Genomic DNA, 57418 nt, shown 5'->3' on the forward strand with positions numbered 1-57418 from the left:
TACGCGGCCGGCCCAGAACTCGCAGTGGGCACGCGCATAATCGGCCAGGCGACGATAGCGATCATCGGAAAGCTCTTCCGCCAGCTCGCTGAGGCCCGAGGCCAGCGCGAAGGCATCGGCGTGGGCATGACGCTCGCTGCAGCCGACCCAAAGGCCCCATTTGACGATGAAGGCCTGCTCGAGATCCGGCTCGTCGTCCTCGACCAGCGCCGGGCTGCTGAGCAGGTTGCGCGCCTGCACGAAGCTCTCGTGGGCGATGCGTGAGCCATGGCCTTCCAGCGCGAAGCCGGACTGGCCACGTACCGTCAGCAGGCTGACTTCGCGCTCTTCCTGACCATCGACATGCTTGAGGCAGGCCAGGCCGTTGTCCGCCATCTTGAGCGCGGTGCGGTTGGCGCTGATCTCTCGAAGTAACGCGCGGCACGGCTGAAGTTCTGCGACTTGCGCAGGTGAACGGCGAAGTAGCCGGGGTGACGACTGATCCAGGCGGGATACTTGTCCTCGATCAGCGCGACCACCTGATGGTGAATCCGGCGCCGCACATCCCGCGGACACGACAGGTAGGCCGCTTCCTGGATCAGCTGATGGGTAAACTGGTAGTCGAATTCGCTGTCGCTGCTGCAGGCCTCGATGATCTCCAGGCGCTGCATGTTCTCGATGGCGCGCTTGAGGCGGCCCTCCTCGAACTCACAGCTCTGGCGCACGAAGCTCAGCTTGAAGACACGCCCCAACACCGCGGCGGCGTGGGCGACATCACGCCCCTCTTCCAGCTGATCGATACGACTGGAGAGCAGACCGATCAGGCCCTTGGGCAACTCGTCGAGCTGCACCGGACGCCCTTCGCGGCGATCCATGTCGAGACGACGGCAGATTTCCTGCAGGTAGAGCGGCACGCCATCGCAGCGCTCGATGAGCTGACTGCGCATGCGCGGACTCAGGTGCAGGCGATAGCGACGTGACAGGTGCGACAGCAGGCGCGAGACCTGCATCGGATCGAGGCGGCCCAGTGCGATGTGCTGGTCCCAGTTGAGCTTGACCGCCAGGCTGTCGCGGCCGTTGTGGCTCGCGGCCAGCATGAAGCCGATGTTGATCGGCAGACGCGCCTGCAGGCCAGCCAGCACCTTGAGCGACGGCTCGTCTAGCCACTGCAGGTCATCGATCATCATCACCAGCGGACGCAGGCTGGCTGACTTCTCGATCACCAGATGCAGCACGCGCACGACGCGTTCGACCGTCTCGCTGGACTGGATCAGCACTTCGTCTTCGGCAGTATCTTCCGCCGTGCCGAGCACCGCATGGAAGGAGCGACGCACTTCCTCGCTGATGCCCTGCAATGCCTCGGAGGACTCGAACAGCTGCTCGACGCTTTCGCGATCGATATTGCCGTCCAGACGCCAGCGAATCAGCGCCGTCACGACACTGTAGGGTTCCAGCTGCGAGAGACGCGTGGTCGGCATCCAGCACAGCCCGACATCCTGGCTCTGCTCCAGCTGACGGAAATTGACCATCAGGGCCGACTTGCCCATGCCGGAGTTGCCACTGACCAGCACGCTCTGGCGCAGGCCGATGCTGGCGCGGGCCAGCGCATCGCGCAGACGACGCAGCTCGCCCTCGCGACCGATCAAGGTCGGCAGCGAGGATTCGCGGGTGGCGACACTGCTGCCCAGCACCAGCGCACGCAGACGCACGCGACCGTCAGCGGCCAACAGGCGCGAGGTCAAGCGGGGCTGCAGGTCCAGTGCCGGCGGCATGTGCTGACTGGCTTCCTGGGAGATCACCAGCTCGCTGCCTTCGGCGGCGGTCATCAGCTCGAGGGAATATTGCGTGACCTGACCCAGCGGGTCGGCCAGCTGGCGCTCCGGCAGGTAGATGACCTGACCGGAGTGCAGGCCCGCCGACAGCGAGAAGGCCGGCGGCTTGCCTTCACCGTCCCACAGCAAGGCGATCTCATCGGGGATCGCCTTGCTGCAGTGCTCATAGAGCGCGACCAGCTCGGCGAGCTGATGCGCCGGGCCGTGGGTGCCGAAGCATGCCAGACCCACACCACCCGTGGCGCCCGGCAGCCAGAAGCCGCCCAGGTGATGACACTGCTGCTCCAGCCAGCGCAACAGCTCGATCTGCAGCGTCAGGCAGGCACGCGCCCAGACGCGGTCACGATGACTGTCCTTGACGCTCAGACGAATGGCCATGACCGACAGCTGACGGTGATCGATTTCCTCTTCGCGCAGCGGCGCGCTGTCCAGCGACAGGGTCCGTGAAATGGCGCCCTGCGGCGTCATGGCACTCATGGTCTCGCTCTTGCCATCGGACCAGTAGCGCGCCAGCTGCAGGAAGCCGGGGTCCGGCTGCTGACCGGAGAGCGCCAGCTGCTGCAGGAAGGCATTGAACTGCTCATGGGCCGCGGCCGACTGGCCGCCTTCGGCCAGCTGACGCACGAGACGCTCATGGAAGGGGCCGTAACCGGAGAAGCGGCTGACCAGCGTACGCAGCACGTCATCGGGCAGCGGCTCATCCGTGGCCAGCACCCGCTCGGCGAACTGGATGACGCGCTGACGCCACTCGCCACGCACCTTGATCATCCAGCGCTGGAAATCAGGGCACTGGGTCAAGGAGAGCTCCTCGACCAGGTCGCCACGATACAGGGTGAGAATCTCCCCCAGGGTGGCGACGGAGGGCGGTGCCAGCAGCAGGCCGTTGAGCTCGTCGAGGTCAAGCTCCCAGTGCTCCGGCAGCGAGAGCGCGATGGTCTGGCGCGACACCGTCAACAGGTTGTCGGCCTCTTCGCCGAGACTCTGACGCAGACAGTGCAAGGCGTGGCGAAGGTTGGTCCGTCCGGAGGACAGCCCCTGATCCGGCCAGAGCAACTCCGCCAACCCGGCACGGGAGACGGCCTGATCATGCAGCAGCAGATGCAGAAGTAGCGCCTTGACCTTGTCGTAGCTGAACTGAGTCAGCGTGTCATCACCCAACGTCAGCTGGAAATGTCCCAGCAGTGCCAGTTGAGCTTGACCAGATGTTTCCTGCGTCATGTGTCATCCATTTCAAAGTCGCGAACGAAACGCCAGCCCTGCCACGGCGCCGGTGATCCCCTGTCCTTGATCCTTGCCTTAGTCTCTCGTGCCTTGATCCATCGCGTCCCGACCCACCCTGGCCGAGGCGCGCGCTGCCCGTCGTGCGCTCGGCTGACCACTGTGGAAGCGGAAGACAGCATCGGGGGTTTCGATCAGCTCTCGTTCCACTTCACGTAGCACCGCGAGACGGGGTTCCAGTGGTTCATTGGTGTATTGCTCTGCCAACATGAGGTAATCCTCATAGTGACGTCCTTCTGACTTAACCAAAGTGCGATAGAACTTTGCAAGCTCTGGTTCCAGATACGGGATGAGGCGCGCGAAGCGCTCACACGACCTTGCCTCTATCAGGGCGCCGATCAGCAGGATGTCCACCAGGCGTTGCGGGTCTTCGTCCCTGACCTGCTGGCGCAGGGCTTCGGCATAGCGCGAGGCCTTGATATGCCGATAGACGATGCCCCGCTTCTCCATCAGCCCGACCACCTGCTCGAAGTGCAGCAGCTCTTCGCGCGCCAGCTGTGACATCTTGGTCAACAGCAGTGGCCGGTTCACGTAGCGGTACATCAGGCTCATGGCGGTGGAGGCGGCTTTCTTCTCGCACTGCGCATGGTCGATCAGCAACAGCTCCGGATTCTCAAGCGCCGCCTCGACCCAGCTCAGGGGCGTCCTGCAGGGCAGAAAGGCCAGCAGCGACGCCGGCAGCAAGGCATCAGTATCTTCATCGCTTGGCCCCTGCGACGCTGCGATCACGCGCGCGCCAGCCTCACTCTCGCCATACTGCCCAGCATGAACATCATCATGCTGCTTGCTCTGCTCAGGCGCAATCACATTGCGCTCGGTCACGTCGGTCATTGAATTCATTGTCACGTCAGTCTTTTGTCTCGCTCGCTTGCGTCTGCTGCTGACTGACAGGAGACACCTCAACGACGGAGTTCATATCATTATCGGCACGCTTTGCCGCTTCCACCATGATTTCATCGTTTATATGGGCAAAAAGCTGTTCGGGCTCAAGTTCTCGCGCATGGGCCAGTGGTGCGATGCCATATGCCGACAGGTCCTTGATGCGGGTGCGCCCGACGCGCAGCAGCTCAACGGCGCGTGACAGCGCCGACTGATCGGCACGGAAACGGATGCGATGGCGGGTCAGCTGCTCGGCCAGCATGGCGTCATCGGCGACGCGCAGCCAGCGGGCGGCGACCTGACTGCGCAGCTCGTCCAGTGCCAGCATGCGCTGGGCGCGCTGGTCACTGTCATAGCCGAACCAGGCCAGGATCTCATGATCATGACGCTGGCAGCCGCGACAGACGCTATCGCCGACCGTAGTGGAGCAGACACCTACGCAAGGAGAAAGAATACGGCTCATGTTGCCCTCGGGGGAGGCGGGAAGTGTGGTTCGGGGTAACCCCCATCATACCGTGCGTACCTGAGAGCCGACAGCATCGCGCCGTCGGTGCCAAAAGGACCTCTTGTCAGCACCGCGCTGGGCGTCATCAGCGCGTCATCAGGGTTGCCGCTTAGTGTTTGCTCAGCGTGATTTCCTGACAATCAGATGAAATATCAGAATGTTATGCCGCAATAGGCGACCAAAGTCTCAGCCCCCGCCACTGGGCGCTCCTTAACATTGTCGACAAAGTTGAGTAGACTCGCATTCGCCCCGTAGCGCCTGATTCGCTCGCAATAAGACGCTTGAATTACCCGCAAGAAGCCTCGAGGTGCCCCGCCCTGCGTCTTCAAGACGACTGGCCCGCGCATTTCGACACGATTACAGATGAGGGTCTCCCACGTGCTTGAAGCCTACCGTCAACAGGTTGAAGAACGCGCCCAGCAGGGCATCCCGGCAAAGCCGCTGACTGCCGAGCAGACCGCAGAGCTGGTCGAACTGCTCAAGAATCCGCAGGCCGGTGAAGAAGAGTTCATCCTCGATCTGTTCACCAATCGCATTCCCCCGGGCGTTGATGAAGCCGCTTACGTCAAGGCTGGCTTCCTGACCGCCATCGTACGTGGCGAAGCCGCTTCTCCGCTGATCGACAAGACACATGCCGTCAAGCTGCTCGGCACCATGCAGGGCGGCTACAACATCGCCACGCTGGTCGAGCTGCTGGATGACGAAAGCCTGGCCAAGGAAGCCGGCGAACAGCTCAAGCACACACTGCTGATGTTCGACGCCTTCCACGATGTCGCTGACCGCGCCAAGGCCGGCAACGCCGTCGCCCAGGCCGTGCTGCAGTCCTGGGCCGACGCCGAATGGTTCCTGTCCAAGCCGGCGCTGGCCGAGAAGATCTCGCTGGCCGTCTTCAAGGTGCCGGGCGAGACCAATACCGATGACCTGTCTCCGGCGCCTGACGCCTGGTCACGTCCGGACATCCCGCTGCACGCCAACGCGATGCTCAAGAACCCGCGTGAAGGCATCAGCCCGCAGGAAGATGGCGTCGTCGGCCCGCTGGCCCAGATCGAGGAAGTGAAGGCCAAGGGCTTCCCGGTCGCCTACGTCGGTGACGTGGTCGGTACCGGTTCCTCACGCAAGTCCGCCACCAACTCCGTGCTGTGGTTCTTCGGCGACGATATCCCGTTCGTGCCCAACAAGCGCGCCGGCGGTTTCTGCATCGGCAACAAGATCGCGCCGATCTTCTTCAACACCATGGAAGATGCCGGCGCCCTGCCCATCGAGATGGACGTCGAGAAGATGGCCATGGGCGATGTCATCGACATCTACCCGTACGAAGGCAAGGTCTGCCGTCACGACACCGACGAAGTCATCTCCACCTTCTCCCTCAAGACTCAGGTCCTGCTGGACGAAGTGCGTGCTGGCGGCCGTATCCCGCTGATCATCGGTCGCGGCCTGACCGACAAGGCGCGTACCGAGCTGGGTCTGGAGGCGTCTGACGTCTTCCGCCTCCCGGAGCAGCCGAAGGACACCGGCAAGGGCTTCACCCTCGCACAGAAGATGGTCGGCAAGGCCTGCAACCTGGAAGGCGTGCGTCCGGGCATGTACTGCGAGCCGAAGATGACCACCGTCGGCTCCCAGGACACCACTGGCCCGATGACCCGCGACGAGCTGAAGGATCTGGCATGTCTGGGCTTCCAGGCCGACCTGGTGATGCAGTCCTTCTGCCACACCGCTGCCTACCCGAAGCCGGTCGACGTCGAGACTCACCACACCCTGCCCGACTTCATCATGAACCGCGGCGGCGTCTCCCTGCGTCCGGGCGACGGCATCATCCACTCGTGGCTGAACCGCATGCTGCTGCCGGACACCGTTGGCACCGGTGGTGATTCCCACACCCGCTTCCCGATGGGCATCTCCTTCCCGGCGGGTTCTGGCCTGGTGGCCTTCGCCGCCGCCACTGGCGTGATGCCGCTGGACATGCCGGAATCCATCCTGGTGCGCTTCAAGGGTGAACGTCGTCCGGGCATCACCCTGCGTGACCTGGTCCACGCCATCCCGCTGTACGCCATCAAGCAGGGCCTGCTGACCGTCGACAAGGCCAACAAGAAGAACGCCTTCTCTGGCCGCATTCTGGAAATCGAAGGTCTGGAAGATCTGACAGCCGAACAGGCCTTCGAGCTGTCCGACGCCTCTGCCGAGCGTTCCGCCGCCGGTTGTACCATCACGCTGTCCGACGAGAGCGTGACCGAGTACCTGACCTCCAACATCACCCTGCTCAAGTGGATGATCGCCAACGGTTACGGCGATGCCCGTACCATCGAGCGTCGTATCGCGGGCATGGAAGAGTGGCTGGCCAACCCGAGCCAGATGCGTGCCGACAAGGACGCGGAATACGCCGAGATCATCGAGATCGACCTCGCCGAGATCGACCAGCCGGTGCTGTGCGCGCCGAACGACCCCGACGATGCCCGTCTGCTGTCCGACGTCGCCGGTCAGAAGATCGACGAAGTCTTCATCGGCTCGTGCATGACCAACATCGGTCACTTCCGCGCCGCAGGCAAGCTGCTCGAGAAGCAGCCGGCCGGTAGCCTGAAGACCAAGCTGTGGCTGGCACCGCCGACCAAGATGGACCAGCACCAGCTGACCGAGGAAGGCTACTACGGCATCTACGGCCGTGCCGGCGCGCGCATGGAAATGCCGGGCTGCTCACTGTGCATGGGTAACCAGGCACGTGTGGCCGCCAAGTCCACCGTGGTGTCCACCTCCACGCGCAACTTCCCGAACCGTCTGGGCGACGGCGCCAACGTCTTCCTGGCGTCTGCCGAGCTTGCGGCCATCGCGGCCGTGGTCGGTCGTCTGCCGACCGTCGAGGAATATCAGGGCTACATGGGCGAATTCGATGCCATGGCGGGCGAGATCTATCGCTACCTGAACTTCCATGAGATCGAAGAGTTCCAGAACGCCGCTTCCAACGTGATCCCGGTCACCCAGGAAGCCTGATCAGGCGGGGAGTCATGTGCCACTGCATGACTCCCCTCTGACAGCAGCATTGGCGTCATGCCAATTGGCGTCATGCCAGACAACGAAACGGGCCGCCCCTCAAGGGACGGCCCGTTTTTTCATGCCTGCGACAAGCTCGCTGGGCGCAAGCGCCCTGCCTCAGAACTTGTAGCCGACCGAGGCGGTGAAGGCATCCACCTGATAATCGCTGTCGAAGTCATAGCGCTCGTACTCGGCACGAATCAGGAACGGGTCCAGATTGACCTGTGCACCGGCACCATAGACCGGATCAAAGCCGTCGTTGTCCTTCAGATCGACGCTGGAATTGCCCAGATTGCCATCGACATCGGTTTCCCACTTCGCCATCCCCGCCTTGGCGAACAGCGAGAAGTACTGACCGATGGGCAGGATACCCACCACGTTGACACCGTAGGCCTTGGACTCGAGATCGGTATTGCTGAAGTCATTGCCCTTGAGCTGGACAGTCCCCAGGTCGGTGTAGAAGGCCTCGGTGGCGAAGTACGGATTGTACTGATAGCCCACGAAGGCCTTGTAGACGTTGTCGTCATCATCGACATCGAAGTCATCGCTGCCGGATTCGATGAAGTCACCGGCCTCATCGGAATCATCGTTCTCAAGGCTGGAGAAGCCGGTACCGGCGCCGATGTAGAGCCCTTCGTTGGCATTGCCTGCCGCCTGAGCGTGACCACTGAGCGCCAGAGCGAGCGCGGCGAAGGAAACGGTAGCCAACGGGGCGGCCAGAAGACGTGACTTGCTCATGTATTGCTCCTTGATCCAATGGGCGGCACAGGCAGCTGCCGGCCAGGTACTGACGGCAAGACCGCGCCTGTCATGGGTTGCAGGAGCATCGTGGTAGATATAGAACAGTGTTTCAAGAGTGGTGTTTTGACTACTTGTGACGTCGCCAGTCAGCAACATGTCCTCGTGACCTTCCCGCTCCCCCCGCTTGCGCGTGCCCGAGGCCCGCTTAGCCCTTCGCACAGATGCAAAGCCTTGGCGTATCGGGCATTCTCGGAGTTGTGGCATTGCAGCAATCAAAGCGCTCCGTCCCTCAAGCGGCCTGCCCCGGCCGCCCAGCACAAGGAATCCGACATGACGCATCCCATCTCCACCCCCGACCTCTGCGATGAGTTCCCCGACGTGCAGGTGCTCGAGCCACTGTTCATCAACTACGGCGGCGTCGAGTCCTTCGGCGGCGAAGTCGTGACCATCAAGTGCTTCGAGGACAACTCGCTGGTCAAGGAAGCCGTCGCGGAGCCCGGCGCAGGCCGCGTCCTGGTCGTCGATGCCGGCGGCTCGATGCGCTGCGCCATGCTGGGCGACATGCTCGCCGAGCAGGCCGCCAAGAGTGGCTGGGCCGGCGTGATCATGTATGGCTGCATCCGCGATGTGGATGAGATCCACGCCACCAATCTCGGCGTGCAGGCACTGGGCTGCTACCCGCGCCCCAGCATCAAGCGCGGCGAAGGCCAGCGCGATATCCCGGTCACCTTCGCCGGCGTCACCATCGTGCCGGGCGACTATCTCTACGCCGACAACAATGGCGTCATCACCGCCAAGGAAGCGCTGATCCGTACCCAGCCGACTCCCTGAGTCGCCGTCTCGCGCCGCGGTGCACGCCGCAATGAAAACGCCCCCGCAACCAGGCAGGTTGCGGGGGCGTTTCGCGTTCAGCGTCGCGGACTCAGCGAGTGCTGGCAGGCTCAGCGGTCTGTGAGCCGGCCTGAGCACTGGCCTGAGAGGCCGCAGCCGCATCATCGGCACGCGCGAAGCGGTCCACCACGGCGGCGCAGGCAGCGTCACCGGTGATGTTGAGCGCGGTGCGCGTCATGTCGAAGATACGATCCAGTGCGAACAGCAGCGGCAGGCCTTCGATGGGGATACCGGCAGCCAGCAGCACGGCGACCACCAGGAACGACGGCCCCGGCACACCGGCCTGACCGATGGCACCCAGAGTCGCGGTGAACACGATGGCGGCGTAGGCGGAGAAGCCGAGGTCGACATTGAAGACCTGGGCGAAGAACATCGCCACCAGCCCGTAATAGATGGCATTGCCGCTCATGTTGATGGTCGCGCCCAGCGGCAGCACGAAGGCAGAGGTGGCGTTCTTGAGGCCCAGCTCCTTCTCGCAGACTTCCATGTTGACCGGTAGGGTCGCCATGGAAGACGCCGTGGACAGCGCGACGGCCTGCGGCTTCTTCATCGCGGACATGAAGCGGCCCAGCGGCACGTCAGAGCCGAACTTGACCACCAGCGGATAGAACACGAAGCCGTAGATGAGGATGGCGCCCATGTAGACGAGGAACAGCTTCATCACCAGCGTCAGTACATCGAAGCCGAAGGTGCCGACGGCGTCCGCCATCAGGCCGAAGACGCCGATCGGCGCGATCAGCATCACCACGTTGATCATCCACACGAAGGCTTCGATGACGGTGTTCAGGCCTTCGATCAGCGGCTTGCCACGCTCACCGGTCTTGGACAGGCCAATGCCGAGGAACAGGCAGAACACCAGAATCTGCAGGATATTGGCATCGGTGAGTGCACCGAAGATATTGGTCGGCACCATGCCCAGAATGGTGTCCATCACGCCCGGTACGCTGCCCTTGTCAGCGTAGGCATTGGAGAACATGCCCTTGGCGCTTTCCAGGTCCACTCCGCTGCCCGGCTGGAAGACATGCCCCATCACCAGCGCCAGCATCACGGCCACGGCAGAGGTCAGCATGAAGAAGGCGAAGGTGGAGATACCGATCTTGCCGGCAGAAGGGCTGTCGCCCAGATTGGCGGCTCCCGACACGATGGAGACCGCGATCAGCGGCACGACCAGCATCTTGATCAGGTGAATGAACAGCTCACCCAGAGGCGCGAACATCGAGGCGTCTTCGCCCATGTACGCCCCGACACCTGCACCCAGGATCATGGCGATGACTACCTGGACGCCGATGTTTTTCCATAAAGACTGTTTCACGTTACGACTACCTTGGATTGTGTCTGAAAGGTCGGTTGTTGCGTGCCACCGCAGTGCTGGCTACCGGTGAGGCCTGCCGTCATAGTCACCATGGATTCATTGCCACCATGGATATTGTGATCAGCGGGGTGGCTGGGATTGTAAATGACTGCCTTTTTTACATAAGGTAGAAAGATAATCATTTAGTCGCGTAATCGAGATCATTTTGTTGCCATTTGTTACTAACTGACGTCTTCGTGCTGTTTTCTCCCCCATAGGTCTAATGCCTGAACCGACCAATCATTCAGGTTTCAGGCACGAAACGAGAAGCGCCCACCGCACATTGAGTGCGATGGGCGCCCTGGGTGACAACGACCGTCTGCGCCTCAGCGCGTCAGGTCACCATCCTGGGAAGCCTGGGTTACACCAGCTCCTTGTCCGCCAGCATGAACCAGGTTTCCAGCACGGAATCCGGGTTGAGGGAGACGCTGTCGATGCCCTCTTCCATCAGCCACTTGGCCAGCTCCGGATGGTCCGACGGGCCCTGACCACAGATACCGACGTACTTGCCCTGCGCCTTGCAGGCACGGATCGCCATCGACATCAGCTGCTTGACCGCCGGATTACGCTCATCGAAGAGGTGAGCGACGATGCCGGAGTCACGATCCAGCCCCAGGGTCAGCTGGGTCAGGTCGTTGGACCCGATGGAGAAGCCATCGAAGTGCTCGAGGAACTGATCCGCCAGCAGCGCGTTGGTCGGAAGCTCGCACATCATGATGACGCGCAGGCCGTTCTCGCCACGTACCAGACCATTCTCGCCCAGCAGCTTGATGACCTGCTCCGCCTCGCCGGTGGTACGCACGAAGGGCACCATGATCTCGACGTTGGTCAGCCCCATCTCGTCACGAACGCGCTTGAGGGCGCGGCATTCCAGATCGAAGCAGTCGCGGAAGGTATCGGACACGTAGCGCGAGGCGCCACGGAAGCCCAGCATCGGGTTCTCTTCGCCCGGCTCGTACATCTTGCCGCCGATCAGGTTCTCGTACTCGTTGGACTTGAAGTCCGACATGCGCACGATGACCTTCTGCGGATGGAAGGCGGCTGCCAGGGTGGAGATGCCCTCGACCAGCTTGTCGACGTAGAAGTCGACCGGGCTTGCGTAGCCGGCGGTGCGCGCATCGATGGTCTGCTGCAGATCGATGGGCAGGGTGGCGTAGTCGAGCAGCGCCTTGGGGTGCACGCCGATCATGCGGTTGATGATGAACTCGAGACGCGCCAGACCCACGCCGGCATTCGGCAGACGCGAGAAGCTGAAGGCGCGGTCCGGGTTGCCGACGTTCATCATGATCTTGAACGGAATCTCCGGCATCTCGTTGACGCTGGTGACGGTGCGATCGAAGTTGAGGATACCGTCATAGACGTGACCGGTATCGCCTTCGGCGCAGGAGACCGTCACTTCGCGGCCTTCGGCCAGCACCGAGGTCGCGTCGCCACAGCCGACCACGGCCGGAATGCCCAGCTCACGCGCGATGATCGCCGCGTGGCAGGTACGTCCGCCACGATTGGTGACGATGGCGGAGGCACGCTTCATGACCGGCTCCCAGTCCGGATCGGTCATGTCGGTGACCAGCACGTCGCCGACCTGCACCTTGTCCATCTGCTCCGGGTTGTCGATCACGCGCACCGCGCCCTGACCGATACGCTGACCGATGGCACGCCCGGTGACCAGAGTGCGTCCCTTCTCGCGCAGCTGGAAGCGCTCGAGGTTGCCGCCCTCTTCCTGGCTGACGACCGTTTCCGGACGCGCCTGGACGATGTAGAGCTTGCCGTCGTCGCCATCACGCGCCCATTCGATGTCCATCGGACGCTGGTAGTGCTTCTCGATGATCATGGCCTGGCGCGCCAGTGCCTCGACATCGGCATCGCTGATGCAGAAACGGTGACGGTCCGGCACCGGCACGTCGACGGTCTCGACGGAGCGACCCGCACTGGTGTCGTCGGTGTAGACCATCTTGATCAGCTTGGAGCCCAGGTTGCGGCGCAGTACCGCCGGGCGGCCGGCGGCCAGCGTGGTCTTGTGGACGTAGAACTCGTCAGGATTGACCGCGCCCTGCACCACGGTCTCGCCCAGACCCCAGGAGCCGGTGACGAAGACGGCGTCGCGGTAGCCGGATTCGGTGTCCAGGGTGAACATCACGCCGGAAGCGGCCGTCTCGGAGCGCACCATCTTCTGTACGCCGGCAGACAGCGCGACCAGTGAGTGATCGAAGCCCTTGTGCACGCGGTAGGAGATGGCGCGGTCGTTGAACAGTGACGCGAACACCTCGTGAACCGCACGCTTGATGTTGTCGAAGCCTTCGATGTTGAGGAAGGTTTCCTGCTGACCGGCGAAGGAGGCATCCGGCAGATCTTCCGCGGTAGCGGAAGAACGCACGGCGACCTTCAGGTTCGGGTGCCTGGCCTGAAGCTCGGCATAGGCACGTTCCATCTCGGCTTCGAAGGCCGGCGGCAGCGGAGTGTCGATGATCCACTGACGAATCTCGGCACCGACGCGCGCCAGTTCGACCACGTCGTCCACATCGAGGGCATCGAGGGCGGCATTGATACGCTTGTCGAGGCCTTCGTGGGCCAGAAACTCGCGATAGGCATAGGAGGTAGTCGCAAAGCCGCCGGGCACGGTGACACCGGCATCGGCCAGATTGGAGATCATCTCACCGAGCGAGGCGTTCTTGCCGCCAACGCGATCAACATCGTTCATGCCGAGCTGATCGAAATCGACGACGTATTCGGATGTGGCTTGCTGTGACAAGGGAACCCCCTGGTACCAATGGATGGAAACGAATGACCGATGGAGGACGATGAACCGCCTTCCGTTCAGCAATGACGCCACCCTAACAAGCTCTCTCTAGTATTAGCCATTGGTCTAACCGGCTAGTCAGTGGAGGAGGACTACAACCCTGAGCCTGTTTCAGACGTTATGTCGCCATCGTCGGCGAACATGTCGACAAGCCAGGAACGGCCGCTACAGGAATGTAGTCATGAGGCGCTTTTTTAGAGAACGGGAACACGGGATTTCTCATATCGCGCCACTGGCCCTGTGCCGGATATTGCAAGCTCGACAGTGAACACCGACACTTGGGGTCTTCACGGGGCAACAGCCTGAGCGGGCTGGTGTCTTCGATTCGTTCTTCACGAGTGCCCGTCATGACCCGAACCGCCTTCTTCATTTCCGATGGCACCGGCATCACCGCCGAGACACTGGGACGCAGTCTGCTCGCCCAGTTCGAGAATACCGACATCCGCATGGTGACCAAGCCCTACATCGATTCGGCCGAAAAGGCGACGGCACTGGTCAAGGCCATCGAGAGCGCGCATGCCAATGACGGCGAGCGCCCGATCATCATCGACACCATCGTCGACCAGAACATCCGCGACATCATCTCCGAATCCTCCGGCTTCAAGGTCGACATCTTCTCGACCTTCCTCAAGCCGCTGGAAGAGGAACTGGACACCCACTCGTCCTACAGCGTCGGCAAGACCCACTCCATCGGGCAGGACGACGTCTACATGAATCGCATCGATTCGGTGCATTTCGCCCTCGACAACGATGATGGCGCGCGCACGCATCAATACGACAAGGCCGACGTCATCCTCATCGGCGTCTCACGCTGCGGAAAGACCCCGACCTCGCTGTATCTGGCGCTGCAGTTCGGTATCCGCGCGGCCAACTACCCGCTGACCGAGGATGACCTGGACGAGTCCGGCACCCTCAAGATGCCCGCCTCACTGGCGCAATACCGTCACAAGCTGTTCGGGCTGACCATCGACCCGCGTCGTCTGGCCGCCATCCGCACCGAGCGTCGCCCCAACAGCCGCTACTGCTCGATCGACCAGTGTCTGCAGGAAGTCGAGCAGACCGAGGCGCTCTTCCGCCGCTCCAAGGTGCCCTACATCGATACCACGCGTTTCTCGATCGAAGAGATCTCGACACGCATGATCGCCGAGACCGGCCTGGCACGCCGATTCTCACCGCGCTGACCCCGACGCCAGATCATCACAAGTCGAACACAACAACACACGTCGACCACGACGACAGACATCGACCACAACAACAGCGCTACTCACCCAGGAAATCCTCCCATGTTCAACACCAACCACTACTTCGACGGCCAGGTGGCCTCCATCGCCTTCCAGAGCGCAGATCTTCCTGCCACGGTCGGCGTGATGGCCATCGGCGAATTCGTGTTCGCCACCAGCCAACGCGAATACATGACCCTGATCAGCGGCGACATGCAGGTACTGCTGCCGGGCGCGGAAGAATGGTATCAGCTCGCCGCCGGTGAAAGCTTCATCGTCGAAGCCAACCAGAGCTTCGAGGTGCGCACCACGGTCGAATCCGCCTACCTGTGCAAGTACGAAGACGCCTAAGGCACTGGTAAACAAAGCCCAAGGCGCTGAAAGCCAGACATGAAAAAGCCGCCGTACCCTCTCGGGTCACGGCGGCTTTTTTTCGTCACGACGATTGTCTCTCGCTACCAGGCTCAGCCGCGCTGCCTGAGGACCGAGCGTAGCGCCAGATAACTGATGCCGCCCATCAACAGGTAACTTGTCGCCACCCCGGCAAAGATGCCGATCACGCCATACAGGGCGCCGCCCAGCCAGGCCAGCGGCACCAGCAAGGCGAACAGACGCACCAGCGAGAGCATCATCGCGCGGCGCGGCTTGTGCAGCGCATTGAGGCTGGAATTGGCGAGAATGATCACGCCCTGGGCCCCGAGGGCGGCGGGTATCAGCCACAGATAGGTGCTGACCAGTCCCGCGACCTCCTGACTCTCGGCGAAACGCGCCGCGATCCACTCTCCGCCCAGCCCGAGCCCCAACCAGACCACCAGCTGCCAGACGAGAATGAAGGCCAGCACGCCGTGGATGGCGCGCCACACGCGCTTCTGCTGGCCGGCACCATCGTTCTGGCTGATGAAGGGCGACAGCGTCATGGACAGCGCCAGCACCAGAATCAGCGCCAGCGACTCGATGCGTGAGCCGATACCGTAAGCCGCCACCGCCGCGTGACCATGCTGACTGACGATACGCGTGACCAGCGCGGTGGCAATCGGCGTCATCACGCTGGTCAGCGCGGCAGGCAGGCCGATCGCCCCGACCTCGCGCCATGACGTCACCAGCCGCGTCACGCTCAGGTGCCGAAAATCGAGTCGCGCGCGCAGCAGTGGCAATGCCAGCAAGCCCAGCGTCATCGCCAGCCATGACAGCACCGTGGCCAGTGCCGCCCCCGCCACGCCCATGCCCTGCCAGTCACCGATGCCGAAGATCAGCAGCGGGTCGAGCAGCGCATTGAGCACCCCCGCCGCCGCCATCACCAGCGAGGGCACCAGCGTATTGCCCTCGGCGCGCAGCACGCTGCCCAGCACGCGCGGCAGCAACACGAAGGGCGCGCCGAAATACCACACCTGCATGTAGTCGCGGATATGCGGCATCAGGGTGTCATCGGCCCCCAGCAGCCCGAACAGCGGCTCGATGCTGGCAAGCCCCAGCACCAGCATCACCAGCCCCAGCAGCAGCCCCAGCAGACTGGAATCCGTGGTGCGCGCCTTGACAGTCTCGAGCTCACCTCGCCCCAGCCGCCGCCCCACCACGGCGGTGGTGCCGATGGACAGACCGATGGCGATGCTGATCACGCCGAAGGTGACCGGGAAGGTCATGGTCACCGCCGCCAGCTCCGGCGTGCCCAGCTGGGCGATGAACCAGGCATCCACCAGGTTGAACAGCATCATGGTGACGATGCCGCCGATCACCGGCCCCGTCATGCGCGCCAGCGTCGAGGCGATCGGGTCACGCACCAGATCGCGCGTGCCACGCCGAGACGAGGCACGTTTGGGGGTGGCAGGGGTATCAGGGTCAGACATACAGGCTCCGGACAGAAAACGACCCCGACCGGCGAGGCGCCAGCGGGGCCGAACAGTGTAAAGCATCAGCGTGTCAGGTGAGGGGCAACGCCGGATCGCGCCGAGCAGCCCCGCGCTGCGTCAGTTGCCCTGCATGAAGGGCGAGACGACCTCTCCGCCCGCCTCACGCCAGGCCGCGAAGCCGCCACCCAGATGGGCCACCGGCCCGAACCCCATGTCCTTGAGCGACTTGGTGGCCAACGCCGAGCGCAGCCCACCGGCGCAGAACAGCACATAGCGCCCTTCGCGCGCAAAGTCGGCGCGGTGATAGGGCGAGGCCGGGTCGACCCAGAACTCCAGCATGCCGCGCGGCGCATGGATGGCGCCGGGGATGCGCCCTTCCCGCTCCAACTCACGCACATCGCGGATGTCCACCAGCGTCAGAGGCGTGCCGCCGGCGCGGGCCTCTTCCAGCGCCTCGCGCAGCTCGCGGGGCGACAGGGTCTCGATCTCCGTCTCGGCGGCGGCCACCAGCTCACTGACCGGTCGAATCATGGGGTGCTCCTTGCAGATGATGTTGTCCTCGGGGTGCATGTCAGCGGCTGGCGGCGTGACAGCTCACGCATCCGCCTCGCCACAGCGATAGAAGCGCTGGATGCTCGAGAAATCGAGGCGTCCTGCGCCCTGGGCTGCATGCTGGACGAACAGATTACGCGCCTGGGAGCCCATTGGCACCGCCGATTTCGAGCCCAGCGCCATCTCCCAGGCAAGGCCAAGATCCTTGGTCATCAGATCGACCAGGAAACCGCCCTGATAATCATTGGAGGCCGGCGCGGCTTCCATCACGCCGGGCCAGGGATTGTAGACGTTGAGCGCCCAGTTGCCGCCGGATGACTGCTTCATCACCTCCGAGAGCACGGCCGGGTCCAGTCCGTTCTTGACCCCCAGCGCCAGCGCCTCGGCGGTGCCGCTCATCAGGATGCCCAGCAGCATGTTGTTGCAGATCTTGGCGACCTGGCCGCTGCCGGCAGGGCCTGCGTGGAACAGATTCTTGCCCATCACTTCCAGCAGCGGCTCGGCACGCGCATAGCCGTCGGCCTCGCCGCCGACGATGAAACTCAGCGTACCGGCACGCGCGCCACCGACCCCGCCGGACACCGGGGCATCCATGAAGGTGATGCCACGCTCGGCGGCGTGGCGCGCGACCAGACGGGCGTCATCCGGCGCGATGGTCGAGGCGTCGATCACCAGCACCGAGGCGTCGAGCGTGGCCAGGAGGCCACCCGCACCGTCTTCCTTGTCGCCCAGATAGAGCTTTCGCACGTGCTGACCGGCCGGCAGCATGCTGATCAACACCTCGACACCCTCGATGACCTCTTCGGGGGATGCTGCGCGGGTGGCGCCCGCCTCGACCAGTTCGCTCATGGCCGATTCGACCAGATCGAAGACCCTTACCGCATGGCCAGCCTTGACCAGATTGAGCGCCATGGGCCCGCCCATGTTGCCGAGTCCGATGAAACCGATGGATGTCATGGCAATGCTTCCTTGTGAACAGATTCTTGTTGTCATTGGCGTCCGGCGACATGGCCGCGCCTGCCGCCTGTACTGAAAAGCGTGTTCAGAGGTCCATCAGCGGATGCTCATCCTCTTCCCACAGCGGCGCGAAGAAGCCGTCGATGTATTCCTCGGAGACCTGGGCGATCGAGGCATAGGCCCACTGCGGCTGCTTGTCCTTGTCGATCAGCAGGGCGCGCACCCCTTCGGCAAGCTCGGTGCCCATGCAGCAGCGCACCGACAGGGTCAGCTCGTCACGGAAGGCCTCCGCCAGCGAGGAGTGGCGATGGCGTGCCAGCATGCGAAATACCAGATGCGGTGAACTGGGGCAGCCGGCCAGCAGGCGCTCGCGGTTGGCATTCAGCCACGCATTGCAGTCACTGCGCGCCTGGGGATCATCGATGATTCGTTGGCAGGCCTTCAGCACTTCACGCCCGGCGACCAGCTGCTGAAGGTGATCGAAGAGCGGCAGCACCTGCCCCGGCGGTGCCAGTTCACGACGCTCGAAATCGCTCAGCACCTGGCTCAGATGACGCGACGGGTGACGGCCGAACTCTCCCTCGCACAACGCCTGCTTGAGCGCCTCGCGCTGCTCATCGGGAATCAGGCGTGTCGCAAGCCCCAGATCCAGCGCATCGCGGGCATTCAGCTGCGCACCGGTCGCGCCGAGATATTCTCCGATACCACGCGGCAGGCGATTGAGCAGCCAGCTGGCACCGACATCCGGGTACAGGCCGATGCTGACTTCCGGCATCGCCAGTCGCGAACTCTCGGTGACCACGCGCTCACAGCCGCCGGCGAACAGCCCCATGCCGCCACCCATCACGATGCCGCCACCCCACACCAGCAGCGGCTTGGGGAAGGTATGCAGGCGGTGATCGAGCCGGTATTCGGCGGTGAAGTAGCGGGTGGCGAAGAAATCATCCAGCGCCTCGAGGGGGTCTGCGCCTTCGCTGGCAGGCGCCGTGGTCATCGCCTGATAGAGCGCCACGATATCGCCACCGGCACACAGCGCACGCTCGCCGGCGCCTTCCAGCCACACCATGGCGATGCTGCTGTCCAGCTCCCAGGCATCCAGCTGTGCCTCGATGCGCTCGATCATGGCCAGCGACAGCGCATTCAGCGAGCGCGGCGCATTCAGGCGCACGATTCCCAGCTGCTTGCCGTCGCGGGCGCGACGCGTCTCGAACACCACGGGTGCCTCGACATCGGTCGTGGCCTTGGCGGTGACACCTTCTATCTGGCTCATGAGCGCCCTCCTCCCTTCACCTCTTCCTGACGCGAGACCCACTGCGGGGCGCGCTTCTCGAGGAAGGCGCTCACGCCTTCCTTCTGGTTGGGGTCATCGAACAGCTCGACGAACAGCTCGCGCTCCATGCGCAGGCCATCGCTCATGCCGCGATGGCGTGACGACATGATCAACGCCTTGCAGCGTGCCACCGCGCTCGGGCTCTGGTTGGCGACGCTCTCGGCGATCGCCAGTGCGCGCTCGAAGCTCTGGCCGGTCTCGACCACCTCTTCCGCCAGCCCGATGCGACCGGCGGTCTCGGCATCCACCTGTTCACCACACAGGATCATGCGCTTGGCCCAGCCTTCGCCGACCAGCCACGGCAGGTGCTGGGTGCCGCCCGCACACGGCAACAGCCCCACCTTGGCCTCCGGCAGTGCCAGCCTGGCCTGCCGCTCGACGATGCGCATGTCACAGGCCAGCGCGCACTCTAGTCCGCCGCCCATCGCGTAGCCGTTGACGGCGGCGATCGTCACGCCCGGGAAGTTGGCCAGCCGCTCGAAGGCCAGCCCGAAACGACGCGCCATGGTAGCGGCGACGCCCTTGTCACCATCGGCGAAGGTCTTGAGATCAGCGCCGGCGGAGAAGAACTTGTCGCCCTCACCGGTGATCACCACCGCACTTATGCTGCCATCGCCCTCCAGCTCGTCGAGCAGCTGCTCCAGCTCGATCAAGGACGCTTCCGTCCAGGTGTTGGCCGGCGGGTTGTTGATGGTGACCCGGGCGATATGACGATCCTTCTCGAGAACGAGGCATGGCCCTTGACTGGATGACATCATGTAACTCCCTGAAAGATGGTAACCAATGACGAATTGAAGTGGAGGCGGCGTTACGCCAGCGACTCGATCATGCCCGGCGTCAGAAGACGCCGCGCGATGATCAGACGCATGATCTCGTTGGTGCCTTCCAGAATCTGGTGCACACGGGTGTCACGCACCAGCCGCTCCAACGGGTACTCGCGGATATAACCGTAGCCGCCATGCAGCTGAAGTGCCTGATTGCAGACCTCAAAGCCCATGTCGGTGGCGAAGCGCTTGGCCATCGCACAGTGGGCGCTGGCCTCGGCGTCACCCTCATCGAGCTTGAAGGCCGCCAGCCGCACCAGGGTGCGCGCCGCGGTCAGTTCGGTGGCCATGTCGGCCAGCTTGAACTGCAGGGCCTGGAACTGGGCCAGCTCGCGTCCGAACTGCTTGCGCTCGCCGAGATAATCCCGCGACAGCTCCAGCGCCTTCTGGGCCGCGCCCAGTGAGCAGGTGGCGATGTTGATGCGACCGCCATCCAGCGCCTTCATCGCGAAGCGAAAGCCCTCGCCCTCCTCGCCCAGACGATTGACCGCCGCAACCCGCACGCGATCGAAGCTCACCAGCCGGGTCGGCTGGCTGTTCCAGCCCATCTTGTCTTCCTTCTTGCCGTAGCTGATGCCCTCGGCGTCAGCCGGTACCACGAAGGCCGAGATACCCGCCGCGCCGCTGTCCGGCTCGCCGGTACGCGCCATCACCACCAGCACGTCCGTGGCGCCGGCACCGGAGATGAACATCTTGGAGCCACTCAGATAGTAGTCATCGCCCTCACGCTCGGCGCGGGTGCGCAGGCTGGCGGCATCACTGCCGCTGCCCGGCTCGGTCAGGCAGTAGGAACCGAGCTTGTCGCCTGCCACCATCGCCGGCACCCACTGCTCGCGGCAGCTGTCCGTGGCGAAACTGGCGATCATCCAGCCCACCATGTTGTGGATGGTGATGTAGGCAGTGGTCGAGATGCAGCCGGTCGCCAGCTGCTCGAGAATGATGGAGCTGTCGAGGCGTGGCAGGCCAAGGCCGCCGTGCTCCTCGGGGACGTAAAGCCCCATGAAGCCGGCCTCGCCCGCCTTGCGAAGTGTCTCGATGGGGAAGTGGGCCGTGGCGTCCCACTCGGCGGCATGCGGGGCAAGCTCGGCATCCGCGAAGGCACGCGCCCCCTCCTGGAGGGCACGCTGGTCATCGGTCAGCGAAAAGTTCATGCAGCTGCCTCCTGTTGTCCTTGTTCTGTCGGCCCGGGTCTATCGCCCGGGCCTGTCAAAGCGGCTCAGCGCACCTGAGGAGCCATCAGCGCATCTGAAGAGCCCTCAGCGGTCTTGTGAAAAGAGCCCTCAACGGTCTTGTGAAGAGAGCCCTCAGCGGCCTTGTAAAGAGAACCCTCAGCGCATCTGGATCGAGAAGTTGGGCTGATTGCCCTCGGCCGGCGCATCGTCGAACCAGCGCGCCGTCACCGTCTTGGTCTCGGTATAGAAGCGCACCGCCTGCTTGCCATAGGCATGCAGATCACCGAAGAAGCTGCCGCGCCAGCCGGTGAAGGAGAAGAACGGCAGCGGTACCGGAATCGGCACGTTGATGCCGACCTGACCGACCGCGATCTCGTTCTGGAAGCGCCGCGCCGCGCCGCCGGAGCGCGTGAAGATGGAGGTGCCGTTGCCATAGGGGTTGTTGTTGATCAGCTCGATGGCCTCAGACAGATCCGCCGCCCCCATGCAGCACAGCACCGGCCCGAAGATCTCCTCGCGATAGAGCACCATTTCCGGCGTCACCTTGGAGAACAGACACGGCCCCAGCCAGTTGCCATCGGGATAGCCCGCCACCGAGACGCCGCGACCATCCAGCAGCAGCTCGGCACCTTCCTGCTCGCCCTGCTGGATCCAGCCGGTCACGCGCTCCAGCGCCTGCGGCGAGATCAGCGGCCCGTAGCTGGCGCCCTTGTCATCCCAGGCGCCCGGGCGCACCTCGGCCAGCGCGTCGCGCACCCGCTCGATCAAGGCCTTCGAATCACCGACGAAGACCGCCACCGAGATCGCCATGCAACGCTGACCCGCTGCGCCGACACTGGCACCGACCAGCGCGTTGACGACCTGGTCGGCCGGGGCGTCCGGCATGATCACCATGTGATTCTTGGCGCCGGCGAAGCACTGGGCGCGCTTGAGGTTGTCGGTGGCGGTGCGATAGATGTGCTGACCCACCGGCACCGAGCCGACGAAGCTGACGGTGCGCGGAATCTCGTGGGCGAGCAGATGATTGACCTGGTCGCGCCCGCCCTGCACCACGGTCAGGATGCCTTCGGGGGCACCCGCTTCCATGAACAGCTCCGCCAGCCGCAGCGTGGTCAGCGGCACCTGCTCGGACGGCTTGAGCACGAAGGCATTGCCACAGGCGATGGACAGCGGGAACATCCACAGCGGTATCATGGCGGGGAAGTTGAACGGCGTGATCCCAAGGCAGACACCCAGCGACTGGGTCACGGAATAGCTGTCGATGCCGGTGGCGACGTTCTCCACAGTCTCGCCCATCAGCAGGCTGGGAATGTTGGCGGCGTGCTCGACCACCTCGATGCCGCGCCACACATCGCCCTTGGCGTCCTCGAAGGTCTTGCCCAGCTCGTGGGAGATGATCTCGGCCAGCTCGTCATGATGCTGCTTGAGCAGATGCTGATAGCTGAGCATCAGGCGGGCACGGGTCGGCACCGGCGTGTTGCGCCAGCGCTGGAAGGCCTGTTCGGCGTGGTCCAGCGCTTCATCCAGCTCACTCAGCGGTGACAGGGGCACGCGGGCGATCTCGCCGTTGGTGGCCGGGTTGGTGACGCTCAAGTGCTGATCGGCGCGACTTTCGACAAAGTGACCATTGATCAGCTGAGGCAGCAGCAGCGACGCGCTGTCACCGGCGACCACGGCGCGCAGGCGTGACAGCAGCTCCAGTGAACCGGTAGAGGGCGAGCCAGTAGAGGGCGTGAGAGACGTCGAAGACATGGCGTGGCATTCCTGTGGCTGTTGTTATTGGGAGGAAGACAGTGTGTCAACAGAGCCGAAGTCGTCAGGCTGAGCCGCATTGCAGAGCTGAAGACGTTCTGCAGAAAACGGCAAGCCGAGACTGTGATCTGATTCAACCTAGCATCTGCTTGGTTGGCTGCAAATACTATTACCCTTTACGTTAACGTAAACAATGCTAGTCTGTAGAAAATTCACGGCCAGACGCCGCTGGCACCCACTGCGCCAAGGAGCATTCCCCTCTCCTTGGCGCGCACAGCATCCGGAGCGGCAGCGCCCATGACAGATACGATGATGACCCCAAGTCCTGACCCCAAATCCCGGGCAACGCCTGATGGCGCGACACACGATACCGGTGTGGAGTCTCTGCTGAGCACCACCAGCACCAGCGACGCCATCCGCCCGACCCAGCGCACCTGGAGCATCGGCGAGCTGGCACGCCATTTCGACGTGACCACGCGCACCATCCGCTTCTACGAGCAGGAAGGTCTGCTGCACCCGGAGCGACGCGGTCAGACGCGCGTCTATCGCGACAAGGACCGCGTGCGTCTCAAGCTGACCCTGCGCGGCAAGCGACTGGGCTTCTCGCTGGCCGAGATTCGTGAAGTGGTCGACCTTTACGACGCCGCCGACGGCGGTGGCGAGAAGCAGCTCACCCGCCTGCTTGGCATCCTGAGCGAAAAGCGTGAGGGCCTTGAGCGACAGCTGCGCGATCTCACCGCCATGCAGCGCGAGCTGGATGACGTCGAGACACGTGCCCGCGAAGCCCTCGCTCGCCTGGCCGGCGACAGCGAGAGCTGATTGGAGTCCACAACGCCAGAACCCACTCGCGCCAGCAGCAGCTATATAACTGCCGGCTACACAAGTGACAGCGACTAGACTGTCTATAGAGAATCGTCAGTAGAAAACTGACCAGCGCCTCGCGAGTGCGGGCGACAGCAGACTGCCGGAGAGCAGCGCGTCGCCCGCTGACCTCACGACAAGACGACAAAAACGAAAAGAACGACAACACTGCGTCACCGCCTCCCTGAGGCGGCTCCCCCTGACAAGCCTTGCCTCACCAATAACAACCAAGGACACAGGAAAGCACCATGTCACAGGACGCCATCGCCACACGCCAGCCTGCCAGCGAAATGGCACACGCAAGCCAATCAGCCAGCTATCTCAGCGCTACCTCCGACACCCCACTGATGGGAGAAACCATCGGGGATTGCCTCGACCGCATCTGCGCGCGCTGGCCCGAGCGCGACGCCCTGATCAGTCGCCATCAGGGACTGCGCTACACCTGGGCCGAACTGCACGCAGAGGTCGAGCGCGTGGCGCGCGGCCTGCTGGCGATGGGCATCGAGCGCGGCGACCGCGTCGGCATCTGGGCGCCCAATCGCGCCGAATGGACGCTGATCCAGTACGCCACCGCCAAGATCGGCGTGGTGCTGGTCAATCTCAACCCGAGCTATCGTGGCCATGAACTGGCCTACGCCCTCAAGCAGTCCGGCGCGGCGACGCTGATCTTCCAGTCTCGCTTCAAGGCGTCCGACTATGTGGCGATCCTCGAGGAGCTGTTCCCTGAGGCCAGGGAGGCCCGCGGCCGTGATGGCATTCACAATGCCGCGCTGCCGGACCTCAGACGCCTGATCTGCTTCGAGGCCGAGGATGCCCTGCCCGGCATGCTCAACTGGCAGGATGTGCTCAGCGGTGCCGATAGCGTCCCCGTCGAGACACTCGGCGAGCTGCAGGCCAGTCTGACCTTCGATGACCCGATCAACATCCAGTACACCTCCGGCACCACCGGCGCCCCCAAGGGCGCGACCCTCTCGCACCACAACATCCTCAACAACGGCTTCTTCGTCGCCGAGCGCATGAATCTCAGCGAGCACGACAAGCTGGTGATGCCGGTGCCGCTCTATCACTGCTTCGGCATGGTGATGGGCAATCTGGGCTGTCTGACCCACGGCGCCGCCATCGTCTATCCGGAAGCGGGCTTCGATCCGCTGGCCACCCTGCAGGCGGTCAGCGAGGAGAGCGCCACCGCGATGTTCGGCGTGCCGACGATGTTCATCGCCGAACTCGAACACCCGCGCTTCGCCGAATTCGACCTCACCAGCCTGCGCACCGGCACCATGGCCGGCTCCATCTGCCCCATCGAGGTGATGCGCCAGGTCATCGAGCGCATGCACATGCGCGAGGTCACCATCGCCTACGGCATGACCGAGACCAGTCCGGTCAGCCTGCAGACCACGCGTGAGGCGCCGCTGGACAAGCGCGTCTCCACCGTCGGCACCCTGCACCCGCATCTGGAGATCAAGATCATCGACCCTGACAGCGGACGCGTGGTGCCAGTCGGCGAGAAGGGCGAGCTGTGCACGCGGGGTTACAGCGTGATGCTGGGCTACTGGAACAACCCGGAGGCCACCGCCAAGGCCATCGATGCCGGCCGCTGGATGCATACCGGCGACCTCGCTACGCTGGATGAAGACGGCTACGTGACGATCGTGGGACGTATCAAGGACATGATCATCCGCGGTGGCGAGAACATCTATCCGCGCGAGATCGAGGACTTCCTCTACACCCACCCGGCGGTGTCGGACGTACAGGTGATCGGCGTGCCCGATGAGCGGTATGGCGAGGAAGTGATGGCGTGGGTCAAGCTCAAGGAAGGCGAGCAGCTCGATGAACCGGCGCTCAAGGCGTTCTGCCAGGGACGTATCGCTCACTTCAAGGTGCCGCGCTACATCAAGTTCGTGGAGGAATTCCCGATGACCGTGACCGGCAAGATCCAGAAGTTCAAGATGCGCGAGGCCGCGACGCAAGAACTGGGCCTGGCCAGGTGAGCACCTCACGTGAGGAGGAGGATGACGCCCCCGCCACACGCCACCTGAGCAGCGCTCGTCAGCAGGTCGCCCACTATGCGGCGAGCCACCATCATGCAGCCCTCGACGAGGCGCTCGAGACGCTGATCGATGCCCACCCGAGCGGCGAACTGCCGATCATGGCACTGGCCGGGCTGGACCAACTGCATCTGGGGGGCGTGACGGGTACCCGCGAGCTGCTGGCCCTCGCCAGACTGGAACCCCAGTCGCGGGGGCTGGCGATGCTCGAACTCGGCGCCGGCCTTGGCGGGCTGGCACGGCATATTGCCAGCCAGTCGCGTGACACCGGCGCTGACCACCACATCACCACGCTGGATCTCTCGAGCAGCCTCTGCGAGCTGGCAATCGCCCTCAACCGGGCCACCGGGCTGCGCGAGTCGATTCGCGTACTGGAGGGCGACGCCTGCTACCCCGAGCTGCATCCGGCACTATCAGGCCGCCGTTTTGATCGCCTCTTCAGCCAGCATCTGCTGGTGCATCTGAGCGACAAGGTCAGCACGCTCACCCAGTGGCATGACTGTCTCGAGCAGGATGGCTATCTCCTGCTGCACGAGCCGGTGCTCAGCGTGCAGGCGCAGGCGTTTGGCGAGCGCCCTGCCCTGCCACTGCCCTGGGCGCTGTCACTGCGTGGCGACCAGCTGGCCAGCTGCGAGGAGTTGCATGAGGCGATGGCCAGCAGTGGCTTCGAGGTCGATGCCCATGTCGAGCTGACCGATCAGGTACTGAGCTGGCAGGCGCGGCGCATGCGCGAGAGCACCAGCGAGCAGCCCGGTGCCTACCGCGATGATGCGCCTGCGCCCTCGCCGGCCATGCTGGCCGCCCGCGGCCTGACGCCGGAACTGGTGTTCGGCCCGGCCTTTTCCCAGATGCAGCGCAACCTGATGCTGGCCCTGGAAGCCGGCTGGCTGGAGGTTCACCTGTGGCGCCTGCGCAAGCGTCCTGCCAAACAGTGAAGGGCACGATGAATCAGTAGAACTCACCGCAGGGATGCGGCGAGGAAAAAATTAGGAAACAGCGCTCGCAAATGACTGGCATCCGCCTGCCTCAACCGTTATTCTTGCCAGTACAGTCCCGTTCGGGGGATAAGCCGTTCGTTACCCGTCAGCATGTGAGGGTAATGTGCCCGACATGATGACCGCATTGCTTCGTGTTTCATCGATACCCACGAGTCAGTGCAACGTTTCCCGATGCTCGCGCAACGTTTCTCCGGGAATCTGTTCATCAAGGGTGTGATCTGATCAATCACTCCCAACAGCATCAAAGATTCCCTCACGGGAAAACCGAAAGGGCCTCCACTTGGAGGCCCTTTTTTTGTCTGCGCGCTTCGATCCAGTCGCTCAGGTCAGCACGCTCAGATCTAGACGCTCTGGCCTGCAGGCGTCGAGCTGAAAGCTCCGCTGCGGCGCATCACGACTGCCAACCGGCCAGCACCTCGAGGTGATCACGACGCGCCTGACCCGGTGTCACGGCCGCCAGTCGCACCCGGGTGCCCGGCACACATTGCCCGAGCTGTGCGCAGGCCAGTGGCGTCAGCGCGCCAAGGCGCGGGTAGCCGCCGATGGTCTGGCGATCATTGAGCAATATGATGGGCTGGCCATCGGCCGGCACCTGCACGGCGCCCAGCGGAATACCCTCGGACACCATGCCCGCTCCTTCACGCTCGAGACGCGGGCCGGTCAGGCGCACGCCCATGCGATCGGCGCGACCATCCACCGCCCATTCGCTGTTGAAGGCGCGATAGAGGCTGTCGCCACTGAATTCGGCGATCTGCGCCCCCACGACCAGCGGCAACTCCAGCGCCTCGCCTTCCCTGGCGGCCAGCGACTGCTGCCATGCCTGTGCCGAGGCCGGCAGCTCGCGCAGCGACAGCTCATTGCTGGCAGCCGTCAGCACATCACCGCTGGCCAGGGCCCGCCCTTCGCCATCCAGCCCGCCGAGGCCGTCGCGCACCGTGCTGGCGGCACTGCCCAGCACCGGGGCGACATCCAGGCCACCGGGGAAGGCCAGATAGGCACGCAGCCCGGCGACGGGACGCTCGAACTTGAGCTGCTGTCCGCTGGTCACCTCGAAGGCCTGACCCAGCGCGAGGGCCTCGCCATCGAGGGTCGCGGCCAGGTCCGCGCCGCACAGCGCCAGGGTGCCGGACTGCTCGACCTTGAGCAGCAAGCCGCCGCCCATGGTGATCTCGAGTCCCGGCGCATCATGGGCGTTGCCCAGCAGCCAGTTGGCCCAGCCCAGTGACACCCAGTCCGCCGCGCCGCCCTGGGTCACGCCCAGGTGACGCACACCCAGACGGCCAGCGTCCTGCACCAGTGCCAGGGCACCACTGCGCTCGACGCGCAGCGTCGTCTTCGTCTTCACGTCGCTCATGCGCGTTCCTCCAGCGGGGTGACATCGCCGCCCAGGCGAACGAATTCCTCTCGGCTCACGGAGACAAAGCGCACGCGATCACCGGGCATGAAACGACTGGACGGTTCACCGGCCTCGTTGCGCCCGAACAGCGTGATGGGCGTACGGCCCAGAATGTTCCAGCCGCCGGGTGAACGGGACGGGTAGATGGCGGCCTGACGGTCGGCGATGCCGACGCTGCCGGGGGCGATCTTCTGACGCGGCGTCTTGAGCCGCGGTGTGGTCAGCGCCTCTTCCAGCACGCCCATGAAGGCGAAACCGGGCGCGAAGCCGAGGGCGAACACGCAGTAGTCATGCGCCCCGTGACGCTCGATCAGCGCCTCGACGCTGATGCCCAGCCGCGCGGCGATCGGCGCCAGCTCCGGCCCGACACTGTCGTCATACCAGACGGGCACTTCATGCAGCTGGCCCTGCTGGCCACTGCCCGGCGCGAGATCCGCCAGCGCGGCCTGGATGCGGGCACGCGCCTCGCCTTCTTCCAGCGCGGCCACATCGTAATGCAGCAGCAGCGTGGTGTAGGACGGCACCAGATCGACCAGCGCCGCACCGAAGGCCTCACGCAGCGCACTGTCGGCGGCCAGCACCCAGGCCATGTTGGATTCCTCGATGCGATCGAACAGCCGGATGATCAGCGAGTCCATGCCGACGGTCTCGAGGCGCAGTTGCGGTGACGTGCCACGGCCGTGGCTGTCAGCCCCCGCCATCAGGCACCCGCCAACGTATCGAAGGCTTCACGGATGGCGCGCACCGCGGCCACGGACTCGGCGTTGTCACCGTGCACGCACAGCGTATCGGCGGACAGCACCAGATCACCGCCGCTGCTGTCGGTCAGCGCTTCACCACGCGCCAGCGTCACGGACTGGGCGATGATCACCTCGCTGTCGTGATGCACGGCGCCCGGCTCACGACGCGACACCAGATGGCCGCGTGAGTCATAGGCACGGTCGGCGAAGGCCTCGAACCACAGCGTGATGCCCATCTCGTCGGCCAGCGCCTGCATCGGCGCGGGGTTGGCGGTCGCCATCACCATCAGCGGCAGGCTGGCGTCATAGCGCACCACGGCCTGCATGACAGCGCGCAGCAGCGTCGGGTCGGCGGCCATGTCGTTGTAGAGCGCACCATGCGGCTTCACGTACTGGACGCGAGTGCCCTCGGCGCGACAGATGCCATCGAGCGCGCCGATCTGGTAGAGCAGCATGTCCTCGACTTCGGCAGGCGAACACGCCATCGAGCGACGGCCGAAGCCTTGCAGGTCCGGGTAGGCCGGGTGCGCACCGATGCGCACGTCATGCTTGACCGCCAGACGCACGGTGCGGCGCATGATGCTGGGGTCGGAGGCGTGGAAACCACAGGCGATATTGGCGCAGTCGACGAAGGGCATGACTTCTTCATCCAGACCGATCTTCCAGTTGCCGAAGCTTTCGCCCATATCGCAGTTGAGCAGGGGGAGGGAGGGAGCAGAGCGGGACATAGCGGAACCTCACAGGTCAGATCTTGTGTGTTGTTATGCCTCCACTCTATGTAAGGGGCCGCCTTGGTATCCAATCGTATTTTATGATTCGTCATATCGGTGAAATCTTTCATCGTCTTGCGCCATGAAAGCACCGGCCCTGTATCGCTTGCCCGACAGAGCGCGTCATGCTTCTGTCTTGGGCGAGCCGAGCGGTGATTTCAGGGCCTGCCACCCAGCCCACCGCTGGTCTGAAGTCATTCTCTGCTCAGCCGAATCCCCAACAACAACAGGAGTTTCACCATGGCCGTCAGCGACCCGTTCCACCTCGCCATCCAGGTCCGCGATATCGCCGAGGCACGCCGCTTCTATGGCGAGTTTCTGGGCTGCCCCGAGGGCCGCTCGTCCGACAGCTGGGTCGATTTCGACCTCTATGGCCACCAGTTCGTCTGCCACCTGAACCCGGCGCTGGCCGACCCGGCAAGCGCCGTCGCTCAGCACCGCAATCCGGTCGATGGCCATGGCGTGCCGGTGCCGCACTTCGGCGTGGTGCTGGAGATGGACGCCTGGCAGGCACTGGCGGACCGCCTCATCGCCGAGGGCGTCACCTTCGAGATCGAGCCCCATATCCGCTTCAAGGGCGAACCCGGCGAACAGGCAACGATGTTCTTCCTCGACCCCACCGGCAATGCACTGGAATTCAAGGCCTTCAAGGACCGCGAGAGCCAGCTGTTTCGCAAATGACGTAAGCGACCCGCGCAAGCGGGAGAGCTCGCGCCCGGCCTGACGCGGGCCATGCCCCGTGATGAAAGCTGACGCCCCGCGCCGCATGCGGCAAGATGGGCGGTCTTCACGATTCATCACGGGGCATCTGCCATGTTCGACTTCAAGGAACTCGAGGCCTTCGTCTGGGTGGTCCGGCTTGGCTCGTTCCGCAAGGGCGCGACCAAGCTTCACCTGACCCAGCCCTCCATCTCGGACCGCATCAACCGCCTGGAAGCCACCGTCGGCGAATCCCTGCTGGAACGCGCCACCCGCCCCATCCAGCCCACCCTGCGCGGCCGAGAGTTCTTCGCCCACGCCGAGCGCCTGCTCAGTGGCCGCGACGAAGCCATGCGCCTGTTTCAGGAAGAAGGCGCCTTCTCAGGCACCCTGCGTCTGGGCGTGATCGAGACCATCGCCAACAGCTGGTTCCCCGCCTTCATGCGCCAGCTGGCCGAACGCTATCCCAAGCTGACGCTGGAAATGACCGTCGATATCTCGCCCTCCCTGCATCAGCGTCTGGCCGACAATGATCTCGACATGCTGTTCGCGATGGACAGCGCCGCCATGGGGCCCTACGCCACCCAGACCCCGCTGTGCACCTTCGAGATGGGCATGTTCGCCTCGCCGACCCTCGCCGGGCAGCTGGCCGAGGATGGCGAGCGCTTCGCCTCCACGCCATTCATCTCCTTCAGCAAGCAGGCGCGCCCCTATACCGAGCTGGTCAGCTATCTGTCGGAACAGGGCATCACCCAGCCCAAGGTGCACTGCACCAGCACCCTGATGACCATCCTGCGCATGAGCAGCGAAGGGCTCGGCATCGGCGTACTGCCGGTCGCCACGGTGGAGGATGTCATCAGCCACGGCGAACTGGTGCGCCTGCCACTGAAGACCCCATTGCCGCCAATGGTCTATGAAGCCATCTGGCGCAATGCCAACTATCCCGATTTCTGTGCCAGCGTGGCACGCCTCGGCCGCCAGTGTGCCGAGACCTACTCGCAGCAACACGCGCATTCCGATCCCTGATCAGGCCGCCTGTCATGCGCTGAGTCAGGGTTGATCGCGCCCCGCCCCGCATCAGATCAGCGTCAGACCAAGGTCTAACAATATCGTCAAAGGCTTTCATGCGACGACACTGTGAAAGATTTCATCGATACTACGCATCAGAATTAACGATTGGACGGGATGGCCCGTCGCTTGAAGAATGAAATTGTCTGCCGACAACATTCAATAATAATGAGGAACAAGACATGCGTAAGCCCAACGATTCCCTCACTCGCAAGACCCCGACAGTCAAGTCCTTCGCCTGGCTGGCGACAGTGGGTGCCCTGGCCTTCAGTGGCTCGGCACTCGCGGCACAGTGGAACCTCGCCACTCCGTATGGCGATGCCAGCTTCCACACCAAGAACACCAAGCAGTTCGCCGAGGACGTCACCGAGGCCACCGATGGCGAGCTGACCGTGACCGTGCACAGCGGCGGTTCCCTGATCTCCCACGGCGAGATCAAGCCTTCCGTGCGTCGCGGCACCGTCCAGGCCGGTGAGATCTTCCTGTCGATTCTCTCCAACGAATCGCCGGTCTACGAGCTGGACACCCTTCCGGGCGTCGCCTCCAGCTACGAAGAAGCCTTCGCCCTCTGGCAGGCCTCCAAGCCGGACATCACCGAGCTGTTCGCCAAGGAAGGTCTGATGCCGCTGTACGCGGTCGCCTGGCCGGCCCAGGGCATCTACACCGACTTCGACCTCACCGACGTCTCCCAGCTCAAGGGCCTGCGTATCCGCGCACCCAACATCAACACCCAGCGCTTCGTCGAGAACGTCGGCGGCAAGCCCACCGAGACCGAAGAAGCCGACATCCCCACCGCCTTCAGCACCGGCCGTGTCGACGCGATGATCACCTCCAGCTCCACCGGCAAGTCCATGTCGGCCTGGGATTACGTCAAGCACTACAACGACGCCAAGCTGTGGCTGCCGAAGAACATCGTCTTCGTCAACAAGCGCGCCTTCGATCGTCTCGACGAGAGCACCCAGCAAGCCGTGCTCGATGCCGCCAAGGCCGCCGAGGCCCGCGGCTGGGAGGCCAGCAAGGCCGATGCCGACGAGAGCGCCAAGGTGCTGACCGAGAATGGCTTCACCATCAGCGAGCCTGACGCCAAGCTGGCCGAAGACCTGAAGGCCGCCGGTGACAAGCTGTTCCAGGACTGGAAGTCGCGTGCCGGTGAAGAAGGCCAGCAGCTGCTCGAGCGCTACCGCGCAGACCTGGATGCCTGAGATTCGCTCGCAAGCCCGACTGCCCGGCGCTGAATGCTGGACATGCGGCCGAGCGCATCGACCGTGCACTGCCTGAGCAACGTCTGAGCATTGCCTGAGCGCTGCAGATGTCCTGACTGACCCCAGCTGCAGCGTTGCTATCCCGCCACGCGATATGCCACTCGAGACTCCGACACCTGCCGTCCGCCGGCAGGTGACCCACGGACAAGCCTGTGCGCAGCATCGCGTGGCCACCCTCACCTTCCCTGTGAGCGCCCGTCATGACCTATTTCTTCGACAGACTCTATCGCCTCGGTGCGTGGGGTGCGGCGGCCTGCATGCTGCTGATCTGCACCCTCGTCAGCCTGCAAGTCTTCCTGCGCCTGATCGACGCCATCATGGTGATGTTCGGCGCCGAGCGTCTCGGCTTCGAGATCTCCGGCGTGTCGGAAATGGCTGCCTTCCTGCTGGTCGGCGCCACCTTCCTGAGCCTCGCCTACACCTTCACGCATCACGCCCATATCCGCGTGACGCTGGTCATCAACCGCCTGCCGGCCGCCGTGCGTGTGTGGATCGAAAGCCTCGCGCTGCTGATCGCACTCGGCCTGAGCGTGTTGATCACCCATGAACTGGTACTGCTGGTCGGCGAGAGCCTCGAGTACCACGACATCTCCTCCGGCCTGCTGGCGCTGCCGCTGTGGATTCCGCAGAGCGTGCTGGTCGCCGGTACCGGCCTGCTGTGCCTGGCGATTCTCGAGACCCTGATCGCCACGCTGCGCACCGCCTTCACCGCGCCCTCAAGCTACGTGGCGCCCGAGCCCGAAGACGGAGCCGAATGACATGCTGACACTCATCCTCGTCACTCTGCTGGCCCTCGCCTTGCTGCTCGGCAGCGGCGTGTGGGTCGCCTTCTCGCTGATCGGCACCGGCTGGATCGTGCTGACCTTCTTCTCCACCTTCGAGACCGGCCCGATCCTGGCCTCCGATTTCTGGGGCGCCAGCTACGGCTGGGACCTGACCGCCCTGCCGATGTTCGTATGGATGGGCGAGATCCTGTTCCGCTCCGGGCTGGCCGACAACATGTTCCGCGCCCTGGCACCGTGGCTCAATCGCCTGCCGGGCCGTCTGCTGCACTCCAACATCATCGGCAGCGGTCTGTTCGCCGCCGTGTGCGGCTCCTCCGCCGCCACCTGTGCCACCGTCGGGAAGATGACGCTGCCGGAGCTTGAACGTCGCGGCTACGACAGCAACCTGGCCATCGGTACCCTCGCCAGTGCCTCGACCCTCGGCCTGCTGATTCCGCCGTCGATCATGATGATCGTCTACGGCGTGGTCACCGAGCAGTCCATCTCGCGTCTGTTCATCGCCGGTGTCCTGCCGGGCATGCTGCTGCTGGCACTGTTCATGGGCTACCTGGCGATCTGGTCGAAGGTCGTCGGTGAGCCGCAGGGCCGCGCCGGTCATGACGAGCCGCACATGGGCTTCATGGCCAAGCTGCGCAACAGCGCCCAGCTGATTCCGCTGCTGGCACTGATCGGCGGCATCCTCGGCAGCATCTACGGTGGCCTGGCGTCACCCACCGAAGCGGCCGCGGTCGGCGTGGTACTGTCGCTGATCATCGCGCGCCTCAACGGCCACATGACCGCCGCCACCTTCAAGGAATCGCTGTTCGCGGCGCTGCGCACCTCGTGCATGATCGCCTTCATCATCGCCGGTGCCTCCTTCCTGTCCTCGGCGATGAGCTTCACCCAGATTCCGATGCAGCTGGCCGAAGGCATCGCTACCCTGGGTCTGTCTCCGACCATGCTGCTGGTGGTACTGACGCTGTTCCTGCTGATCCTGGGCTGCTTCCTCGACGGCATCTCGCTGATCCTGCTGGTGACCTCCATCATCATGCCGGTCATCGAAGCCGCCGGTTTCGACCTGATCTGGTTCGGTATCTACCTGATCATCGTGGTCGAGATGTCGCAGATCACCCCGCCGGTCGGCTTCAACCTGTTCGTGATCCAGAGCCTGACCGGCAAGGACATCATCACCATCACCAAGGCGACACTGCCGTTCTTCCTGCTGATGATCTTCTCCATCGTGCTGATGCACGTCTTCCCGGAGATCGTGCTCTATCTTCCGCAGGCCATGAACAACTGATCATCTGACCCCGATGCCATGGATGGCAGCTGGTAGCGCTTCCAGACTCAGGAACCGCAGCTGTCGGCACCTCTATCGGTCGACCCTTGCCTCAAGGGCGCCGAGCGTCACGGCAGACATACGGTGACGTGCTTGCAGACCTCCCCTCGGGGAGGTCTTTTTTATGCCGCCTGCCTGGCGCTCGCAGAGCATCGCTACTCAAAGCATCGCGACGGAAAGCAACGTACTCGCACAACACAGCCCTGCCACACTTAGCTCAGCACACGGACACGAACACGAACATGGACATGGACACGTACACGAAAAAGCCGCCCCTTCCTTGCCGTGAGGCAGAAAGGGGCGGCTTCTTCGTCAACCGACAGGCGAGGCTAGATCAGGACAGGTGATCCGCCGGTGCGCTGGCCGGGGTGTCGATCATCGCGTGACCTTTGCCACCACCGCCACCACCGCCACCGCCGTGACCACCATGGCCGTGGCCATGACCGAACAGACCACAACCGCTCAGGGCCAGAGTCGCCGCGACCAGTGCAATCGGAAACAGATTTTTGATACGCATGAATCTCTCCTTCAAAGGGGGGTAGAGGCTGCTGCAAGGCCGAGCCGTACAAGATTGCCCGGCGCTGTCTGCAAGCACTGTCTGCAAACCCTGTCAGCAAGGCCTGTCAGCAAGGCCTGTCAGCAAGCCCTTACTTTCCCCTTCACATTACTCTGATCGGCGACCAACGTTAAACCTTCGCAGCAGCCTTCCTTTTTTACTGCACGCCTTGTACAAGAGTTGCGACATGATTGTCGTGTAATGTACTACGCCGTTTTTTCCGGCTCAGCGCGACTTCAAGCCCCGCATATGCGCCGGTATCACCAGGCGCTCGAACAGCTCGAACAGCAGCTCGGCGCAGATGGCCAGCAATGCCGCGGGAATCGCCCCGTAAAGCACCAGATCATAGTCATTGAGCGAAAGCCCGGTGACGATCGGCTCGCCCAGCCCCCCGGCGCCGATGAAGGCTGCCAGCGTCGCGGTGCCGATATTGATGATGGCGGCGGTCTTGATGCCGGTGAGCAGATTGGGCGTCGCCAGCGGCAGGATGACGTGACGCAACTGCTCGCGACGCGTCAGGCCCATGCCACGTGCCACCTTGACCAGCAGCGGGTCCACCGTCAGCAGCGCGGTGATCGCCGCGCGGATGATCGGCAGCAAGGAATAGACGAACAGCGCGATCACCGCCGGTACCACCCCGATGCCGAACAGCGGAATCATCAGCGCCAGCAGCGCGATGGAGGGGATGGTCTGCAGCAGGCCGGTGACATAGAGCACCACCCGCGAGACCTTTGGATTGCGATAGACAAGCAAGGACAGCGGCAGGCCGACCAGACACGCCAGCAGCAGCGCGGAGAGCGTCAACTGCAGGTGCTCGATCAGATTGGTACCCAGCTTGTCCCACTTGGCGCCGCTGACTTCACGCTGCTCGGTGGTGATGCCCTGCTCCTGAATGAAGCGACTGGCGACCTGGGCGAAGCTCTGCTCATCGGTGGAAACGCGGGCGTTGAGCGCCTGCATGCTGTCTTCATCGAGGCTGCCCGCCAGCTGGTTGAGCGCCGCGACGGCATCTTCCGGCAAGGCGGCATTCACGAAGGGCACCGCCAGATACTCGGGGAAGTAGCCCTTGTCATCGTCGAGCAGCACGAAGTCGAAGCGCTTGATGTCGCCCTCGGTGGAATAGGCATCGGTGGCGTCGATCTTGCTCTCGCGCAACGCCTGATAGGCGATGCCGTGCTCGATGCCACGCGGCACCTGGGAAAGGCCGTATTCCGCGGCCAGCCCCGGCCAGCCATCCGGACGCTTGATGAACTCATGCGACATCGCGACGGACAAATCCGGGTGATCAGCCATATCGCCGATGGTACTGATGCCCAGCGACTCGGCCTGATCACGGCGCATGCTGACGGCGTAGGTATTGTTGAAGCCCAGCGGTTCGAGCACGCGCAGGCCCTGCTCGCGGCTCAGCTCATCGAGCGTCTTGAGCGGGGGCACGTCATCCAGCTTGAGAATGGCGTGGGCCAGGGTGCCGGTGTATTCGGGATAGACATCCAGCTCGCCTTCCGCCAGCCCCTGATAGGTGATGATGGTCTGCCCCAGCCCCAGACGGCGCTCGACCGTGAAGCCGGCGTCCTCCAGCACCTGTGCGAAGATCTCGCCCAGCAGATGCCCTTCACGGTCAGCCTTGGAGCCGACCACGATCGGCTTGTCCTCGGGCCATGCCGCGGCTTCCTCTTCCGCGCTGGCAAGCGGGCTGGACACCAGCGCTCCCAGACTGGCAAGCGCCAGGCCGGCGACCATCAGCGCACCGGACAGCCCGCGGCGCGAGCTTTGCAGGACGGGAGTCGTCATCAGCGTCTTCATGCGCGTGCCTCCAGCAGTCGGGCCACGCGCTCATCCGCCGGCGCCGTGGTGATGGTGTCGGGGCTGGCGGCCTGCAGCACCACCCCGGGCGCCATCACCACCATGTGATCGGACAGGCTCAGCGCCTCGTTCATGTCGTGGGTCACCATCACCACGCTGCGCGGTTCCTCCTGCTGCATGCGCTGGAACTGGGCATGCACCTCGATGCGCGTGATCGGGTCGACGGCCGAGAAGGCCTCATCGAGCAGCAGCAACGGTGGTTCCAGCATCATGGCGCGACACAGCCCGACGCGCTGGGCCTGACCGCCGGAAATCTCGTGGGGATAGCGCGCCAGCAGCGCCATGTCGAGATCCATCATCTGGAACAGACGCGCGATGCGTGCCTTGACGCGCTCGGCGCTCCAGCCTTCGCGGTCAGCAAGAATGGCGACGTTGTCGCGTACGCTGAGATGGGGAAAGAGGCCGATCTGCTGGACGGCATAGCCGATGCGGCGGCGCATGGCTGGCAGGTTGGCGTAATCGACGGCGGCGCCGAATACCTTCACCTCACCTTCATCCGGGCGGATCAGGCCGTTGATCAGCTGCAGCAGGGTCGATTTGCCACAGCCACTGGCACCGACCAGGGCGGTGATACGGTCACGCGGCAGTTCAAGATCAATGCCTTCAAACAGGCGCTGACCGGCAAAGCCCTTGTGCAGGCCGCTGAAGCGGACTGCCGGGGCGGCGTCATCACTCATCGAGTAGGTCCTTCTAGGCAGGTGAGCATGAGTCTGGAATGGTAAAAAGCGCTGGCGAGTCAGCGCACTTGCACACTAAAGAGTGCCGGTGACACCAGACAGGGGACGGGAATGCTCCCCACTGACGCCCTCACGACTTCCTCAATCAACAGTGACTACAGCGTCTCAGCTTATCAAGTCACCCCGGCGATGCCGGAGGAATTTCGTTTCCTGAGCTGATTTTCTCGACTTGAGTTTCTCTACCTGACACTCCCCTTCCCGAGTCTCCCTGCTGACCTTCTGCCGCAAGCCCTGCGACCTTGGTCAAAGCGCCGCATAATGACCTTTACGTTAACGTCAACTTTGACCTAGAGTAATTTCCATCACACGCCAAGGCGGCCCATGGCGGGCGGACTTGATAAGCCCTACGTGACAGACCGTTCGCGACAGACCCTTCGCGACTGACCGTTTGCGACAGACGTTCGCCATCAGGTCACCACAGCCCCTGGCGGGCCTTGCTCATCGCGCTTCACCGATCTACAGGATGCCAGATCATGCACAGCCTCTATTCACCGCTGGATTTCGGACTCGACGAGACACACACCCTGCTGCGTGAGCAGGTCAACGCCTTTGCCCGCGACGAGATCGCCCCGCGCGCCGCCGAGATCGATGCCAGCAATGCCTTCCCCGATGACCTGTGGCAGAAGTTCGGCGACATGGGCCTGCTCGGCATCACCGTGCCCGACGAGGACGGCGGCAGCGGCATGGGATATCTGGCGCACTGCATCGCGATGGAAGAGATCTCGCGCGCCAGCGCCTCGGTGGCGCTCTCATACGGTGCGCATTCCAACCTGTGCGTGAACCAGATCAAGCTCAACGGCACTGCCGAGCAGAAGGCACGCTACCTGCCGAAACTGATGAGCGGCGAGCATGTCGGCGCGCTGGCGATGTCCGAACCCGGCGCCGGCTCTGACGTGGTCTCGATGCAGCTCAAGGCCGAGCTGCGCGGCGATCACTACGTGCTCAACGGCAACAAGATGTGGATCACCAACGGCCCGGATGCTCACACCCTGGTGGTCTACGCGAAGACCGACCCGGACGCCGGCTCCAAGGGCATCACCGCCTTCATCATCGAGCGTGACTTCCCCGGTTTCTCCACCGCCCAGAAGCTCGACAAGCTCGGCATGCGCGGCTCCAACACCTGCGAACTGGTCTTCCAGGATTGCCAGGTGCCGGTCGAGAACGTGCTGGGTGAGGTCAATCGTGGCGTCAAGGTGTTGATGCGCGGGCTTGATTTCGAGCGCACCGTACTGGCCGCCGGCCCCATCGGCATCATGCAGGCCTGCATGGACATCGTGGTGCCCTACCTGCATGAGCGTCGCCAGTTCGGCCAGGCCATCGGTGAATTCCAGCTGGTGCAGGGCAAGGTCGCCGACATGTACACCACCCTCAATGCCTGTCGCGCCTATCTGTATGCGGTCGCCAATGCCTGTGATCGCGGCCAGACCTCACGCAAGGACGCCGCGGGCGTCATTCTCTACTGCGCCGAGAAGGCCACCCAGATGGCGCTGGATGCCATCCAGCTGCTCGGGGGCAATGGCTACATCAACGAGTACGCCACCGGACGCCTGCTGCGAGACGCCAAGCTTTACGAGATCGGCGCCGGCACCAGCGAGATTCGCCGCATGCTGATCGGGCGTGAACTGTTCAACGAGAGCGCCTGATACCTCTCGTCATCCCCTACTCTTTTTCGCAACCCTTCGCCGCTGGAGCTTGCTCGATGGCCATACTGACCTCCCTGATCAATCCGCGCAGTGACCAGTTCCGCGCCAATGAAGCGGCGATGCAGGCCGAGGTCGATCGCCTGCACCAGCTGCTGGAGATCGTCGCGGCCGGTGGCGGTGACAAGGCGCGTGAACGTCACGAGTCGCGCGGCAAGCTGTTCGTGCGCGAACGCATCGACCACCTGATCGATGAAGGCTCGCCCTTCCTCGAACTCTCTGCGCTGGCGGCCCACGACGTCTACGACAGCCCCGTCCCCGGCGCGGGCCTGGTCACCGGCATCGGCCGTGTCAGCGGCGTGGAGTGCGTCATCGTCGCCAACGACGCCACCGTCAAGGGCGGCACCTACTTCCCGATGACGGCCAAGAAGCATCTGCGCGCCCAGGAAATCGCCCGCAAGCATCGCCTGCCATGCCTCTATCTGGTCGATTCCGGTGGCGCGCATCTGCCCCATCAGGACGAGGTCTTCCCGGACCGCGACCACTTCGGCCGCATCTTCTACAACCAGGCCACGCTGTCTGCCGAGGGTATCCCGCAGATCGCCGTGGTGATGGGGTCATGCACTGCAGGCGGCGCCTACGTGCCGGCGATGGCGGATGAATCCATCATCGTGCGCGAGCAAGGCACCATCTTCCTGGCGGGGCCGCCGCTGGTGAAGGCCGCCACCGGTGAGGACATCAGCGCCGAGGCACTGGGCGGCGCCGAGGTGCACTGCAAGATCAGCGGCGTGGCCGACCATCTGGCCGACAACGACGCCCATGCCCTGCAGCTGGCTCGCCGCGCCGTGTCGCGCCTCAACTGGCAACGCAAGGGCCAGCTCGCGCTGCGCGAATCGCGTCCGCCACGCCTGGACCCGCAGGAGCTCTACGGCATCGTCGGCACCGACCTCAAGAAACCCTACGACGTGCGCGAAGTGATCGGCCGCCTGGTGGATGACTCGGACTTCGACGAGTTCAAGCGCGAATACGGCGAGACGCTGGTCACCGGCTTCGCGCATCTGCATGGCCATCCGGTCGGCATTCTCGCCAACAATGGCGTGCTGTTCTCGGAAAGCGCCCTCAAGGGCGCGCACTTCATCGAGCTGTGCACCCAGCGCCGGATTCCACTGATCTTTCTGCAGAACATCACCGGCTTCATGGTCGGTTCGCGCTACGAGCACGAAGGCATCGCGAAGCACGGCGCCAAGCTGGTGGCGGCGGTGGCCTGCGCCAGGGTACCCAAGTTCACGGTGCTGATCGGTGGCAGTTTCGGCGCGGGCAACTACGGCATGTGCGGGCGCGCCTATGACCCCAACCTGCTGTTCATGTGGCCCAACTCACGCATCTCGGTGATGGGCGGCGAGCAGGCCGCCAACGTGCTGGCACAGGTCAAGCGCGACCAGCATGCCCGCGAGGGGCGCGAGTGGCCCGCCGAGGAAGAAGAGGCCTTCAAGGCGCCGGTACGCGATCAGTACGAGCGTCAGGGCCATCCGACCTATGCCAGTGCGCGCCTGTGGGATGACGGCGTGATCGACCCGCTGCAGACCCGCGACATCCTGGGGCTGTCACTGGCCGCGGCCATGAATGCCGAGATCGAGGACAGTCGCTTCGGTGTGCTTCGCATGTAAACCGTCAAGCGCTACAACGATGATTGTGACGTGCACCTAACACAAGTAGTCATCTTGAAGCTAACAGAATGGAAGAAAGCACGATGACAGAGCCGCGCCAATCGAGTCGCCTCGAGATAGATCAACACGGCGTCGCCCGCCTCACTCTGCTGCGCCCCGAGGTGCACAACGCCTTCGATGACCTGCTGATTGCAGAGCTGAATCAGCACCTGGAGAGCCTGCACGCCAGGGCGAGCCGCGATGAAGTGCGTGTGGTGGTACTGGCCTCCGAGGGCAAGAGCTTCTCGGCCGGCGCCGATCTCAAGTGGATGCAGCGCATGGTCGAGTATTCGCTGGAGGATAACCTCGCCGACTCACGCGAGCTTGCGCGACTGATGCAGCTGCTCGATGAGCTGCCCTGTCCCAGCGTGTGTCGTGTCCAGGGCGCCACCTTCGGCGGTGCCGTCGGCCTGGCGGCCTGCTGCGACATCGTGATTGCCGCCGAGCGGGCGCGCTTCTGTCTCTCCGAAGTGCGCATCGGCCTGGCGCCAGCTGCCATCAGTCCCTACGTGCAGCGCGCCATCGGCTCACGCCAGATGCGCCGGTATGCCCTCAGCGCCGAGGTGATCGATAGCGCCACCGCGCAGCGCATCGGCCTTGTCCACGAGACCTGCCCCGATGAGCTGCTGGAGACGCGCGTCACGGAGATGGTGCAGACCCTGCTGGCCACCTCGCCTGCCGCCAGTCGCGCCACCAAGGCGCTGCTCAGCGAGGTCGCTCAGGCCCCAGCCAGCGCCGCGACCCGTGAACGTTGCTGCGAGGTGATCAGCCAGCTACGCGTCAGCGAGCAGGGCCAGGCCGGTCTGGCCGCCTTCTTCGCCGGCACGCCGGCGCCCTGGGTGCCGACCGAGAACCAAACAACCGAGACGTCGAAATCTTCGTGAACACCAGAGGCCTGAAGCCGCTGACGGCATGTCGACGCTCTCGGCGCTGGTCATCACTCTCGGTCATCACTCTCGGCCATCCACCTGGGCCATGCCTGCCGGATTTTTTCTTACGAGCTTTTCTCTTCCGAACTTTCCTACTCCTGATCCCCCTTGCCACCTTCGCCACAGGACGCTTGCCATGAACGCCAACCGCGAGACAGACCAGACCCTCCCCGCCGGTTGCGGCGAGATCCGCAAGCTGCTGGTCGCCAACCGGGGCGAGATCGCCGTACGCGTGATGCGCACCGCTCGCGCGATGGGCATCCAGACAGTGGCGGTCTATTCCGATGCCGACGCCGATGCCCTGCATGTGCGCGAGGCCGACGAGGCCGTGCGTCTCGGCCCCGCCAGCGCCCGCGAAAGCTATCTGGATATCAACAAGGTGATCGCTGCCGCACGCAAAAGCGGTGCCGATGCCGTGCATCCCGGCTATGGCTTCCTGTCCGAGAACGCCGCCTTCGTCAGCGCGCTGGCCGAGGCCGGCATCATCTTCGTCGGCCCGCCCCAGAGCGCGATCGCCGACATGGGCGACAAGTCCGCCGCCAAGATGCGCATGCAGGCGGCCAATGTGCCGCTGGTGCCCGGCTACCATGGCGATGACCAGCAGGACGATTTGCTGCAGGCTGAAGCGGACCGCATGGGCTATCCGGTGCTGATCAAGGCCTGCGCCGGCGGTGGCGGCAAGGGCATGCGCGTGGTCGAGAGCGCGCGGGAATTTGCGGCGGCGCTGGCCAGCTGTCGCCGTGAATCCCGCGCCGCCTTCGGTGACGAGCGCATGCTGATCGAGAAATACCTGACCCAGCCGCGCCACGTCGAAGTCCAGGTGTTCTGCGACAGCTACGGCAGCGGTGTCTATCTGTTCGAACGCGATTGCAGTGTCCAGCGTCGCCACCAGAAGGTGTTGGAAGAGGCCCCCGCGCCGGGGCTGACGCCGTCGCTGCGCCGTGAGATGGGCGAGGCCGCCGTGCGGGCAGCGCGCGAGATCGGCTATGTCGGTGCCGGCACCATCGAATTTCTGCTCGACGCACCGCAGCCGGGCAGCGAAAGCCACGGTGCCTTCTACTTCATGGAGATGAACACCCGCCTGCAGGTCGAGCACCCGGTCACCGAGATGATCACCGGCGAAGACCTCGTCGAATGGCAACTGCGCATCGCGCGGGGTGAACGCCTGCCGCGTCAGCAGGATGAACTGACATTGACCGGTCACAGCTTCGAGGCACGTCTCTACGCCGAAGACCCGGACAACGACTTCCTGCCCGCCACCGGTGTACTGGAACGCTTCCGGCTGGATCTGGCAGGGGGCGGGCTGACCGCCCGGCAGGTACGCCTGGACAGCGGCGTCGCCGAGGGCGATGAAGTCTCGATGCATTACGACCCGATGCTGGCCAAGCTGATCAGCTACGGGCCGACTCGTGAACAGGCGCTCGAGACACTGCTGCGCGCACTGGCAGCGCTGGAAGTGCGCGGCGTCACCACCAACCGCGCCTTCCTGTCCCGCCTGGCGGGCCATGCTGACTTCCGCGCCGCCGAGCTGGATACCCGCTTCATCGAGCGCCATCACGACAGCCTGTTCCCCAGCGCGACGCTGGATCACGACAGCCTGGCGGCCAGTGCCCTGCTGGCGCTCTCGCGACTGAATGAGCAAGCCAGCCACGCATCACCTTCGCGCTCCACATCACATCCAAGCCAAGCGCCTTGCGCCAGCCCGTGGGAGCGCCGCGATGGCTGGCGCAATGGTCTGCCACATCAGGTGCGCCTGGCGCTGTGTCTGCCCGCTGACGCCGATGCCGATGAACGCAGCGACAAGGTGGCGCATATCATCGCGCGCCGCCCCGTAACGCATGCCTCCCTGGCGAATACGCACACCTCAAATACGCCACCGATAAGCGATTCGCGCGGCGACTGGCAACTGGAAGTGACCACTCACTGCGGCGATGAAAGACAGACCACACGCCATCTCGGCCGACTCACTCGCCTTGAAGGCAACGCCATCGCCGTGACGCTGGATGGCTATCGTCGTCGCTTCCAGGCCAGTCACGCGCCGGCGCGCGGCGGTGAAGTGCTGGTGCTGTCGTCAGCGCAGCACAGCCAGTCCGGCAGCACTCCACAGGGGGAGTCACGTCTGCTGTGGCGGCGCGCCGATGCCGTGGACCACGCGCGCCACGAGACCCAGGCGACCCTGAATGCGCCGATGAATGGCACCGTGGTCGCCCAGCTGGTCGCGCCGGGCAGCCATGTCCCGCAGGGCACGCCCTTGATGGTGATGGAGGCGATGAAGATGGAGCACACCCTCAATGCCCCCGCCGATGGCGAGGTCGCCCAGTTCCACTTCTCGGCCGGTGACAGCGTGGTCCAGGGCGATGTGCTGCTCGAATTCACGGCCGCGCAGGTCGAGTCGGACAAGGAGTAGTCAGCATGCACTTTCCCCGCAAGGTACGCATCGTCGAGGTCGGCGCGCGCGACGGACTGCAGAACGAGTCGGTGCCGGTCGCGACCGCCACCAAGCTTGAGTTGATCCGGCGCCTGAGCGACAGCGGACTTGCGCATGTCGAGGCCGCCAGTTTCGTCTCGCCCAGATGGGTGCCGCAGATGGCCGATCACCGCGAGATCATGCTGGCGCTGCGCGACAGCTCCGCCGAGTCACCAACTACCATGTCAACAACCACAAAGTCAGCGACCACTTACTCCGCCCTCACGCCCAACATGAAGGGGCTTGAGGCGGCGCTTGAGTGTGGTGTGCGCGAGGTGGCCGTGTTCGGCTCGGCCAGCGAGTCCTTCTCGCAGCGCAACATCAACTGCTCGATCGCCGAATCGCTTGAGCGCTTTGCGCCAGTGGTGGAACACGCCCTCAAGGCCGGTGTGCGTGTGCGCGGCTATGTGTCCTGCGTGCTCGGCTGCCCCTATGAAGGCGAGATAGCCCCCGCCGAAGTGGCCGCCGTCGCTCGCGAGCTCAAGGCCATGGGCTGCTACGAGGTCTCGCTGGGCGACACCATCGGCGTCGGCACGCCGCTCAAGGCCAAGCACATGCTGGAGCAGGTCAGTCGCGAGGTGCCGATCACCCAGCTCGCCGCCCACTTCCACGACACCTACGGCCAGGCACTCGCCAACCTCTACGCCGTGCTGGAAGAAGGCATCGCGGTGATCGACAGTTCGGTGGCGGGTCTGGGCGGCTGCCCCTACGCCAAGGGCGCCTCGGGCAATGTCGCCAGTGAAGACGTGCTCTATCTGCTGGAGGGCATGGGCATCGAGACGGGGGTGGATCTCGCAGCGCTGGCCCGCACCGGTGACTGGATCAGCCGTGAACTAGGCCGGCCGAATGGCTCACGCGTCGGTCAGGCGCTGATGGCGAGTTGTTGAGGGTGAGTGGCTCAAGACCAGTAGTTTGAGACGCTGCCAAGCGAGGCCGCAATGGCGCGCGCTGATTGCGACCAAGGGCCGCACTGGATGGTCGCTGTCATGGAATCGGTGTAGGCTTGCCGCCGTTCGCGCACCGCTTGAGCCCGATGCGCGCCTTCCAACACCATGTCTCGGCCTGAATCTTCGCCCGACTTCTTAGCGGGTGAAGCGCGAGACAGCTTTCAGGACACCGTGATGAGCGCCCTCCCGAACTGCCCGGCCTGCAATTCCGAATTCACCTACGACGATGGCATGCAGTACGTCTGCCCTGAATGTGCCCATGAGTGGTCCAAGGAAGCCGCCGTCGAGGAAGCCGGCCCGGTATTCCGCGATGCCAACGGCAACGAGCTGGTCGATGGCGATACCGTCACCGTCATCAAGGACCTGAAGATCAAGGGCACCTCCTCCGTCGTCAAGGTCGGCACCAAGGTCAAGAACATCCGCCTGGTGGATGGCGATCACGACATCGACTGCAAGATCGATGGCGTCGGCCCGATGAAGCTCAAGTCGATCTTCGTCAAGAAAGCCTGATCGATCCGCTCGCCTGACACGACGATGCCCCGCCTGCGCTCTGTGCGCGACGGGGCATCGTCGTTTGCAGGCTGTCGTTTGTGGACTGTCGTTTCCAGCCCGCCATTTCCAGCTTGCCGAGGCGTCTTGTTCAGCCCGAGCAGGCCAGCCCTGGCCCGCGCCAATTCGCTTCAGTCCGCTCTAACCCACCACCCCAGCAAGTGCTCACTCACTCCTCAGGCGACGTCTTGTCGAGCGGCGTGACCTTTGACAGGCGTATGCGGCGCTGACCGCCGACCTCGTATTCAAAGCGGCCACTCACCTGGACCTCGCGCCCGATATAGGCACCGATGCGCTCCGGTGGCAGCAGTTCCAGGCGCTGCTGTCCTTCGCCTTCCAGCCAGTAGCGGTTGGGCACGTCTTCGCTGCGCACCCTGCCCTGCACGGCTACCTGCTCGCCCTGCCAGGCCTCGGAGTGTTCCAGCAGCGTCGCCACGCTGGTAGGGCGTGGGCCATTGACGCCATCGCATCCCGTTGTGGCCATCAGCATCACCGCCACGGCCACCATCGCCAGCCAGTGTTGCATCCCCTTGTTCATCTTCATTCCTCGCGCGACTGATACTTCATCGGGGGCTACCCGCTCGCTCATTCACTCGCTTGCGGCTTGAGGGGACTCGGGCAACGGCCCGGCAGTCAAGTTCCTCGCCCCTCGCGTCGAATGGCGATATCTCGTGGTCACCCAGACGCACCTGACGCCTGACGTGGACTCATGCACAGTCTGACAGCTGCCACGCGAGGCGATAACTCCCTGACCAATAGAATCAGCCATCAGGATCAGCCCTCAACGCAGGCCGTGAGGCGCCGCGCCACCCGCCAGCCCCATCACGACTCTGAGGCCTGTCATGCTGAGGCATGGTCGCCGTGCGCGGTGTCTGTGGGTACCGCCCTTGTCTCGCGCGCCAGCCGCACCTATATCATTGCCCGCAGGGGCACACCGCGCCATCGACGATGCATGTGTGAAGCGCATCGTCATATCGCCCTGCCGGCACCTCATCAGGAGAATCACATGAAGACAGCCAAGGTGGCCTATATCACCGGCGGTGCTCAAGGCATCGGCCGCGGCATCAGCGACTACCTGCTCGCCCACGGCTGGCGCGTGGCCGTAGCGGATATCGATGCCGAGGCAGGCCAGCAATATCGGGAGATGAAGAAGCGACAGGCGAGCGGGCTCGCAGAGGAGCCTGCAGCGCCGCCGGGGGAGCTTACACAACGCTCGGCAGCGCCGCCTGGTGAGCAGCCCGCAGAAGACATCGGTGAGCGCCTGCGCGTCTTCACGCTGGATGTGCGTGACGAGAAATCCGTGGCCGCCAGCATCGCGGCTACCTGCGAGGCCTTCGGGCGGCTGGACGCGGTGATCAACAATGCCGCGATCGCCGACCCCTTCCAGGGCAAGCTTGAGGAGCTGTCACTCGAGCGCTGGCATCAGGTACTCGACACCAGCCTGACCAGCAGCTTCCTGACCGCCAAGCATGCGGCGCGTCATCTGCGCGAGACCGGCGGCAGCATCGTCAATCTGGCCTCCAGCCGCGCGCTGCAGTCCGAGCCGCACAGCGAAGCCTACGCCGCCAGCAAGGGCGGCATTGTCGCCCTCACCCACGCCATGGCGATGAGCCTCGGGCCGGAGATTCGTGTCAATGCGGTAAGTCCGGGCTGGATCGACGTCAGCGCCCTGCAGAAAAGCGGCGAGACCGAGTCGCTGAGTGACGAAGACCACGCCCAGCATCCCGTCGGGCGCGTCGGCCATGTCGATGACATCGCCGCGCTGGTGGCCTTTCTGATCTCGGACAAGGCCGGCTTCATCACCGGCCAGAACCATGTCGTCGATGGCGGCATGACGCGCAAGATGGTCTATTCGGACTGAGACGACAAGGCCGACCGAGACGACAAGGCCGACTGAGACGACATGGCCGACTGAGACGACATGGCCGACTGAGACGACAACGCCTGACGCGATTGCACGTCAGGCGTTGTCAGTTCTTGAGCTGCGTCCGGGTTTCCCTGAACGCTCAACTGCGGACTTGTCTTGAGCGGGCCGTGGTCACACCGCGTGCGGTGCCAGCCACTGCTTGAGCTGACCGGCCTGCATCACGCCTGATTCGCGCGCCAGCTCCTTGCCCTGCTTCATCACCAGCAGCGTCGGAATGCTGCGGATGCCGAAACGACCAGCCAGCGCCTGCTGGGCTTCGGTGTCGATCTTGGCGAAGCGCACACGGGTGCTCATCTGCGCGGCGACTTCATTGAAGATCGGCCCCATCATCTTGCACGGGCCACACCAGCTGGCCCAGAAGTCGATGACCACCGGCATTTCACTGCGCACCACCAGGGCCTCGAAGTTGTCGCTGGTCAGTTCCAGCGGCTCCTTGGGCAGCACGGCGGCGCTGCACTTGCCGCAGCTGGGGTTGTCATCCAGACGCGCGGTGGCCACACGATTGAGAGCGAGACATTGCGGACAGGCCAGCACGAGGGATTCAGACATGATCGGACTCCAGAGAAATGGGGATGCGGCGCGCCAGGTGACGGTCAACCGTCAGACGCGTACCGATAAGCGCAGATCATACGACTCGTGGGCCAGGAAGCAATTGAGCCACCTTATCGCCCTGATTGGCTGGCTGTATGAGCCCGCCTGATCTGAACACTCGCCTAACCTGAACGAACTTAACGACCCCCTGCCCTCAACCTGAAGGGCCCCGCCAGTCACGGCGGGGCCCTTCGCGCTTTAGCACACCCAAGAGTCGCTCAGATGCTGGCCAGCCCGAACTTGATGCACAGCGTCACCAGCACCAGCAGGAAGAGGGTTTCCACCACCATCAGGATCACCGGCTTCCAGCCCACCACCGCCAGCTTCTGGAACGACGTCTTGACGCCCAGCGCGGCAATCGCCGCCACCAGACACCAGCGCGACAGATCCGTGAAGCCTTCCACGGCGACGCTCGGCACCCAGCCGAGGCTGTTGATCAGCACCAGTGCCACGAAGGCGATCAGGAAGGTGGGGAACATCGGCACCTTGCCGCCCTCATCGCCATTGGCCTGGCGCGCACTGCGGAACAGCAGCATGAAGACCATCACCGCCGGCACCAGCATCGCCACCCGCAGCAGCTTGACGAAGGTCGAGACATCCCCAGTGTGCTCGGAAATGATGTAGCCCGCGCCCACCACCTGAGCCACGTCATGGATGGTGCCGCCGAGGAAGATGCCGGCCTCGGCATCATCCAGCCCCAGCAGCCTGACGATCAGCGGATAGGTGATCATCGCCACGGTCGAGAGGGTCGTCACCCCGACCACGGTCATGATGGTGTGGCGCTCGCTGGTGGCGTTGCGCGGCATCACCGCCGACAGCGCCAGCGCCGCCGAGGCACCGCAGATGGCCACCGAGCCACCGGTCAATAGCCCCATGTCGCGGTCCAGCCCCATCAAGCGGGCCAGCAGCGCGCCGAACAGGATGGTCGCCACCACCCCGAGCACCACCGTGATCACCGGGCCGAGGCCGAGACTCGCGACCTGCTCCAGCGTGATGCGCACGCCAAGCAGAGCCACGCCGAGGCGCAGTACCGTCTTGGAGGCGAACTCGATGCCCGCCTTGCACGGCCCCTCCTCGGAGAGAAAGTGCAGCGACATGCCGAACAGCAGCGCATAGAGCAGCGTCGGGCCGCCGTAATGATCGGCGATGAAGGTGGTCGCCAGCGCGATGATGATGCAGATCAACAGGCCCGGCATGATGGTGCGCACGCGCCCTTCCAGGGTCCGCCACAGGCTGGTGGGCGGGGTGGGTGTGTCGTGCAGTGATGAACTGTTGTCAGTGGCCACGCGGATTCCTCTTGAAGACCAGCAAGCGGTGACGGGCAAGCAGCCCCGCCGCGATGTGTCGTTCAGGCACGCAGGCCTGCTAGCTGGCCTGGGCCATGTTCACCTGGGCGGCCTTGATCATGTCGGCGGCCTTCTCGGCGATCATGATGGTCGGCGCATTGGTATTGCCGGACACGATCACCGGCATGATCGAGGCATCCACCACGCGCAAGCCGTGCAGGCCATGGACACGCAGCTCGTCATCCACCACCGCCAGCGCATCGTGGCCCATCTTGCAGGTGCCCGCCGGGTGATAGATGGTCTGGCTGAACTGACGCGCGGCTTCCAGCAACTCCTCATCGCTCTGGTAGTGCGCGCCCGGCACGTACTCCTCGCTGATCACCGAGGCCAGCGGCGCTGCCTGGGCGATACGCCGCGCCACCTTGATGGCATCGACCACCACGCGGCGGTCTTCCTCGGCGCTCAGATAGTTGGGCTGGATGGAAGGATAGATGCTGGCGTCGGCGCTGGTGATGCGCACCTGGCCGCGACTGTGCGGGCGCAGCTGACACACCGAGGACGTGAACGCCGAGAACGGATGCACGCCATCGGCGGGCTTGTCGGCACTCAACGGCTGCATGTGGAACTGGATATCGGGGCGCGTCAGCCCCTCGCGCGACTGGGTAAAGGCGCACACCTGACTGGCCGCCAGCGTCAGCGGGCCGGTACGCGTGAAGAGGTACTGGGTGCCGACCGCCAGCTTCTTGAGCGGATGACGCACCTCGTCATTGAGGGTGCGGCACTGGGTCTTGAACACCAGCCGTACCTGCAGGTGGTCCTGCAGGTTTTCCCCGACTCCCGGCAGCGCGTGCAGGCATTCGACGCCGACACTGGCCAGATGCTCGGGCTCACCGATACCGGAGCACTGCAGAATCTGCGGGCTGCCGATGGCGCCGCTGGACAGCAGCACCTCGCGCTCGACGCGCGCCGTGTGGATCGTGCCCTTCACCTCGTATTCCACTCCCACCGCACGCTTGCCTTCCAGCAACACGCGGCGACAGTGCGCATGCTTGACCAGCGTCAGATTGCTGCGCGTGAGCGCCGGACGCAGGAAAGCCCTGGCCGTGCTGCAGCGCAGGCCCTTGTAGGTGGTCTGCTGGAAATAGCCGACCCCTTCCTGGCGCTCGCCATTGACGTCCTGGTTGAGCGGAATCCCCGCCTCCACCGCCGCCTCGATGAAGCGCTCGGCGATCTCGCGCTTCAGGCGCAGGTCAGAGACATGCAGCGGCCCATCGGTGCCGTGCCATTGGTTGGCGCCGCGCGCCTGACACTCCGACTTGCGGAAGTACGGCAGCACTGACGCGTAGCCCCAGCCCTGATTGCCCGCGGCCGCCCAGTCGTCGTAGTCCTCGTGCTGGCCACGGATATACAGCAGCCCATTGAGCGAGCTGGAACCGCCCAGCACCTTGCCCCGCGGCCACTGCAGCCGGCGACCATTGATGCCCTTGTCAGGGTCGGTGAGATAGCACCAGTCGGTGGCCGGGTTATGCATCGTCTTGAAATAACCGACCGGCACATGAATCCACGGATTCCAGTCCGAGCCGCCGGCCTCCAGCAGCAAGACCCTGATGGAGGGGTCTTCGGTTAGACGATTGGCTAGCACGCAACCGGCTGAACCCGCTCCGATCACGATGTAGTCATAGGCGGCTGATGCGTCGGCATTGGCGTAACATGTTGTTTTCATTATTTTATATACCATATCGAGACATATTGTCTCATAATCATGGTATCAAAATTGAGATTCGTCAAATACGAAACGTATTGTCTCAATATCTTTGCCAAAGCTGAAAAAGTGCCCTACATTGAGATTTGAAACGTCGGTAACGGTACTTTTCGTCTCGTTATACGACCAACTATGTAAGACGAACTAGCGAGAACGACACAGACCGCCATCAATGGCAGTCACCAGAGAGGCCAGAAGCAGGGCTCATGGGCTCTGGAGACATGATTGAGGAGAGTTTGAAGAGGGAGTGGAGAGAATTTGAAGAGACTTTGGAGTGGTTTTGGAGAGGCTTTGAAGAAATAGCGGATATGTCTGACAAGCGCCCCAGCACGCTCTGAACAGACACTCTCTGAAGAGACACGCTCTGAAAAGACACGCTCTGAAAAGACACGCTCTGAACAGGCACTGCGAAAACGCCTGACAAATAAAGACGGGCAAATAAGGACGGATAAACAAGCACTTGGCTAAAGAAGTGATCAACGAACGGCTTGCCAGAGAAGCAGCGGAAGCAAGCCCCGCACCGCAAGACCCATAACAACGCCAACACAGGGCGAGTGATACGACATCACTTCCCGGCCGCCAGGCCTGCATCCCACCACAAAAGCAAACACAATACCGGGAGCACTACCATGCCATCGCCACTCAGCAAGCTGTCACGCCGTGACTTCCTCGACATCTCGGGTCGCTTCGGTCTGACCTCGACCCTGCTGGCCGCCACCGGCCTCGGCGCAGGTCTCACCGCGTCCACGCTGGCGCGCGCCGCCGACCAGGAGCAGCAGAAACGCTACAAGACAGCGCCCAAGTTCCAGCTGCGCTTCGGTGCCTCGGGCTTCAACGAGCGCAATCTCGATATCCAGAAATCCGGTCAGCTGTTCTTCGCGCGCGACCTGGAAGAGCGCACCAACGGCGCCATCCGCGTCGAGTTCATGGGCAGCAACGAGGTCTGCAACCAGCTGGACTGCGTCGGCAAGACCCAGCAGGGCATCGTCGATATCTACTCGGCCTCCACCCAGAATTCCTCGGGCAGCGCGCCGTATCTGAACGTGCTCGATTTCGCCTACATGTTCCCCACCGTCGCCTCGATGTTCCACTTCTTCTATCACAAGAAGAGTGAGCAGCTGCTGCGCGAACCGCTGCGCCAGCGCCACAACCTGCAGTTCCTGTTCACCCACTGTGACCTGCGCGGCATCATGCTCGGCCTCAAGTGGCAGGACAAACCGCTGGTCACCAGCATCGATGATCTCAAGGGCACCAAGAATCGCGTCACCGGCACCCAGATGGGACGCATCGCGATGGAGCAGCTGGGCCTGAACCCGGTGCCGGTCGCCTGGGAAGAGACCCTCGATGGCCTGCGTCAGGGCCTGCTGGATGGCGCCGAGACCTGGATGAGCGCCGTGGCCTACGCCGGCATGGCACCGGTGGTGTCCCAGGCGGTCGACCTGCGCTTCTTCGCCGGTACCGAACACACCGGCATGAGCCTGCCCAAGTTCGACAGCCTCGGTTCCGAGCTGCAGGACCAGGTGATGGAGTCCGCCTACTGCGCGCAGATCTTCACCCAGGGCATGAACGAGGCCGGGCGCTTCGAGATCGTCGGTGCTACCGAGCACCCCGCCGCCGGCACCGTCTTCGCCGAGAACAACGTGCGCGTGGCGCCGCTGTCGGACGCCGAACGCTCACGCGCGGAGCAGATGTGCTCGCCGGAATTCAATCCCGAGCCGTGGGAGCAGTGGCGCGAACGCCTCAACAAGTGGTCCGGCGGTCTCGATATCTATCAGGAAATCCATGATGTCGCGCGCGAGATTCCGCGTGATGTCGCCGCCGTCAACGTCAAGCCGCAGCGCTGGTGGAGGGGGTAATGGGCGATACCACCATCTTCAGCCAACCGACCAAGAAACCTGCCCTCAAGAAGGTCGCGCCCTGGGCGCGTCCCTTCCTGTGGCTGGACGCCCATCTGGAACAGGTCGTCATCCTGATCGCCTATTCCGGCATGGCCGGCATCATCTTCGTCGAAGTCATCCGGCGCTTCTTCTTCGGCCTGCAGGCCCCCTGGAGCACCAGCATTCCCGTGCTGCTGTTTCTGTGGCTGACCTGGTTCGGCGCCTCGCTCAACGTCAAGAAGCGCACCCACCTGAGCCTCAACGAGATCCGCATGAAGCTGCCGCGCGGTGGCCAGTTCGCCTGTCTGATCCTCGATGCCGTGCTGTGGATCGGCTTCGGGCTGATGGTGATCTACTTCACCACCACCCAGGTGACACTGGCCTATGACAACTACGCCATCGTGCCGGGCACCGACAACGTCATGCAGTGGTGGTTCTACCTCGCCACGCCGCTGGCGTGGGTGATGATCATCTATCGCGTACTGCAGAACCTCTACGCCGACTGGGCGCGCTATCGCCGCGGCGATTCCTTCAACCTGCAACCGTCCATCATGGACTGAGGAGGTCAGCATGACAGACGGTATCTGGATCTCCCTGATCACGGCGGCCGTGACCGCCTTCTTCCTGCTCGGCGTGCCCATCTTCCTCGTCATCGGCCTGTGGGTGGTCGGCACCAGTCTGGTGATCGACTTCACGCTGGCCAATGTCGGCGTCACCCTCTTCCAGGGGCTGAGCTTCTTCGGCCTGCTGGCGTTGCCGCTGTTCATCCTCACGGGGGACCTGATCAACGCGGCGGGCATCGCCAAGCGACTCTCCGACTTCGCCTACTCGACGCTGAGCTGGATGCGCGGCGGGATGGGCATGTCGACCCTCGGCGCCTGCGGGCTGTTCGCGGCGATTTCCGGCTCCAACGCCGGTACCACCGCCACCATCGGTTCGATCATGCAGCCCGAGATGGTCAAGAACGGCTATGACGAACGCTTCGCCGCCGCCACGGCGGCCTCCGGCGGCACCGTGGGCATCATCATTCCGCCCAGCATCATCTTCATCGTCTACGGCTTCATGATGAACCTGTCGATCAGTGACCTGTTCATCGCCGGCATGGTGCCGGGCGCCCTGATGGTGGTTGCGATGATGGGCGCCTGCTATCTGGTGGCGCGCAAGAATGGCTGGGGACAGCTGCAGCCCTTCAAGGCCGGTGTCAGCGCCAGGCTGGCGCGCAAGGCCTACCTGGGCTTCGCGACCATCGGCGTGGTGGTCTACGGCATCTACTCGGGCAAGTTCTCGCCGACCGAAGCCGCCGCCATCACCGTGGGCTTCACCATGATCGCGGGGCTGTTGATCACGCGGGAAATCAGTCTCAGGAAGCTGCCGACCATCATGCTGCGCTCGGGTCAGATCGCCGGCATGCTGGCACCGCTGATCGCCATCTCGGTGGTCATGCAGCAGCTGCTGTCGGTGCTGGGTGCCGGTCAGGCGCTGAGCGAGATGCTCAGCGGCATCGACAACTACTACCTGACGCTGGGCACCTGCATGCTGATCATCCTGCTGGCGGGCATGATTCTGGAAAGCCTGCCGGTGACGATCATCCTGGCGCCGATTCTCGCGCCCATCGCCCAGCAGGCCGGGGTCGATCCAATCCACTTCTCGGTCATCTTCCTGGTCGGTGCCGCCATCGGCTTCGTCACGCCCCCCTTCGGGCTCAACCTGTACGTGGCCAGCAGCATCACCGGCATTTCCTACGTCAGACTGGTCAAGTACGTGATTCCCTACTTCATCGCGCTGATCGCCTGCTGGCTGGCCATCTGCCTGGTGCCTTCCCTTTCCCTGTTCCTGGTAAACCTGTAACACTAGCCTCATCGACAGCCCCGCGAGGGGCTGTCTTCGTCTCATCAGGGCAGCCTTCGCCAAGGAGTCCGCTGCCGTGATGAATCGATGCACTGACGCCTTGCCACCCTGCCCCTGTCGGCCCCGGTCATCCCGAGTGACATGCGCCCGACAGCAGGATGAGGACACTAGATGAGCAAAGACACGCCCACCAATTCGACGCTCTTTCGCGCACTCGGCCTGCTGGAAGAAATCGTCACCACACAGCACGCCGTCAGCGCTGCCGACCTCGAGAAGCGCTTCAACATCCCCAAGCCGACCGTCCATCGCCTGCTCAAGCAGCTGGAAGAACAGCAGCTGATCAGCCGTGATCTGGATGGCCGCCACCTGCTGCCCGGCCCGCGCTTTCGGCGCATGTCGCTGGGCGCACTGGCCAATGAAGGCCTCAAGGTGCCGCGCCGTGTCCTGCTGGAACGGCTGGCGAAGGAAGTCGGCGAGACCTGCAACCTGACGCTGCTCGATGGCCACGAGGTGATGTATTACGACCGCGTGGAAACCAACTGGCCGGTGCGCATCCAGCTGGCGCCCGGTTCACGCCTGCCGCTGCACTGCACCGCGAGCGGCAAGCTGTTTCTGGCGCTGATGCCGCTGCATCGCCGCCGCGCCCTGCTCGCAAATCTGGCGCTGGAAGCGCACACGCCCTGCACCCTGACCTCGCGGGCCACGCTGGAAGAGGCACTCGACACCGTGGCGCGCAATCAGCTGAGCACCGATGATGAGGAGTTCATCCAGGGCATGGTCGCCATCGCGGTGCCGGTCTTCGATGAGGTCGGCCAGATCCAGGCGACATTGGCGATCCACGCGCCGCGCCTGCGCCACTCCATCGACTCCCTCTTGGAGTGGGCGCCGCTGATGCGCCAGATCGCCACTGAGCTGGAAGGCACGCTCTGAGGCGTGCGCCTTGTGCGCACATGACTCATGAAATGATCCCGTCCAGCCCCGGGTAACACCTGAGCCACGCTGACGATGGGCCACGCTGACGATGGGCCATGAACCAAAACGCTCGCCCCCGCAGACAGTGATTGTCTGCGGGGGCGAGCGTTTTTCATCTGCCAACTTGCTGAGTACCGCTATCCCTCAAGCGTTTCTCTCCACCGGCTCAGGGCGTCGGTACCACCACCACCGGAATGCTGGCGCGCTTGATCACCCCCTTGGTGACCTTGCCCGCATAGGACGCCACGAAGCCGCGCTTGTTGGTGGCCATGATGATCATGTCGCAGTCATGGCGCGTGGCGTAGCGGATGATCTCCGAGGCCGGGTAGCCCTCCACCACATTCAGTCCGGCGATCACCGGGCGCGGGTCGCCGTTGTCATGGGTGCTCCAGAAGTCCTCCAGCATCTTTTCCAGACTCTCCTTCGCCTGATCGAGCCGCTGCTGCATCAGGCCCTCCAGCGTCGGCTTGTGGCGAATGTTGACCTTGAGGGTGTTCATCACGTCATCCGACAATGACTTGACGGTATGCAGCACATGCAGCTCGGCGCCGGTCGCGCCCGCCAACCACACCGAGCGCGCCAGTACCCGCTCACAGTCTCCGCGCAGGCCTACACAACACAGAATTCGTTTGACTGCCGGCATCGTCCTTCTCCTCGTTCATTGCAGGGCTAGCGTTCAGATGGCGCTTCAGTAACCCATCACTCTGGGTAGCCACAGCGAGATTTCAGGCACATAGGCGATCAGGAAGATGGCCGCCACCGAGCCCGCCGCGAACGGCAATGCCTTCAGGGAAATCTCCTCGATGGAGGCGCCGCCTATCCCCGAGGCCACGAAGAGGTTCTCCCCCAATGGCGGCGTCTGGAAGCCGATGGCCAAGGCGCAGACCA

General features: G+C 63.8%; 49 protein-coding genes (2 of these 49 only partly in view). 23 read left to right on the forward strand and 26 right to left on the reverse strand.

What is annotated here, in order from left to right; all coding sequences use genetic code 11:
• The 4 genes from R1T44_RS14005 to R1T44_RS14020 form a co-directional block, all read right to left on the reverse strand.
• Nucleotides 1-375, reverse strand: the 5' portion of a protein-coding gene (locus tag R1T44_RS14005) for an ATP-binding protein (protein WP_317292246.1). The gene continues 864 nt to the left of window position 1, outside the view; 375 of the gene's 1239 nt are visible here — the first part of the coding sequence; its start codon is at nt 373-375; the stop codon falls past the left edge of the window.
• Nucleotides 306-3029 (reverse strand): AAA family ATPase, encoded by a 2724-nt coding sequence (locus R1T44_RS14010; RefSeq protein WP_317292247.1) that lies wholly within the window; start codon nt 3027-3029, stop codon nt 306-308. The genes R1T44_RS14005 and R1T44_RS14010 overlap by 70 nt, the downstream gene beginning before the upstream one ends.
• 78 nt (nt 3030-3107) lie before the next feature.
• Nucleotides 3108-3920, reverse strand: coding sequence for a tRNA-(ms[2]io[6]A)-hydroxylase (miaE, locus tag R1T44_RS14015; RefSeq protein WP_215823239.1), 813 nt, complete (start codon nt 3918-3920; stop codon nt 3108-3110).
• Between the two features lie 16 nt (nt 3921-3936).
• Nucleotides 3937-4431 carry a DUF1289 domain-containing protein gene (locus tag R1T44_RS14020; protein ID WP_192837576.1) on the reverse strand — a complete coding sequence of 165 codons (495 nt, stop codon included), beginning with the start codon at nt 4429-4431 and terminating at the stop codon, nt 3937-3939.
• Nucleotides 4432-4851: 420 nt separating this feature from the next.
• Between R1T44_RS14020 and acnB the strand changes: the two genes are divergently transcribed.
• The gene (gene acnB / locus R1T44_RS14025) at nt 4852-7455 is read left to right on the forward strand and encodes a bifunctional aconitate hydratase 2/2-methylisocitrate dehydratase (protein ID WP_284726698.1); all 2604 of its coding nucleotides are present in this window, start codon (nt 4852-4854) and stop codon (nt 7453-7455) included.
• Nucleotides 7456-7614: 159 nt separating this feature from the next.
• Here acnB and R1T44_RS14030 read toward each other — a convergent pair whose 3' ends face one another.
• Nucleotides 7615-8235, reverse strand: coding sequence for a porin family protein (locus tag R1T44_RS14030; RefSeq protein WP_213113966.1), 621 nt, complete (start codon nt 8233-8235; stop codon nt 7615-7617).
• A 333-nt stretch (nt 8236-8568) separates the two neighbouring features.
• Here R1T44_RS14030 and rraA point away from each other — a divergent pair, with 333 nt between their 5' ends.
• Nucleotides 8569-9069 (forward strand): ribonuclease E activity regulator RraA, encoded by a 501-nt coding sequence (rraA, locus tag R1T44_RS14035; protein ID WP_043331314.1) that lies wholly within the window; start codon nt 8569-8571, stop codon nt 9067-9069.
• Between the two features lie 91 nt (nt 9070-9160).
• On the opposite strand, the gene R1T44_RS14040 is transcribed toward rraA, so the two are convergent.
• Nucleotides 9161-10441, reverse strand: coding sequence for a dicarboxylate/amino acid:cation symporter (locus R1T44_RS14040; RefSeq protein WP_197738682.1), 1281 nt, complete (start codon nt 10439-10441; stop codon nt 9161-9163).
• Nucleotides 10442-10841: 400 nt separating this feature from the next.
• A complete protein-coding gene (gene ppsA, locus R1T44_RS14045) occupies nt 10842-13229 on the reverse strand; it encodes a phosphoenolpyruvate synthase (RefSeq protein ID WP_043331316.1) in 2388 nt (795 codons plus the stop codon).
• A 395-nt stretch (nt 13230-13624) separates the two neighbouring features.
• On the opposite strand from ppsA, the gene ppsR reads away from it, so the two are divergent.
• On the forward strand, nt 13625-14458 hold the full coding sequence (ppsR, locus tag R1T44_RS14050) for a posphoenolpyruvate synthetase regulatory kinase/phosphorylase PpsR (protein WP_043331317.1): 834 nt from the start codon (nt 13625-13627) through the stop codon (nt 14456-14458).
• A gap of 102 nt (nt 14459-14560) precedes the next feature.
• Nucleotides 14561-14848, forward strand: a complete 288-nt coding sequence (gene ppnP / locus R1T44_RS14055; RefSeq protein WP_043331318.1) for a pyrimidine/purine nucleoside phosphorylase — start codon at nt 14561-14563, stop codon at nt 14846-14848.
• A 113-nt stretch (nt 14849-14961) separates the two neighbouring features.
• On the opposite strand, the gene R1T44_RS14060 is transcribed toward ppnP, so the two are convergent.
• From R1T44_RS14060 to R1T44_RS14090, 7 genes are all read right to left on the reverse strand, one after another.
• Entirely contained in the window at nt 14962-16341 is a 1380-nt protein-coding gene (locus tag R1T44_RS14060) for an MATE family efflux transporter (protein ID WP_284726559.1), read from the reverse strand.
• 120 nt (nt 16342-16461) lie between these two features.
• Nucleotides 16462-16875 carry a rhodanese-like domain-containing protein gene (locus tag R1T44_RS14065; RefSeq protein WP_107336265.1) on the reverse strand — a complete coding sequence of 138 codons (414 nt, stop codon included), beginning with the start codon at nt 16873-16875 and terminating at the stop codon, nt 16462-16464.
• Between the two features lie 63 nt (nt 16876-16938).
• Nucleotides 16939-17853 carry a 3-hydroxyisobutyrate dehydrogenase gene (gene mmsB / locus R1T44_RS14070; RefSeq protein ID WP_284726560.1) on the reverse strand — a complete coding sequence of 305 codons (915 nt, stop codon included), beginning with the start codon at nt 17851-17853 and terminating at the stop codon, nt 16939-16941.
• A gap of 85 nt (nt 17854-17938) precedes the next feature.
• A complete protein-coding gene (locus tag R1T44_RS14075; RefSeq protein WP_284726561.1) occupies nt 17939-19123 on the reverse strand; it encodes an enoyl-CoA hydratase/isomerase family protein in 1185 nt (394 codons plus the stop codon).
• The gene (locus R1T44_RS14080) at nt 19120-19938 is read right to left on the reverse strand and encodes an enoyl-CoA hydratase (protein ID WP_192837571.1); all 819 of its coding nucleotides are present in this window, start codon (nt 19936-19938) and stop codon (nt 19120-19122) included. Before R1T44_RS14080 ends, R1T44_RS14075 begins: the two co-directional genes overlap by 4 nt.
• A 53-nt stretch (nt 19939-19991) precedes the next feature.
• On the reverse strand, nt 19992-21158 hold the full coding sequence (locus R1T44_RS14085; RefSeq protein ID WP_284726562.1) for an acyl-CoA dehydrogenase family protein: 1167 nt from the start codon (nt 21156-21158) through the stop codon (nt 19992-19994).
• 177 nt (nt 21159-21335) lie between these two features.
• Entirely contained in the window at nt 21336-22931 is a 1596-nt protein-coding gene (locus tag R1T44_RS14090; protein WP_317292248.1) for a CoA-acylating methylmalonate-semialdehyde dehydrogenase, read from the reverse strand.
• Between the two features lie 297 nt (nt 22932-23228).
• On the opposite strand from R1T44_RS14090, the gene R1T44_RS14095 reads away from it, so the two are divergent.
• The 3 genes from R1T44_RS14095 (at nt 23229) to R1T44_RS14105 (ending at nt 26772) form a co-directional block, all read left to right on the forward strand.
• On the forward strand, nt 23229-23750 hold the full coding sequence (locus tag R1T44_RS14095) for a MerR family transcriptional regulator (protein WP_317292249.1): 522 nt from the start codon (nt 23229-23231) through the stop codon (nt 23748-23750).
• A gap of 332 nt (nt 23751-24082) precedes the next feature.
• Nucleotides 24083-25780, forward strand: a complete 1698-nt coding sequence (locus tag R1T44_RS14100; RefSeq protein ID WP_284726699.1) for an AMP-binding protein — start codon at nt 24083-24085, stop codon at nt 25778-25780.
• Nucleotides 25777-26772, forward strand: coding sequence for an SAM-dependent methyltransferase (locus R1T44_RS14105; RefSeq protein ID WP_284726564.1), 996 nt, complete (start codon nt 25777-25779; stop codon nt 26770-26772). The genes R1T44_RS14100 and R1T44_RS14105 overlap by 4 nt, the downstream gene beginning before the upstream one ends.
• A gap of 454 nt (nt 26773-27226) precedes the next feature.
• Here R1T44_RS14105 and R1T44_RS14110 read toward each other — a convergent pair whose 3' ends face one another.
• The 3 genes from R1T44_RS14110 to R1T44_RS14120 are packed head-to-tail and all read right to left on the reverse strand — an operon-like array spanning nt 27227 to nt 29699.
• On the reverse strand, nt 27227-28189 hold the full coding sequence (locus tag R1T44_RS14110) for a 5-oxoprolinase subunit C family protein (protein ID WP_284726565.1): 963 nt from the start codon (nt 28187-28189) through the stop codon (nt 27227-27229).
• Nucleotides 28186-28932, reverse strand: coding sequence for a 5-oxoprolinase subunit B family protein (locus R1T44_RS14115; protein WP_054555508.1), 747 nt, complete (start codon nt 28930-28932; stop codon nt 28186-28188). The genes R1T44_RS14110 and R1T44_RS14115 overlap by 4 nt, the downstream gene beginning before the upstream one ends.
• Complete coding sequence (locus R1T44_RS14120; protein WP_153636297.1) at nt 28932-29699, reverse strand: 5-oxoprolinase subunit PxpA; 768 nt, start codon at nt 29697-29699, stop codon at nt 28932-28934. Before R1T44_RS14120 ends, R1T44_RS14115 begins: the two co-directional genes overlap by 1 nt.
• A gap of 282 nt (nt 29700-29981) precedes the next feature.
• On the opposite strand from R1T44_RS14120, the gene R1T44_RS14125 reads away from it, so the two are divergent.
• From R1T44_RS14125 to R1T44_RS14145, 5 genes are all read left to right on the forward strand, one after another.
• A complete protein-coding gene (locus R1T44_RS14125; protein WP_054555510.1) occupies nt 29982-30422 on the forward strand; it encodes a VOC family protein in 441 nt (146 codons plus the stop codon).
• 132 nt (nt 30423-30554) lie between these two features.
• Nucleotides 30555-31466: a LysR family transcriptional regulator gene (locus R1T44_RS14130; protein ID WP_153636298.1), complete on the forward strand. Its 912-nt coding sequence runs from the start codon at nt 30555-30557 to the stop codon at nt 31464-31466.
• A gap of 224 nt (nt 31467-31690) precedes the next feature.
• Nucleotides 31691-32710, forward strand: a complete 1020-nt coding sequence (locus R1T44_RS14135) for a TRAP transporter substrate-binding protein (protein ID WP_284726566.1) — start codon at nt 31691-31693, stop codon at nt 32708-32710.
• A 260-nt stretch (nt 32711-32970) separates the two neighbouring features.
• Entirely contained in the window at nt 32971-33528 is a 558-nt protein-coding gene (locus tag R1T44_RS14140) for a TRAP transporter small permease (RefSeq protein WP_043331335.1), read from the forward strand.
• Nucleotide 33529: 1 nt separating this feature from the next.
• Nucleotides 33530-34834 carry a TRAP transporter large permease gene (locus R1T44_RS14145; RefSeq protein WP_043331336.1) on the forward strand — a complete coding sequence of 435 codons (1305 nt, stop codon included), beginning with the start codon at nt 33530-33532 and terminating at the stop codon, nt 34832-34834.
• A 373-nt stretch (nt 34835-35207) separates the two neighbouring features.
• Here R1T44_RS14145 and R1T44_RS14150 read toward each other — a convergent pair whose 3' ends face one another.
• The 3 genes from R1T44_RS14150 to R1T44_RS14160 form a co-directional block, all read right to left on the reverse strand.
• Nucleotides 35208-35390, reverse strand: a complete 183-nt coding sequence (locus tag R1T44_RS14150) for a hypothetical protein (RefSeq protein ID WP_284726567.1) — start codon at nt 35388-35390, stop codon at nt 35208-35210.
• Between the two features lie 264 nt (nt 35391-35654).
• Nucleotides 35655-37220 carry a glycine betaine ABC transporter substrate-binding protein gene (locus tag R1T44_RS14155; protein ID WP_317292250.1) on the reverse strand — a complete coding sequence of 522 codons (1566 nt, stop codon included), beginning with the start codon at nt 37218-37220 and terminating at the stop codon, nt 35655-35657.
• A gap of 8 nt (nt 37221-37228) precedes the next feature.
• Nucleotides 37229-37969 (reverse strand): ATP-binding cassette domain-containing protein, encoded by a 741-nt coding sequence (locus tag R1T44_RS14160; RefSeq protein ID WP_284726569.1) that lies wholly within the window; start codon nt 37967-37969, stop codon nt 37229-37231.
• A gap of 533 nt (nt 37970-38502) precedes the next feature.
• On the opposite strand from R1T44_RS14160, the gene R1T44_RS14165 reads away from it, so the two are divergent.
• From R1T44_RS14165 to R1T44_RS14190, 6 genes are all read left to right on the forward strand, one after another.
• On the forward strand, nt 38503-39672 hold the full coding sequence (locus R1T44_RS14165) for an isovaleryl-CoA dehydrogenase (protein ID WP_043331338.1): 1170 nt from the start codon (nt 38503-38505) through the stop codon (nt 39670-39672).
• 56 nt (nt 39673-39728) lie between these two features.
• Nucleotides 39729-41336: a carboxyl transferase domain-containing protein gene (locus R1T44_RS14170; RefSeq protein ID WP_284726570.1), complete on the forward strand. Its 1608-nt coding sequence runs from the start codon at nt 39729-39731 to the stop codon at nt 41334-41336.
• Nucleotides 41337-41419: 83 nt separating this feature from the next.
• Nucleotides 41420-42259, forward strand: coding sequence for an enoyl-CoA hydratase-related protein (locus R1T44_RS14175; RefSeq protein ID WP_317292251.1), 840 nt, complete (start codon nt 41420-41422; stop codon nt 42257-42259).
• Between the two features lie 181 nt (nt 42260-42440).
• Nucleotides 42441-44711 carry an acetyl/propionyl/methylcrotonyl-CoA carboxylase subunit alpha gene (locus R1T44_RS14180; RefSeq protein WP_284726572.1) on the forward strand — a complete coding sequence of 757 codons (2271 nt, stop codon included), beginning with the start codon at nt 42441-42443 and terminating at the stop codon, nt 44709-44711.
• 5 nt (nt 44712-44716) lie between these two features.
• Entirely contained in the window at nt 44717-45658 is a 942-nt protein-coding gene (locus R1T44_RS14185; protein ID WP_284726573.1) for a hydroxymethylglutaryl-CoA lyase, read from the forward strand.
• Between the two features lie 234 nt (nt 45659-45892).
• Nucleotides 45893-46228: a zinc ribbon domain-containing protein YjdM gene (locus R1T44_RS14190; protein WP_043331342.1), complete on the forward strand. Its 336-nt coding sequence runs from the start codon at nt 45893-45895 to the stop codon at nt 46226-46228.
• A gap of 208 nt (nt 46229-46436) precedes the next feature.
• Here the strand turns inward: R1T44_RS14190 and R1T44_RS14195 are convergent, their stop codons facing one another.
• Nucleotides 46437-46805 carry a hypothetical protein gene (locus tag R1T44_RS14195; protein WP_284726574.1) on the reverse strand — a complete coding sequence of 123 codons (369 nt, stop codon included), beginning with the start codon at nt 46803-46805 and terminating at the stop codon, nt 46437-46439.
• A 468-nt stretch (nt 46806-47273) separates the two neighbouring features.
• Between R1T44_RS14195 and R1T44_RS14200 the strand changes: the two genes are divergently transcribed.
• On the forward strand, nt 47274-48128 hold the full coding sequence (locus R1T44_RS14200; RefSeq protein WP_284726575.1) for an SDR family oxidoreductase: 855 nt from the start codon (nt 47274-47276) through the stop codon (nt 48126-48128).
• A gap of 177 nt (nt 48129-48305) precedes the next feature.
• Here R1T44_RS14200 and trxC read toward each other — a convergent pair whose 3' ends face one another.
• The 3 genes from trxC to R1T44_RS14215 all read right to left on the reverse strand — a co-directional run bounded on the left by trxC (nt 48306) and on the right by R1T44_RS14215 (nt 51794).
• Complete coding sequence (gene trxC, locus R1T44_RS14205; protein WP_284726576.1) at nt 48306-48743, reverse strand: thioredoxin TrxC; 438 nt, start codon at nt 48741-48743, stop codon at nt 48306-48308.
• A gap of 260 nt (nt 48744-49003) precedes the next feature.
• Nucleotides 49004-50071, reverse strand: a complete 1068-nt coding sequence (locus tag R1T44_RS14210; protein ID WP_284726577.1) for a YeiH family protein — start codon at nt 50069-50071, stop codon at nt 49004-49006.
• 79 nt (nt 50072-50150) lie between these two features.
• Nucleotides 50151-51794, reverse strand: coding sequence for a GMC family oxidoreductase (locus R1T44_RS14215; RefSeq protein WP_284726578.1), 1644 nt, complete (start codon nt 51792-51794; stop codon nt 50151-50153).
• 668 nt (nt 51795-52462) lie between these two features.
• Between R1T44_RS14215 and R1T44_RS14220 the strand changes: the two genes are divergently transcribed.
• From R1T44_RS14220 to R1T44_RS14235, 4 genes are all read left to right on the forward strand, one after another.
• Nucleotides 52463-53689, forward strand: coding sequence for a TRAP transporter substrate-binding protein (locus tag R1T44_RS14220; RefSeq protein WP_215823259.1), 1227 nt, complete (start codon nt 52463-52465; stop codon nt 53687-53689).
• On the forward strand, nt 53689-54270 hold the full coding sequence (locus R1T44_RS14225; protein WP_284726579.1) for a TRAP transporter small permease: 582 nt from the start codon (nt 53689-53691) through the stop codon (nt 54268-54270). Before R1T44_RS14220 ends, R1T44_RS14225 begins: the two co-directional genes overlap by 1 nt.
• Before the next feature lie 10 nt (nt 54271-54280).
• Nucleotides 54281-55558, forward strand: coding sequence for a TRAP transporter large permease (locus tag R1T44_RS14230; RefSeq protein ID WP_288987088.1), 1278 nt, complete (start codon nt 54281-54283; stop codon nt 55556-55558).
• Between the two features lie 171 nt (nt 55559-55729).
• Nucleotides 55730-56488, forward strand: a complete 759-nt coding sequence (locus tag R1T44_RS14235) for an IclR family transcriptional regulator (protein ID WP_284726581.1) — start codon at nt 55730-55732, stop codon at nt 56486-56488.
• A 208-nt stretch (nt 56489-56696) separates the two neighbouring features.
• Here the strand turns inward: R1T44_RS14235 and R1T44_RS14240 are convergent, their stop codons facing one another.
• Together R1T44_RS14240 and R1T44_RS14245 are read right to left on the reverse strand one after the other, a co-directional pair.
• Nucleotides 56697-57173, reverse strand: a complete 477-nt coding sequence (locus R1T44_RS14240) for a universal stress protein (protein WP_043331347.1) — start codon at nt 57171-57173, stop codon at nt 56697-56699.
• A gap of 45 nt (nt 57174-57218) precedes the next feature.
• On the reverse strand, nt 57219-57418 hold the final stretch of the coding sequence (locus tag R1T44_RS14245; RefSeq protein WP_197738683.1) for a TRAP transporter large permease. It continues 1144 nt past the right edge of the window; only the last 200 of its 1344 coding nucleotides appear in the window; its start codon lies off the right edge, out of view — the gene reads right to left on this strand; its stop codon occupies nt 57219-57221.

Source organism: Cobetia amphilecti (genome assembly GCF_032923285.1).
GTDB lineage: Bacteria > Pseudomonadota > Gammaproteobacteria > Pseudomonadales > Halomonadaceae > Cobetia > Cobetia amphilecti.

What these genes read in the sequence shown, in the direction of transcription:
- R1T44_RS14160 (WP_284726569.1), bottom strand. Translation starts at nt 37,969, where the DNA reads ATGAGTGATGACGCCGCCCCGGCAGTCCGCTTCAGCGGCCTGCACAAG.
- R1T44_RS14145 (WP_043331336.1), top strand. Translation starts at nt 33,530, where the DNA reads ATGCTGACACTCATCCTCGTCACTCTGCTGGCCCTCGCCTTGCTGCTC.
- R1T44_RS14115 (WP_054555508.1), bottom strand. Translation starts at nt 28,932, where the DNA reads ATGGCGGGGGCTGACAGCCACGGCCGTGGCACGTCACCGCAACTGCGC.
- R1T44_RS14190 (WP_043331342.1), top strand. Translation starts at nt 45,893, where the DNA reads ATGAGCGCCCTCCCGAACTGCCCGGCCTGCAATTCCGAATTCACCTAC.
- R1T44_RS14170 (WP_284726570.1), top strand. Translation starts at nt 39,729, where the DNA reads ATGGCCATACTGACCTCCCTGATCAATCCGCGCAGTGACCAGTTCCGC.
- rraA (WP_043331314.1), top strand. Translation starts at nt 8,569, where the DNA reads ATGACGCATCCCATCTCCACCCCCGACCTCTGCGATGAGTTCCCCGAC.
- R1T44_RS14095 (WP_317292249.1), top strand. Translation starts at nt 23,229, where the DNA reads ATGACAGATACGATGATGACCCCAAGTCCTGACCCCAAATCCCGGGCA.
- R1T44_RS14220 (WP_215823259.1), top strand. Translation starts at nt 52,463, where the DNA reads ATGCCATCGCCACTCAGCAAGCTGTCACGCCGTGACTTCCTCGACATC.
- R1T44_RS14030 (WP_213113966.1), bottom strand. Translation starts at nt 8,235, where the DNA reads ATGAGCAAGTCACGTCTTCTGGCCGCCCCGTTGGCTACCGTTTCCTTC.
- R1T44_RS14225 (WP_284726579.1), top strand. Translation starts at nt 53,689, where the DNA reads ATGGGCGATACCACCATCTTCAGCCAACCGACCAAGAAACCTGCCCTC.
- ppsR (WP_043331317.1), top strand. Translation starts at nt 13,625, where the DNA reads ATGACCCGAACCGCCTTCTTCATTTCCGATGGCACCGGCATCACCGCC.
- R1T44_RS14175 (WP_317292251.1), top strand. Translation starts at nt 41,420, where the DNA reads ATGACAGAGCCGCGCCAATCGAGTCGCCTCGAGATAGATCAACACGGC.
- R1T44_RS14165 (WP_043331338.1), top strand. Translation starts at nt 38,503, where the DNA reads ATGCACAGCCTCTATTCACCGCTGGATTTCGGACTCGACGAGACACAC.
- R1T44_RS14140 (WP_043331335.1), top strand. Translation starts at nt 32,971, where the DNA reads ATGACCTATTTCTTCGACAGACTCTATCGCCTCGGTGCGTGGGGTGCG.
- R1T44_RS14135 (WP_284726566.1), top strand. Translation starts at nt 31,691, where the DNA reads ATGCGTAAGCCCAACGATTCCCTCACTCGCAAGACCCCGACAGTCAAG.
- R1T44_RS14125 (WP_054555510.1), top strand. Translation starts at nt 29,982, where the DNA reads ATGGCCGTCAGCGACCCGTTCCACCTCGCCATCCAGGTCCGCGATATC.
- R1T44_RS14100 (WP_284726699.1), top strand. Translation starts at nt 24,083, where the DNA reads ATGGCACACGCAAGCCAATCAGCCAGCTATCTCAGCGCTACCTCCGAC.
- trxC (WP_284726576.1), bottom strand. Translation starts at nt 48,743, where the DNA reads ATGTCTGAATCCCTCGTGCTGGCCTGTCCGCAATGTCTCGCTCTCAAT.
- R1T44_RS14235 (WP_284726581.1), top strand. Translation starts at nt 55,730, where the DNA reads ATGAGCAAAGACACGCCCACCAATTCGACGCTCTTTCGCGCACTCGGC.
- R1T44_RS14240 (WP_043331347.1), bottom strand. Translation starts at nt 57,173, where the DNA reads ATGCCGGCAGTCAAACGAATTCTGTGTTGTGTAGGCCTGCGCGGAGAC.
- R1T44_RS14090 (WP_317292248.1), bottom strand. Translation starts at nt 22,931, where the DNA reads ATGTCTTCGACGTCTCTCACGCCCTCTACTGGCTCGCCCTCTACCGGT.
- R1T44_RS14060 (WP_284726559.1), bottom strand. Translation starts at nt 16,341, where the DNA reads ATGTCTGACCCTGATACCCCTGCCACCCCCAAACGTGCCTCGTCTCGG.
- R1T44_RS14120 (WP_153636297.1), bottom strand. Translation starts at nt 29,699, where the DNA reads ATGTCCCGCTCTGCTCCCTCCCTCCCCCTGCTCAACTGCGATATGGGC.
- R1T44_RS14195 (WP_284726574.1), bottom strand. Translation starts at nt 46,805, where the DNA reads ATGAACAAGGGGATGCAACACTGGCTGGCGATGGTGGCCGTGGCGGTG.
- R1T44_RS14215 (WP_284726578.1), bottom strand. Translation starts at nt 51,794, where the DNA reads ATGAAAACAACATGTTACGCCAATGCCGACGCATCAGCCGCCTATGAC.
- R1T44_RS14065 (WP_107336265.1), bottom strand. Translation starts at nt 16,875, where the DNA reads ATGATTCGACCGGTCAGTGAGCTGGTGGCCGCCGCCGAGACGGAGATC.
- R1T44_RS14020 (WP_192837576.1), bottom strand. Translation starts at nt 4,431, where the DNA reads ATGAGCCGTATTCTTTCTCCTTGCGTAGGTGTCTGCTCCACTACGGTC.
- R1T44_RS14080 (WP_192837571.1), bottom strand. Translation starts at nt 19,938, where the DNA reads ATGTCATCCAGTCAAGGGCCATGCCTCGTTCTCGAGAAGGATCGTCAT.
- R1T44_RS14075 (WP_284726561.1), bottom strand. Translation starts at nt 19,123, where the DNA reads ATGAGCCAGATAGAAGGTGTCACCGCCAAGGCCACGACCGATGTCGAG.
- mmsB (WP_284726560.1), bottom strand. Translation starts at nt 17,853, where the DNA reads ATGACATCCATCGGTTTCATCGGACTCGGCAACATGGGCGGGCCCATG.
- ppnP (WP_043331318.1), top strand. Translation starts at nt 14,561, where the DNA reads ATGTTCAACACCAACCACTACTTCGACGGCCAGGTGGCCTCCATCGCC.
- R1T44_RS14230 (WP_288987088.1), top strand. Translation starts at nt 54,281, where the DNA reads ATGACAGACGGTATCTGGATCTCCCTGATCACGGCGGCCGTGACCGCC.
- R1T44_RS14200 (WP_284726575.1), top strand. Translation starts at nt 47,274, where the DNA reads ATGAAGACAGCCAAGGTGGCCTATATCACCGGCGGTGCTCAAGGCATC.
- R1T44_RS14010 (WP_317292247.1), bottom strand. Translation starts at nt 3,029, where the DNA reads ATGACGCAGGAAACATCTGGTCAAGCTCAACTGGCACTGCTGGGACAT.
- R1T44_RS14130 (WP_153636298.1), top strand. Translation starts at nt 30,555, where the DNA reads ATGTTCGACTTCAAGGAACTCGAGGCCTTCGTCTGGGTGGTCCGGCTT.
- R1T44_RS14150 (WP_284726567.1), bottom strand. Translation starts at nt 35,390, where the DNA reads ATGCGTATCAAAAATCTGTTTCCGATTGCACTGGTCGCGGCGACTCTG.
- miaE (WP_215823239.1), bottom strand. Translation starts at nt 3,920, where the DNA reads ATGACCGACGTGACCGAGCGCAATGTGATTGCGCCTGAGCAGAGCAAG.
- R1T44_RS14110 (WP_284726565.1), bottom strand. Translation starts at nt 28,189, where the DNA reads ATGAGCGACGTGAAGACGAAGACGACGCTGCGCGTCGAGCGCAGTGGT.
- R1T44_RS14180 (WP_284726572.1), top strand. Translation starts at nt 42,441, where the DNA reads ATGAACGCCAACCGCGAGACAGACCAGACCCTCCCCGCCGGTTGCGGC.
- R1T44_RS14085 (WP_284726562.1), bottom strand. Translation starts at nt 21,158, where the DNA reads ATGAACTTTTCGCTGACCGATGACCAGCGTGCCCTCCAGGAGGGGGCG.
- R1T44_RS14185 (WP_284726573.1), top strand. Translation starts at nt 44,717, where the DNA reads ATGCACTTTCCCCGCAAGGTACGCATCGTCGAGGTCGGCGCGCGCGAC.
- R1T44_RS14155 (WP_317292250.1), bottom strand. Translation starts at nt 37,220, where the DNA reads ATGACGACTCCCGTCCTGCAAAGCTCGCGCCGCGGGCTGTCCGGTGCG.